Source organism: Blastococcus sp. MG754426, assembly GCF_021699055.1.
Classification (GTDB): Bacteria; Actinomycetota; Actinomycetes; order Mycobacteriales; family Geodermatophilaceae; genus Blastococcus.
In genome coordinates this window covers 1-46,496 of record NZ_SSXC01000069.1, presented here as the reverse complement: position 1 = coordinate 46,496, position 46,496 = coordinate 1, and the positions used below count along the sequence as shown (strand labels likewise).

Here is a 46,496-nt window from a genome sequence, read left to right as displayed (position 1 = left end):
GGGGAGGGCGGTGGCTGCGACTGCCATAGCCAGAACCGGACGTGCTCAACCCAGTCGTGCTCCCGACGCCCCGATCGGGTCCCCGAGGTGCTGCCCCGCGGGGTGCCGCGAGAAGCTGGGCGGGTGGAGGAGGCTGCATGAGCGAGGACCTGGGGGTCGTGTTCCCCGCGGGGACCGACGGCCGGCGGAGCACGGCAGCCCTGGGCCGGGCCGTCGTCGCGGACGCGCTGCGCCCCGCCGACGCCGCGGGCGCGCTGGCCGCCGAGCGGGAGACCAACTGGCGGGCGGGGTACCTGACGCACTTCCGCCGGCTGGTGGAGGCCGGCCTGCCCTCGCCCGACGCGGCGCGGTCCATCGCGGACGCCGGGCTGGCCTCCCTGCACGCGCGCATGCGGGTGGCCGGCCCCGAGGGGGAGACCGGCCTCGCCGCGCTGGCGACGGCGCCCGCCGGCCGCGCGCTGGGCACCGCCGAGGTCACCGGCACCGCCGAGCCCGAGCGGGAGCTGTCGCTGCCGTTCCACGGCGGGCGCCTGCGGGGGGACGCGCTGCTGCGGCGCCTCGACGACTGGGTGGCCTCCGGGGTGGTGGAGCCCTCGTGCGCGGAGGCGGTGCGGACCGTCGCCGCGCACCCGGAGTGGCTCTCGCTACCCGGCCGCACCGTCGTCGTCCTGGGCGCGGGCGCGGAGATGGGGCCGCTCACCGCGCTGCTGCGCTGGGGGGCGCGCGTCGCCGGCGTCGACCTGCCCCGTGCCCCGCTCTGGGAGCGCGTGCTCGACCTCGCGCGCGGCGGCGCCGGCACCCTGCTGCTGCCGACGGCGGTGCCCGGCGCCGAGCCGGACCCGGCGCGGGCCGGGGCGGACCTGATCGCCGAGGTGCCCGCGGTCGCCGACTGGGCGGCCGGGCTGCCCGGGGAGCTCGTGCTCGGCAACTACGTCTACGCCGACGGCGCCACGAACGTGCGGGTCTCCACGGCGGTGGACGCGTTGACCGTGCGCCTGGCGGGGGAGCGGCCGGAGCTCGCTCTGGCCTTCCTCGCCACGCCGACCGACGTCTTCGCCGTCCCCGCCGACGCGGTGGCGCAGTCGGTCGAGGCCTACGCCCGGCGCACCCGCACGGCGAAGCTGCTGGGGCGCCCCCTGCGGACGGTGTCGGGCGGCCGGTTGCTGCAGCGCGCCTACGTGCCCGGCACGGATCCGGGGATCGCCGACAGCCTGGTGGCCCAGCAGGGGCCCAACTACGCGCTCGCCAAGCGCCTGCAGCGGTGGCGGGCCACGGTCGCGCGCGCGGCGGGGAGCACGGTGTCGATGAACGTCGCGCCGCCGACGCGCACCCGGTCGGTGGTGAAGAACCGGGCGCTGGCCGCGGCCTACGCCGGGGCGCACCGGTTCGGCGTCGAGATCTTCGAGCCGGCCACCTCGAACGTCCTCATGGCCGCGCTGCTGGTGCACGACCTGCACACCGGGGGCGGCCCGGTCCACGAGCACCCGTGGCAGGACGAGGCCCACGAGGCGGCGCACGGCGGGCTGTGGCGCGCGGCCTACCAGCCGCGCAGCGCCCTCGGGCTGGCCGCGCTGCTCGGCTACGGGGCCGCCCGCGGCTGACCTGCGCGGGGGAGGTGCTGGCGCCGACGGCACCGGCGCGCCAGAGTGGTGCCCGGCCCACCGGTGGGAGCGCAGATGCCTCGGTTGTTCGGCGCACGGACCCTGGTCACCGTCCTCCGGACGGGGAACGCCCGCGCCCGGCTGCGCGCGGCGCGGGACGGGCAGGCGGGCGTCCGGCTGCACGTGGCGGCGGCCGGTCTGGCCACCGGGGTGCTCGACGCGGTGGCGGACGGTGCGGGCAGCACACCGGAGCTCGCCCGCCGGCTGGGCGTGGCCGAGGAGGAGCTCCTGGGCGCCTTCCTGGCGGTGCTGGCCGCGGGCCGGCTGGTCCGGGGCGACGCCGCCCGCTGGGAGCTGGCGGCCGCCGGCCGGGCCGTGGTCGGCGACGACCTGGTCCGCGCCACGTACGAGGCGTTCGCCGGGTTCCACACCGGGCTCTACCGCGACCTCGGGGACCTGCTGGCCGGCGGCCCCCGGCGGCGGGACGTCGCCGAGCAGGGGGCGGTCGTCGCCCGCGTCTCGGCGGCGTTCGAGCCGTTCGTCGACGACGTCCTGCGGGAGGTGGTGGCGGCGGCGCCCCCGCGGCGGGTGCTCGACGTCGGCTGCGGGGCGGGGCTGCAGCTGGCCACGGTGCTCGCCGCGGCGCCGGGGGCGGAGGGCGTCGGGGTGGACGTCGACGCCGACGCCGCCGCGCTCGCCCGGCGGACCCTCGAGCAGCGCGGCCTGGCGGGACGGGCCACGGTCGTGCAGGACGACGTCCGGCGGCTGCCCCGGGACCGCCCGTTCGACCTGGCGCTGGCGGCGAACGTCGTCTACTACCTCCCGGTGGAGGAGCGGGCCGCCCTCTTCGCCGACGTGGCCGCCCGGCTCGCACCGGGGGGCACGCTGCTGGTGGTGACCACGGTGGCGACGCCGCAGCTGTTCAGCCGCCACTTCGACCTGCTCCTGCGGGCGCAGGAGGGGGCCATGTCCCTGCCGTCGGTCGACGAGCTCACCACCGCGCTGCGCGACGCCGGCCTGCGGCCCCGGGAGCCGCGGCGCATCGCCCCGGGGGCGCCGCTCGTCGCCGTGGCGGCGGTCCGCCCGTCCTGATCGCCCCGGCCGCCGGCCCGCTCAGGCGGGGCCGACGAGGCCGGCGACGATCTCGGCGGAGAGGCCCACCAGCGGCAGCCCGCCGCCGGGGTGCGCCGAGCCGCCGACCAGGAACAGCCCGGGGACGCGGGAGGCGTTGCCCGGGCGCAGGAACGCCGCGCGCGAGCCGTTGCTGGAGGTGCCGTAGATCGACCCGCCGACGCTGCCGGTGCCGCGCGCGAGGTCGGCCGGCGTGCGCACCACGCGCCAGCGCAGCCGGTCCCGGACGTCGAGGCCGCGCCGGGCCAGGACGTCGAGCACCCGGTCGGCGTACCCCTCGGCCAGCCCGGGGGCGTCCCAGTCGACGCCGTGCACCGGGTCGTGGCGGGGCGCGTTCACCAGCACGAACCACGACTCGCTGTCGCCGTCGGGCACGAGCGCGGGGTCGTGCGGCGCGCTCACGTAGACGGTGGGGTCGGCGACGGGGGAAGGCCGGCCCGCGTGGCGGCCGGTGCCGAAGACGGCGTCGAACTCCGCGTCGTAGTCCCTCGGGAACAGCACGGTGTGGTGCTCCAGCACCGGGGTCCGGCCGCGCAGCGCGAGCAGGAGCACGAACCCCGAGAGCGACGGCGTGGCCCGGGCCAGGTCCCGCCGGACGCTCCGCGTGCGCGGGTCCGGCGGGAGCAGCCCCCCGTGCAGGGCCGCGGCGTCGACCCCGGAGACGACGACGTCGGCCGCCAGCCGCTCGCCGTCGGCCAGTTCCACGCCGGACACCCGGCCACCGGACACGAGCACCCGGCGGACGGCGCACCCGGTGCGCAGCACCGCGCCGTGCGCGACCGCCCGGTCCAGCACCGCATGCCCGAGCCGGTGCAGCCCACCGGTCACGTACCAGGAGCCGAACGCCTGCTCGGCGTACGGCACGGTCGCCAGCACGGCCGGCGCACGCCGCGGGTCGGAGCCGGAGTAGGTGGCGTAGCGGTCCAGCAGGGTGCGCAGGTGGGGGTGCCGCAGGTGGTCGCGGCCCAGCCCGCGGAGCGACCGCCAGGGCGCGATCGCGGCGACGTCGGCCGGGCGCCGGGCCAGCCGCGCCAGCGTCGTCGCCCCGGCCAGCGGGGTGCGCAGGAACGGCTCCTCGCTGATCCGCCACATCGCGGCCGCCCGCTCCATGAGCGCGGCCCACTGCGCCCCGGTGCCGACGCCCAGGGCGTCGTCGAGCGCGGCCGGCACGGCGTCCGCGTGGCCCGGCAGGGTCAGCCGGGTGCCGTCGCCGAACCGGTAGCCGACCGCGGGATCCAGCCGGACCAGCTCGACGGCGTCCTCGAGCCGGCCACCGGTCGCGGCGAACAGGTCCCGGTACACCTGCGGCAGGGTGACCAGGCTCGGCCCGGTGTCGAAGGAGTGCCCGTCGCGGGTGAACCAGCCGAGCTTCCCGCCGACGCCGTCCGCCTGCTCCACGAGGGTGACGGCGTGGCCCAGGGCCGCCAGCCGGGCCGCGGCCGCCAGCCCGCCGAGACCGGCGCCCACGACCACCACCCGTGCCACCGGCCCACCGTAGCCAGGGGCGGCCGGCGGGCCGCGGTCAGCGCGGGACGGAGAGCGCCAGGACGGCGAGGTCGTCGTGCTCGTGCCGGGAGCCGGCGAGCTGCCGCTCGACCGCGCCCGAGACCGCGTCGATCGTCTCCCGCGCCGCGCCGGTGACCACGCCCCCGACGACCCGGAGCAGGGCCTCCTCGCCGTACTGGACACCGCGGTCGTCGCGTGCCTCGGTGACCCCGTCGGTGTAGAGCACCAGCGTCGCGCCCGGCGGCAGGTCGACCACCTCCTCGGCGAAGGTGACCCCGGCGTCGATGCCCAGGGGGCGCCCGGCGGTGCCGACGGCGGCGGTGGTGCCGTCGGGGTGGCGCAGCAGGGGCAACGGGTGGCCGGCCACGCTGATCGAGGCGCGCTGCCCGCTCCCGGCGGGTTCGAGGACGAGGCAGCAGGCGGTGACGAACCGGAGCGGGGCGCTGCCCTGCTCGTGCAGGAGGGCGGCGTTCACCGCGCCCAGGATCGCCGCGGCGCTGCCGGACGCCGCGGCCGCGCGGGCCGTGTGCCGGGTGACGGCGGTGACGGCGGCCGCCTCCGCGCCGGTGCCGCAGACGTCGGCGATGAGCACCATCCAGCGGCCGTCGGGCAGCGGCGTGACGTCGTAGGTGTCGCCCCCGACGAGGGCGGCCTCGCCGCCGGCCCGGTAGGTCGCCGCCAGCTCGACCCCGGGGATCGACGGCAGGTGGGAGGGCAGCAGGCTGCGCTGCAGGGTGTCCGCGAGCTCGCGCACCACCGACTCGGCGCGCAGCCGGGCGAGGAACTGGCCGATCTGCCGGCCGGCGTGCCCGAGCACCTCCAGCAGTTCCGGCGGCACGGGACGCGACTGCGTGGAGAACAGCTCGCAGACCGCGAGCAGCGTGTCCCCGCTGAGCACGGGGAAGGCGACGCCGGTGCTGAGCCCGTCGGCGCGCACCTCGTCGCGGCGGACCACCCGGGGGTCCGCGGTGAGGTCCTCGACCACCACCGGGACCCGGTGCGACCAGGCGCGCCCCGGGAGGCCCTCCCCGCGGCGGAACACCCGGCGGGGGGCGTCGGCGGCCAGCGCCGGGACATCGGCACCGGGCGCGGCCCACGTCCCGGCGTGCACCAGCCGGCCGTGGTCGGGATCGGCCTGCCACAGCAGCGCGGCGTCCCAGTCCAGCTCGGTGCAGAGCGTCGGGAGCAGCTGGTGGAACGCGACGTCGGCGTCGGCGGCCTCGGTGAGGGCGGCCGTGACCCGCAGGGTCGCCGCCAGGTAGCGGCTGACCTGCAGCTGCCGCTCCAGCAGGATCGTGGTGCTGGCGTCGCGCAGCACCCCCACGATCGACGCCTCCTCGGCGCCGGCGCCCGGGTAGGGCTCCACGCGGGCCAGCGTCACGTCGATGGAGACCTCGTGGCCGTCGACGTGCAGGGCCGGCAGCTGCGTGGTGTTGCCGACCAGCTCACCGCGGCCGGTCGTGAGGAACCGGTTGATGTGGCCGCTGTGCCCGGAGCGGAACCGGGTGGGCATGATCTCGGTCAGGTCGCGACCGAGCAGGTCGGCCGGCGCGTAGCCCAGGAGCGCGGACACCGCCGGGTTGACGTAGGTCACCCGACCTCGGCTGTCGGCGACGACGACCGTGTCGGGCAGGGCGGCCAGCAGCGTCGCCGCCGGCACGCCAGAGGTGGCCTCGGGCACCCTTCCCCCTCGAGCACGCGATGCGCGACGGGACGCTGCTTCCCCGTCGCGACCAGCAGCCTCTCACACCCCCGGTGAGCGTGCCGCCACGGAACGTCGACATGTGGCCAGGTCGACACCGCGACATGTCGCCGTCAGAAGGCGTACCGGATGCGCAGCCACGGCGCCTCCCGGGCGACCAGCTCGCGCAGCCGTGCGACGGCCGCCCGCTTGACCCCGGCCCGGTAGCGCACGTTGTCCTGGCCGTTCTGGCTGCGCTTGGGTTCCTGCAGGTCGGGCCGCCACAGCAGCTGCTCCGCGGTGGGGTGCCAGCCGAGGTTGACCTCGTGCAGCGCCTCGTTGTGGGTGAGCATGATGACCTCGGCGGCGGCCTGGGCCTTCGCCGCGGCGCCGAGCTCGTCGTCCAGGCGCGCCAGCAGCTCGGCCCAGGCCTGCTCCCAGCCCTCGCGCAGGACGACGGGGGAGAGGTTCAGGTGCACCTCGTAGCCGGCCGCGACGAAGTCGTCGACCGCGGCGATGCGCTCGGCGACCCGGCTGGTGCGCACGTCGAGCACCCGCGCGTCCTCGTCGGGCATGACGGAGAAGCGGACCCGGGTCCGCCCGCGCGGGTCGAGGTCGAGCAGCTGCCGGTTGACGTACTTGGTGGCGAACGACGCCTTCGCCGTCGGCAGGTCGCGGAAGGTCGCCACCAGGTCGGCGACGTTGTCGCTGACCAGCGCGTCGACCGAGCAGTCGCTGTTCTCGCCGATGTCGTACACCCAGGCCGCCGGGTCGCACTGGTCGGGCACGGTCCTGGGCCCCTGCCGGGCCACGTGCCGGCGCAGGTGCCCGGTGATCTGGTCGATGTTGGTGAACACCGTGATGGGGTTGGCGAAGCCCTTGCGCCGCGGCACGTAGCAGTAGGCGCAGGCCATCGCGCAGCCGTTGGCGAGGCCGGGGGCGATGAAGTCCGCCGAGCGGCCGTTCGGCCGGGTGACCAGACCCTTCCGGACGCCCAGCACCAGCGTCTCGGTCTTCACCCGGACCCAGCGCTCGACGTTGCCGGCGTTGCCGTGCAGCTCGGGGATCCGCCAGTGCGAGGGCACCTCGACCACCTCGACCCCGGGGAAGCGACCCAGCACCTGCCGCCCGCGCGGGGAGTCCAGGGCGGCCGGCTCCGCGTAGATCCGGCGGACCTGGAGCAGGTGGTTGGCCGGCATCGGCGCCGGCGGCGGCTCGACGTCGAAGAGCGTGAGCGGCTCGGCGGCTCCCATGCCGGGTGCAGCGCCCGCCGGGTGCCCGCCATTCCGGTGCGAGACTGCGCGCGTGACCGCACCCGGCGCCCCCCGCATCGACCTGAACGCCGACCTGGGCGAGGGGTTCGGCGTCTGGCGCCTGGGTGACGACGACGCGCTGCTGGAGGTGGTGAGCAGCGCCAACGTGGCCTGCGGCTTCCACGCGGGAGACCCGCTGACCATGCGCCGCGTGTGCGCCGCGGCCGTCACCGCCGGGGTGGCGATCGGCGCCCAGGTGTCCTACCGGGACCTCGCCGGCTTCGGCCGGCGGTTCGTCGACGTGGCCCCGGACGAGCTGGCCGCCGACGTCCTCTACCAGCTCGCCGCTCTGGACGGCGTGGCCCGGGCGGCCGGCGGCCGGGTCTCCTACGTCAAGCCGCACGGCGCCCTCTACAACGCCGTGGTGCACCACGCGGCGCAGGCGCGCGCCGTCGTCGAGGCGGTCGCCGCCTACGACGCGGGGCTGCCCCTCCTCGGCCTGCCGGGCTCGCTGCTGCTGAGCACCGCCGAGGACGCGGGGCTGCCGACCGTGGCGGAGGGCTTCGCCGACCGCGGGTACGCCCCCGACGGCACGCTGGTGCCGCGGGGAGCAGCGGGGGCGCTGGTGCACGACCCGGCCGTCGTGGCCGAGCGGGCGGTGCGGATGGCCGCCGACGGTGCCGTGGTCGCCGTGGACGGCAGCGTGGTGCGGGTCGAGGTGGCCTCCGTGTGCGTGCACGGGGACACCCCCGGCGCGGTGCGGCTGGCGCGGACGGTGCGGGCCGCGCTGGAGGTCGCCGGGCTGCGGGTCGGGCCGTTCACCGGGTGACCGGTCAGCCGCGCGGGCGCAGGTCCTCCAGCGACCGGTGGCCGTCGAGCAGGTCGGCGGCGACCTCGTCGACGGAACGCCCCGCCGCGTAGGCGTCGACGCGGAGCAGGCCCAGCGCCTCCACCGGGTCGACGTCGAGGGCGACGCTCAGCTTGCCCACCGCCTCCCACACCGCCGCCCGCCGCCGCGGCCCCGGGCCCTGCAGCCACCCCGGCCCCTCGGCGGGCGTCCAGGTCGACCACACCGTCGCGTCGCTGAGCGCCGAGGTGACCAGCTCACCCACCGCGACCGCCTCGAAGACGTCGAGCGCCGCGACGTCGGCCGGCCGGGTGAAGAACAGGTCGAGCGCCCCCGGCCCGGCGGGGCCCGGGCGGAGGGGGAGGGCGACGACGGCGCGGAAACCCGTGCCGCCCAGCAGCAGGTCGGCGAAGAGCGGCCAGCGGCGCCGCAGGTCCTCCTCGACGGCGAACACCGGCTGGCCCGTGGTCTCCGCGGCCGCGCACGGTCCCTCGCCCGCGGTGAACTGCATGCGCTCGGCCCCGGCTGCCTCCGGGCTGCTGGCCCCCAGGGGGATCCGCCGGCCGGTGCCGTCGACGAGGGTCAGGCCGGCGCCGTCGACCCCGAGCAGGTCGGCGGCGGCCCGGCTCAGCCGCACCGGGAGCGCCTCCGGCCCGGCCAGCGCGGGGTCGGAGTGCCGCGCGAGCGCCGCCTCGAACCGCCTGCCGATGGTCACGCCCGATTGTCCGCCCGCACCCCGGGATCCACATCCCGCGACGTGTCCTCCGCCGTCCCCGGCCGGTAGGTGTAGGCCGCTTCCCGCACCGCCTCGTCGGACTCCAGCCCGGCCCCCAGCGCACCGCCGACGGTCGCCAGCGAGCAGGTGAGCCAGGCCAGCTCCAGGTAGTCCGAGAGGGCCGCCGGGTGCCCCAGCCCCTCGGCGAAGAGCGGCTCGACGACCAGCAGCAGCCCGCCGAGCAGGGCGAGCACGAACAGCGCGAGGTACAGCGACAGCACCCCGATGGCCACGGTGGCGACGGTGGCGGCGTTGAACAGCGCGACCTGCTTGCGCACCCGCCGGCTCCGCGGCCGCTCCCACAGCTCGGCGCCCACGACGAGGGTGCCCGCGATGGCCACGACCGAGCCCACGCCGACCAGCGCCAGCCGCCACGCCCCGTAGGCGTCGGCCAGCCGCCAGATGTCCGGGGTCACGAGCGCGAACACCCCGGCGGCGATCGCCGCGGTCAGCGCGCGGGACAGCCGGATCGCCAGCCGCCAGGGCCGATTGGCCCGCACCATGCCGCTGAGCAGGCGCAGGTTGCCCGAGAGGACGCGGGCGGTGAACCGGACGCCCTCGGCGGCGTCGGCCGGGTCGGTGGCCAGCTGGCGCAGCCGGAGGCCGAGCACCGCCCGGTCGCCGGGGTCCGCGGGGTCGTCGTCGCCGTCGCTCACCAGGGCCTGCACCAGGCCGGCCGCCGTCCCCACCGCCCGGCGCCGTCGCCCCACGGCCCCGAGCGCGGGCAGCGAGAGCACCCCGACGCCGTGCACCGGGCTCGCGTGGGCGACGACCGGGCGCCGGGACACCTCGAGCGGGACGTCGGTGAGGCAGACCGCGAGGTCCCAGTCGGCCGACAGCAGCCGCTCGCGGGTGGCGGCGACGAGCTCGGCGTCGTCGGCCGGGGGCTGCACCAGCCCGTCCTCGACCACCGGCACCTGCCAGGTGACCTCGGGGTGCCGGGCCGCCAGCTCCGCGGCGAGGTCGCCGGCCAGGCCCCGGGCCAGCTCGGCGGCCGCGCCGGGGGCGGCGACCAGGCCGACCACCACGGTGGGCGCGACGCCGGGAGCGGTCCCCGCGTCGTCGCGGGGGTCCTGGGCGGCCGGCGGCGAGATCACGGCGGGCCAGCATTCCACCCCGCCCCCGGTCCGGCGGACCGGGGCGCTCGCCCGGTGCCCGATCATGGGGCGGTGACGGGCACCGAGGGCAGCCACCGCGCGACGGCGTACGGCGACCGCGCGGTGCTGGTGGAGGCCGCCGACCCGGCCGACGTGCCCGGGCTGCACGCGGCGCTGCTCGCCGCCCCGCTCACCGGGCAGGCCGACCTGGTGCCCGCGGCGCGCACCGTCCTCGTGCTGCTCGACCGGCCGGTGACCGACCGGGACCTGGCCGCGCTCCAGAGGCTCGTCCCCGCCGTCCCCGGCGATGGCTCCGCGAGGGAGCCCGTGGTGCTGCCGGTGGTGTTCGACGGGCCGGACCTGGCCGAGGTCGCCCGCCGCACCGGGCGTACGGCCGACGGCGTCGTCGCCGCGCTGACCGGCGCCGCGCTCACCGTGGCCTTCGGCGGGTTCGCCCCCGGCTTCGGCTACCTGACCGGGCTCCCGGCGGACCTGCACGTGCCACGCCGGGCCACCCCCCGCACCCGGGTGCCGGCCGGGTCGGTCGGGCTGGCCGGGCCCTACGCCGGGGTCTACCCCCGCGCCTCGCCCGGGGGGTGGCAGCTCGTCGGGCGCACCGACGCGGTGCTCTTCGACGTCGACCGGGACCCACCCGCGTTGCTCGCGCCGGGTACGCCGGTCCGGTTCCGGGCGGTGGGCTGAGTGCTGACCGTGCTCGCACCCGGCCCGTTCGCGACGGTGCAGGACGCCGGCAGGACCGGCTGGGCCTCGATCGGCGTGCCGCGCTCGGGCGCCGCCGACCGGCCGGCGGCGGCGCTGGCCAACCGGCTGGTGGGCAACGACCCCGCGGCGGCGGTGGTCGAGGCGACGGCCGGGGGGCTGCGGGTGCGGGCCGAGCGCACCCTGCTGGTGGCGGTGACCGGTGCGCCGGTGCCCGTCGTCGTCGACGGCCGACCGGCCCCGTTCGCCGCGCCGACCACGCTGCGACCCGGCGCCGTGCTGGCGCTGGGCACCCCGCGGGTGGGGCTGCGCAGCTACCTCGCGGTGCGCGGCGGCATCGACGTCCCGCCGGTGCTCGGGTCGCGAAGCACGGACACGCTGTCCGGCCTGGGCCCGCCCGCGCTGGCCGCGGGGAGGCGGTTGCCGGTCGGCGGGCTGGCGGGGGAGGAGCCGGTCGTCGACGTCGCCCCCGTGGCCGGGCCGCCGGAGCGTCCGGTGCTGCGGCTGCTGCCCGGCCCGCGGCGCGACTGGTTCGACGGCGCGGCGTGGCCGGCGCTGATCTCCGGGGCCTGGGAGGTGGCCGCCGACAGCGACCGGGTGGGCCTGCGGCTGGCCGGGCCCCGGCTCCGGCGGGCCCGCGACGGCGAGCTGGCCAGCGAGGGGCTGGTGCCCGGTGCGCTGCAGGTGCCGCCGGACGGCGCCCCGGTGCTCTTCCTGGCCGACCACCCGGTCACCGGGGGCTACCCGGTGCTCGCCGTCGTCGTCACCGCGGACCTGCCGGTGGCCGCGCAGCTGCGGCCGGGGGACCGGGTCCGCTTCCGCGCCGCGCGCTGACCTGCGCCGCGTGGCTGCCGTGAACCGGTGGTGCTCCCGGGCGAGTCGCGCTCTGCCCGCACCCGCGGGGCAGAGCGCTACCGCCGTCAGGACGACTGCGCCCCCTCCCCGTCGTCACCGGAGCGGCGGGCCTGACCCGCTCAGGCGCCGCGGACGGGCAGGACGGCCGGACCGTGGGGCCCGGGGACGATCCGCGCGCGGGCGCCGTAGTGCTCCGCCAGCACCGCGGCGGTGAGCACCTGCTCCGGGCTGCCCTCGGCGACCACCCGGCCCTCGGCGAGCAGCGTGAGGTGGTCGGCGTACTGCCCGGCGAGGGTCAGGTCGTGCAGCGTGCTCAGCACGGTCAGCCCGTCCTGCCGGCGCAGCCGGTCGAGCAGGTCGAGCACCTGCTGGGCGTGGCCGAGGTCGAGTGCGGCGGTCGGCTCGTCGAGCAGGAGCACCCGCGGCTGCTGGGCCAGCGCCCGGGCGAGGACGGCGCGCTGCTGCTCCCCGCCGGACAGGGTGACGACGGCCCGGTCGGCCAGCCCGTCGAGCTCCAGCCGGCCCATGACGTCGGCGACAACCTCCCGGTCGACCCGGCGGGGCGCGGCCAGCAGCGGGCGGTGCGGGGTGCGCCCCAGCAGGACGTAGTCCCGCGTGCTGACCCCGTCGGGGAGCACCGGCAGCTGCGGGGCGTAGGCCAGCAGGCGGGCGCGGTCGCGGCGTGGCATGCCGGCCAGCGGCAGGCCGTCGATGCGCACCTGCCCCGCGTGGGGGTGCAGGCCCAGCACCGAGCGCAGCAGCGTGGACTTCCCCGACCCGTTGGGGCCGATGACGCCCAGCCAGCCACCGGGCTCCACGGTCAACCGGACGGCGGAGAGCACCGGTCGCCGTCCGTAGCCGGCGTCCAGGCCGACCACCTCCACCCGCGCGCCGCCGCGCGGGTCCACCGGGCCCCGGCCGCTCACCGCCGCCGCGCCCCCGCCCACAGCAGGCCCGCGAAGAACGGGGCGCCGACGAACGCGGTGACCACCCCCAGCGGCAGCTCCGCGGGGGACAGGACGGTGCGGGCGAGCAGGTCGGCGAGCACCAGGAACGCCCCACCGGCGAGCAGGGACACCGGCAGCACCCGGGCGTTCGCGGCGCCGACCAGCCGCCGGACGATGTGCGGCACGACCAGGCCGACGAAGCCGATGAGCCCGCTGACCGCGACGGCGGACGCGGTCGCGAGCGAGGCGGCGACCACCACCAGCAGCCGCAACCGGCCCGGGTGCACGCCCAGCGAACGCGCCTCGTCGTCACCGACGGCGAGCACGTCCAGCGGCCGGGCGCAGAGCAGCAGCGTGCCCACGGCCACCCCGAGGTAGGGCAGCACCAGGCCGACGTCGGACCACTGGGCGCCACCGAGGTGGCCGAGCAGCCAGCCGTAGATCTCCCGCAGGTCGTCGGTGTTCTGCTGCTGCACCAGCGTCTGCGCCGCCGCCAGGAACGCGGCCACGGCGATGCCGGCCAGCAGCAGCGACGCGCTCTGCGACCCGCCGGCGGCGTGCCCCAGGGCCAGGGCGCAGCCGACACCGACCAGCGCGCCGACGAAGGCGGCCAGGGGGACGACCCCGACCGGGCCGATCTGCTGGCCGGGTGCGTAGGCGATCACCAGGGTGGCGCCCAGCCCGGCCCCGGCCGCGGCACCGAGCAGGTAGGGGTCGGCGAGCGGGTTGCGGAACACCCCCTGGTAGGCCGCGCCCGAGACGGCCAGCCCGGCGCCGACCAGGACCGCGAGCACCACGCGGGGCAGGCGGAGCTCCACCAGCACCGCTCCGCGGGTGCCCTCGAGCGCGCCGGGCACGTCGATCCCCAGCGGCGCCACCGCGCGGTCGAGCAGCGTGGCGACGACCGCGCCCGGCGGCAGCGGCACCGCACCGACCCACACCGCCGCCAGCACCGCCGCCACCAGGACGACCGCGGTCCCGGTGCCGGCGAGGAACGCCGAGCGCCGCGAACGCACGGCACCCGGTCCGGCCGGGGTGCGGCCGGACCGGGTGCCGGGTGCTGCGGTGCTCATGCCGGGGGAGGTCCTCAGCCCTGGAGCGCCCCGGCGACGGTCTCGGCGAAGTCCGCGACGCGCGGGCCCCAGCGGGAGGCGACGTCGTCGTCGGCCTCCACGACCCGGCCCTGCACGACCGCCGGTACCTCGCCGAAGCCCGGCCGCTGCGCGACGGTCTCCGCGGTCTGGGCGCAGCACTTGGTGTCGGCCAGCACGATGATGTCCGGCGCCTGGTCGACGACGTACTCGGCGGAGAGCTGCGGGTAGCCGCCGCTGGCGTCGGCCGCGCCGTCGGCGATGTTCTCCAGGCCGAACAGGCCGTAGATGCTGCCGATGAACGTGCTGCTGTCCGCGGAGTACAGCTCCGGGCCGAGCTCGTGGAACACCCGCTGCCCCGCGGCATCGGCGGGCACGGAGTCGACGGCGGCCTGGATGCGGTCGCGCACGTCGGCCACGACCTCGGCGGCCTCCTCCGGGTGGCCGGTCGCCTCGCCGAGCAGCTCCAGCTGCGCGTAGGTGTCGTCGAGGTCGGTGGCCGCCTCGAGCAGCAGCACCGGCACGTCGAGGGTCTCGAGCGCGTCGACGATGCCGTTGGTGTCGTTGCTGAGCACGACGAGGTCCGGGTCGTACCCGGCGATGGCCTCGGCGTTGGGCGTGAACGCCGACAGGTCCGTCGTCGGCGCCTCCGCCGGGTGGTTGGAGTTGTCGTCGGCGGCCTCGACCTGGTTCCCGGCGCCGATGGCGAACAGCATCTCCGTCGCCGTGGCCGACATGGAGACGATGTCCTCGGGACGTTCCTCGAGCGTCACCTGGCCGTTGTCCCCGGTGACCGTGACCGGGAAGTCGCCGGCGGCCGACGAGGGTGCGGGCTCGTCGGCGGTCGTGCCGGACGACCCGCCGCAGGCGGTCAGGGCGAGCAGGGGAGCGGCCAGCAGACCGACGAGGGCGCGGGAGCGCCGCCGCGGGGCGGACGAGGTCGACCGCGGAGCGCGGGGGGAAGTGCCGGGCAAGGAGGGCCTCCACGGGAGGCGGCGAGCGTCGTCGCCCGAGCTGGTCGGACGCCCGGTGCGCGACCCCTGCCGCGAGGGTCGGGTGCACGGCGCAGGGCAGGCGATCTGGCTCGGCCCCCGTGGGAGGCCTTCACAGTTGCGGGACAGCGCCGGGTTCGCACCGGACTTCGCTGCTGCTGCGCCGCCGGCGCGGGGCCGGCGGGCTGAAAGGTACCAGCGCCGGCGGTGCCGGCCGTCCGCGCGCTGGCCGGCGGCTCAGCAGGGCGTGCCGGGCACGGTGCGGGGGGAGGGCCAGGCCGTGGCCAGGACCACCCCGCGGAGCCGTGACTCGTCGACGGGTCCGAAGACGCGGGAGTCGACCGAGCCCTCGCGCTCGTCGCCGAGCAGGAACACCGACCCGTCGGGGACGCGGACCGGCCCGAACCAGACGCCGTCCAGGCGTGCCGGGTCGCTCCACGGCTCGCAGACGGCCGTGCCGTCCACCACCAGGACGCCGTCCTCGACGGCGACGGACTCCCCGCCCAACGCCACCACCCGCTTGACCAGCGGTGCGGTGCCCGGTTGCAGGGGATCGGCCACGACGACGTCCCAGCGCTCCACCGACACCGGCCACCGGAGGACCAGCGCCAGGTCGCCCGCGTCGATCGACGGCGCCATGCTGCCGGACGAGACGCGCACCAGCTGCACCGGGAACAGGCCCAGCACGGAGAGCACCAGGCAGACGAGGAAGCCGGCGCCCAGGCGCACGAGCAGGGACGACCGCTCCCGGCGCGCGGCACGCGGCGCGGCGTGCCGCCCGGCCGGGCGGTCAGCCACGGCCGGATCCGGCGACGTCCATCTCGGCTGCTCCCGTCCACCGCCGCGGTCGGCGCGGTGGCACCACGGTGCCCCGGGGGGCCCGCCGGCGGGCAGCCGCACCCGGGGGCATCGCCCGACCCCCCGTCCGGGGGGTTCCCGCGCCGGAGCTCACCGCTCGGGTGCGACCGGGAGGTGCACCGCGACGCGAGCCCCGCCGCCCGGCCGGTCGCCGATCTCGACCCGGCCGCCCAGCGCGGCGACGCGCTCGGCCAGCAGCTTCAGCCCCAGGTGCCCCTCGGGGCTGCCGCGGTAGGCCGGGCCGAAGCCGGCGCCGTCGTCGGCCACCTCCAGGCGGACCGCCGTCTGCGGCCCGTCGCCCTCCGCTTCCAGCGTCACCCAGACCCGGGTCGCCCGGGCGTGGTGGACCACGTTGGCCAGCGTCTCCTTGGCGGTGCGGTAGAGGACCGCGGCCTGCTGGGGGCCCAGCGGCGGCAGCGGCCCGGTCTGCACGTCGACGCCCAGGCCCTGCTCCTGGAGCGGGAGGGCGAGGTCGTCCAGCGCCCGAGGGAGCCCGTCGGCCGAGAGGTCCGGGGGGTAGACGTCGAGCATGACGCGGCGCAGCGAGGCGACGGCGGTCCGCACCACGCCCGCCAGCCGGTCGACCATGGCCCGCCGCTCCTCCGGGACGCTGTTGCGCAGCGCGCTCAGGGCGTAGCTGACGCCGGCCAGGTCCTGCACCGGGCCGTCGTGCAGGTCGGCGGCGATCGCCCGGCGCTCCCGCTCGGAGGACTCGAGGGCGGCGTCGGCCAGGGCGGCGCGCTCGGCGTCGTTGCGCCGGACCCGCTTGGCCAGCGAGGCGGCGATGGGGAACTGGACCGCCTGCAGCAGCACCAGGCCGCCGAGCGCCATCGGCAGGATCTCCCCCCGCAGCCGGGAGGCCTGCCGGGCGATGACGCCGTAGTCGTAGTAGATCTCGAGCACGAGGTTCTCGCCCCCGGCCGGCAGCGGGGCGTAGACCTCGAGGGCCGGGTCACCGTTCGGCGCCCGGTAGGTGGTGTCCGGGGAGTCGTCGATCTCGGCGAACACACGGCCGGCGAGCGCTGCCCGCAGCTCGGCGCCGAGCGGCTCCTGCTCGCCGATGAGCCGGCGATCGCTGGAGTAGACGACCCGACCCTGGTCGTCCCAGACGATGATGGACTCGATCGAGGGGTCCCGGAGCCGGTTGGCGACGGCGCGCTCGAACTCGATCCGGTCGGCCACCGTCCCGTTCAGGTAGCCGGGCACCAGAGGTCCCAGCGCCACGGTGGCGATCCGCACCGTGGTCCGCTCCACCTCGTCGAGCGCGTTCGACCGGGCGATGCGCTCGCTGATGAACACGGTGGCGGTCGAGACGGCGACGAGGGCCAGGGCGGCCGCGACGGAGAAGTAGGTCAGTTCCCGTCCGATCCGCGATGCGGGCCGGCGGCGGTACCACGCTCGGTGGTACGGGCCCTCAGCGGTCATCCTCCGCGTTCAGCGCTCGCGGGAGGCCGACAGCAGCCCCAGCTCCTGGGCCTTGATCACGGCCTCCAGCTGCGACCGGACCCCGAGCTTGGTGTGCAGCGACTTGACGTAGCCCCGGCACGTCTCGACGGTGATGCCCAGCAGCCGGGCGATGCCCTTGACCTGCATGCCGCGGCCCAGGCAGTCCAGCACCTCCTTCTCCCGGCGGGTGAGCACGGGCGGAGCGGCGGTGCGGACGGTGGGGGCCGACTGGGCGCCGCCGGTGAAGGCGGACGGCGCGACGATCATCTGCCCGAGCCGGACGCGCGAGAGGACGTCGATCATCTCCTCCAGCGAGCCGTTCTTCGGGATGTAGGCCGAGGCGCCGGCCTGGGCGGCCCGCACCACCCAGGCGGGGTCGCAGTGCCCGGTGACCACCGCGACGATGGTGCCGGGCGAGACCTCCCGGATCTGCCGGGTGGCGGTCAGCCCGTCCTGGCGCGGCATCTCGATGTCCATGATCACGATGTCGGGGCGGAGGTCCCGCGCCATGGCCACGGCCTGGGCGGCGGAGCCCGCCGTGCCCACCGGCTCCATGCCGGCCGACCGGAGGGCGCCGGCGAGGAGTTCCGCGAAGGTCCGGTGGTCGTCGACCACGAGGAAGCGTGCCGCGTCGACGCGGGCGGGACGGTCGGGCAAGGTCATGAGCGGCACGGTCGACTCCCCAGTTGCCGTGGCCTCCCGGGAGGGAGGCTCTCCGTTGCCGGGCGAGTATGCGGATGACCAGCGCCTTGTGGTACGGCAACGACCCGTACCGGGACCTTGGTCCTCATCCTGTGGGCTTGATCACCGTCGCGCCCTCGCGCTGAGTCGCCACGGGGGTGCGGTGCGTTCCCGCTCCGGAGGCGGTAACCCGGACCGCCGGCGTCAGAAGGGGCGTCCCCCGCAGGCCGCCGTCTCCGGCCAGGCGCTGCCCCCGTCGGCGACGGTGCGGATGTGGTCGGTCAGGGCGTCGGAGTCCTCGCCCTTGGCGAGGAAACCCGCCGCGCCCAGCGCCCTGGCCTCCGCCACGAGACCCGACCCGACGGTGCCGGTCAGCAGCACGACCCTGACGTCGGGGCACTCCTCGCGCAGTCGCGCGGCGGCCTCCAGCCCGGTCATCCGGGGCATCACGTGGTCCAGCAGCGCGACGTGCGGACGGGTCGACCGCGCGGCCGGCAGGACCTCGTCCCCGTCGGAGCAGGCGGCCACGACCGCGATGTCGGGGGTGGACCCGAAGAGGTCCACCAGCGCGAGCCGGACCCCCGTGTGGTCATCGGCTATCAGCAGGCGGATCACGTGCACCCCTGTTCTGAGGTGGCAACCGCGGGCGCCGGTGGTTCCAGCGCGGCGGCGGCAGCGGGTGTGGCCGGGTGGCAGTCTGCTTGCCCGGTCGCCGGGGTGCCAACCGGGGCGGGGCGGGCCCGCGCGCTGCGCGGGTCGCGGATCGGTCGGTCCCGGCCCGGGTGGTGGTCCGCTACGGGACCGCGACGAGGACGGCGGGGCGGTTGCCGGGCCGGAGGCCCGGAGGACCGGACGCGCGAGCGCCGGACGGTGCCGACGGGCGCCGGCTCACGGTCGCGCGGTCGGGCGGTGAGTGGGTGCGGGGCGGCATGCGGTGCTCCTGGGCGGGCGGGTCCGGTGCCCCTCCGGCGGGGGCGGGACCATGCGGAGAGTCTCGACGCGCCGGGGGGCTGCGGACAGCCGAGGGGTGGGGAGTCCGTGCCCCCAAAGTGAGGGGCCGATCACACTGCCGTCGGTCGTCCGCTCAGCGGGCGGCGAGGACCTCCGCGTAGACCTGCACCGTCTGCCGGGCGATCGCCTCCCAGCCGAAGTCGGCGACGACCCGCTCCCGGCCCGCGGCGCCCATGGCGGCGGCGCGGTCGGGGTCGGCCAGCAGCTCACCCGTGCGGGCGGCCAGACCGGCGGCGAACCCGGCCGGGTCGGCCTCGTCGTAGGGCACCAGCAGACCCGTGCGGCCGTCGTCCACGACCTCCGGGATGCCGCCCACCGCGCTGGCGACGACGGCGGTGCCGCAGGCCGCGGCCTCCAGGTTGACGATGCCGAGCGGCTCGTACACCGAGGGGCAGACGAACACCGTGGCGCCCGTGATCAGCGGGACCAGCTGCTCGCGCGGCAGCATCTCCTCGATCCACACGACGCCGTCGCGGCGGGTCTGCAGGTCGGCGACCGCATCGGCGACCTGCTGCCGCTCGGCCGGGGTGTCGGCGGCGCCGGCGCACAGCACCAGCCCGGCGTCGGCGGGGAGCTGGTCGGCCGCGGCCAGCAGGTGCACCAGCCCCTTCTGCCGGGTGATCCGCCCGACGAAGAGCGCGTACGGCCGGTCGGGGTCCACGCCCAGCCCGCGGACGACGTCGGGTGAGTGCACCGGCCGGTAGGCCTGCGCGTCGACGCCGTTGCGGACCACGTGCACCCGCGCCGGGTCCAGCTCCGGGTAGACGGCCAGCACGTCCTCCCGCATGCCCGAGCTCACCGCGACGACGGCGTCGGCGGCCAGGTAGGCGGTGCGCTCGGCCCACGAGGACAGCCGGTAACCGCCGCCGAGCTGGTCGGCCTTCCACGGCCGCCGCGGCTCCAGGGAGTGCGCGGTGACCACGTGGGGGACGCCGTGCACCAGCGAGGCGAGCAGACCGGCGGTGTTGGCGTACCAGGTGTGGCTGTGCACCAGGTCGACGCCGGCCAGCGCGGCGGCGATGCCGACGTCGACGCCGACCGCCTGCAGCGCGCCGTTGGCGCCGGCGAGCTCCGCGGGGACGGCGTGCGCGGTCGCGTCCGGACGGGGTCCGCCGAAGCAGTGGACGTCGACGTCGACGGCCTCCCCGCCCGGCAACGTGCGCAAGGCCGCGACCAGGTGCTCGACGTGCACTCCCGCGCCGCCGTAGACGTCCGGCGGCCATTCTCGCGTGACGATCCCGATGCGCACGGCGACACCCTAAGAGGACCCCGCTGCCCCCCGCTGCTCGCGAGCTCGCAGCGGCCCCCTGCAGCGGAGCCGTTCCGACCGGTCACCGGCTCGGGGCGGGCCCCGGACGGGGCCGTTCCACCCGGTCACGGGCTCGCGGTGGCCCGGGCGGCGCATCACCCGTTCGGACCGGGGCGCGGGGCGCGTGCGGCGGGGGGACGGCGCAGCCGCTACGTTGCGGACATGCGCGGCGGTCCACGGGTTCTCGGCATCGTCCTGGCGGGCGGTGAGGGGAAGCGGCTGGCTCCGCTGACCCAGGACCGCGCGAAGCCGGCGGTCCCCTTCGGGGGCAACTACCGGCTCATCGACTTCGTGCTCTCCAACCTGGTCAACGGCGACATCCGGCACATCGCCGTCCTCACCCAGTACAAGAGCCACAGCCTCGACCGGCACATCACCCAGACCTGGCGCATGTCGAGCCTGCTCGGCAACTACGTCACCCCCGTGCCGGCGCAGCAGCGGCTGGGCCCGCGCTGGTACACCGGCAGCGCCGACGCGATCTTCCAGAGCCTCAACCTGATCTACGACGACCGCCCGGACGTCGTCGTCGTCTTCGGGGCCGACCACGTCTACCGGATGGACCCGGCCCAGATGGTCGACCAGCACCTGCAGACCGGGGCGGGCGTCACGATCGCCGGCCTCCGGGTGCCGCGGCGGGAGGCGACGGAGTTCGGCGTCATCGACTCCGACGCCGAGGGGAAGGTGCGGGGCTTCCTCGAGAAGCCGGCCGACCCGCCAGGGCTGCCCGACTCGCCCGAGGAGAGCTTCGCCTCCATGGGCAACTACGTCTTCACCACCGACGCCCTGCTGGAGGCCCTGCGCGCCGACGCCGAGGACCCCGACTCGGTCCACGACATGGGCGGCTCGATCATGCCGATGCTCTCCGAGGCCGGGGAGGCGTGGGTCTACGACTTCTCCACCAACGTGGTGCCGGGGGCCACGGAGCGCGACCAGGGGTACTGGCGCGACGTCGGGACGATCGACTCGTACTACGACGCGCACATGGACCTGGTGTCGGTCTCGCCGGTGTTCAACCTCTACAACGACCGGTGGCCGATCTACACGCTGGCGCCGCAGCGCCCGCCGGCGAAGTTCGTCCTCGGCGGACGCGCCGAGGAGTCGATGGTGAGCGCCGGCGCCATCATCGGCGGCGGCTCGGTGCACAACTCGGTGGTCTCCCCGGGGGTGCGCGTGGAGCGCGGCGCGCGGGTCGAGGACAGCGTGGTCATGGACGGCGCGTACATCGGCGAGGGGGCGCACGTCCGCCGCGCCATCCTCGACAAGAACGTCGTCGTCCCGGCCGGTGCCCGGATCGGGGTGGACCACGACCTGGACCGCGAGCGGTACCACGTCAGCGCCGGGGGCATCACGGTCCTGGGCAAGGGCACCCGCGCCTACCTGTGAGCGCGGGGCCGGCGCCGCTCGTGGTAACCCTCCTGCTCGACGAGGAGGACCAGGCCCGGTTCGACCGGCTGCGGGCCGAGCACTTCCCGCCGGAGCGCAACTGGCTCCAGGCCCACGTGACGCTGTTCCACGCGCTGCCGGGGGAGCACCAGGAGCAGGTGGCGCGCGACCTCCTCTCGGCCGCCGGCCGCGAGGCGTTCGACGTGGCGGTGACCGGGCTGCGGCTGCTCGGCCGCGGGGTGGCCTTCGAGCTCCGGGCCGCCGAGCTGACGGCGGTGCGCGCCGGGCTGGCCGCCGGGTGGGACCCGTGGCTGACCCGCCAGGACCGGCAGCGCTTCGCGCCGCACGTCACCGTGCAGAACAAGGTGGACCCCGCCGTCGCCCGCGGCCTGCACGAGCGGCTGCTCCCCGGCTTCGTCCCCTGGACGGTGCGTGCCCGGGGGCTCGGCCTGTGGCGCTACCTCGGCGGTCCCTGGTCGCCGGTGCTGGCCGCGCCGTTCCGCGGCGCCGGTTAGCCTCGCCGGGTCGCGACCAGCAGGCCGGTGCCGATCGGCAGGACGGCGGGCAGCAGGGTCTCGTCGTCGCGGATGGTCCGGGCGATCTCGCGCCACGCCACCGACTGCGGGTCCCGCGCGGTGCGGTCGGCGACACGGCCGCTCTCGAGCAGCCCGTGGAAGGTCGCCGTGCCACCGATCCGGACCAGGGCGAGCAGCCCGGCGAGGTGGTCGGAGTACTCACGGGGCGGACCGGCGCAGCAGACCATGTCGTAGGCGCCGGGCGAGAGCCGGGGCAGGACCTCGCCGGGGGTGCCGAAGATCAGCCGCGCCCGGCTGGCCGGCACCTTGGCCTCGGCGAGCGCGGTGCGGGCGGCCCGGAGCTGCTCCGGGTCGCCGTCCAGCGCGGTGAGCACCCCGTCGGGCCGCATCCCGCGCAGCAGCCACAACGCGGCCAGCCCGCCGCCGCTGCCGATCGAGACCACCGAGCGGGCGCTGCTCGTGGCGGCCAGCACGGCGAGGGTGGCGCCCACCGGAGGCTCCACGGGGGTGGCGCCCGGGAGGAAGTGGGCGCGGTGCCGCGCCGCCACCATCTCTGGCGACTCGGCGGCGAAGCGGTCGGCGTAGGCGGCGCCCGGGTCGGTGCCGCCCGTGGGCGGCGGCTGATCGGCGCTCATCACCGGCCGAGGGTAGTGGCCCCGGCGTGCGCGCCCACGTGCGCGGGCGCACCTGTGCGTCTCCTGGGAGTCGCGGTGCGCGGGAACACGGGTGTGCCCACCGCCCGTTGACCAGGACGTGCGCCTGATGCGAGCCGTGTCCCGACCCGCCGACTCCGGAGAGGTCGCGGGCGCCCCCGTCTGCGATCCTGGTGCCGTGCCCGAGGCCACCGCCCCCGCGTCCACCGCTGCCGCGGCGGAGCAGGACGCCTGGGTCGCCCCCACGTGGGAGCAGGTCGTCCGGGACCACTCGGCCCGGGTGTACCGGCTGGCCTACCGCCTGTCGGGCAACCCCCAGGACGCCGAGGACCTGACGCAGGAGACCTTCGTCCGGGTGTTCCGCTCGCTCGCCGACTACTCGCCGGGCACCTTCGAGGGCTGGCTGCACCGCATCACCACCAACCTCTTCCTCGACATGGTCCGCCGCCGGCAGCGGATCCGGTTCGACGCGCTGCCCGACGACACCGAGCGGCTGCCGGGCCGGGCGCCCAGCCCCGAGCAGGTCTACGCCGACACGCACCTCGACCCGCAGGTGCAGGCGGCGCTCGACGCGCTCTCGCCGGAGTTCCGGGTGGCGGTCGTCCTGTGCGACATCGAGGGCCTCACCTACGAGGAGATCGCCGCGACGCTGGGCATCAAGCTCGGCACCGTCCGCAGCCGCATCCACCGGGGCCGCGTCCAGCTGCGCGAGGCGCTGGCCCACCTGGCCCCGCGCCGGGCGGGTGTCCCGCGGGAGGTCGGGGCATGAGCATGTCGGAGAGCCACCTGGCCCAGGAGGCGATCGCCGCGCTGGTCGACGGCGAGCTCGCCGCCGGCCCGGCCGGCCGCGCGGCCCGCCACCTCGCCGGCTGCGCGACCTGCCGGATGGCGGTGGCCGCGCAGCGGGAGGCCAAGGAGGCCCTGCACGGCTCCTCCGACGTGGCGATGCCGGGTGACCTGATGTCCCGGCTGTGCGCCATCCCGTTCACCGCCGAGGTGCCCGGCTCCAGCGGCCCCGGTGCCATGAGCGCCTCGGCCGGGGAGCTGACCGTCACGGGCAGCTCCGGTGCCTTCTCCCTCGACCTCACCGACGGGCCCCGGCGACGCGGTCCGGCGGGTGGGCGCTGGTTCCGCCGCGGGGTCGCCGGCACGATCGTCGGTCTCGGGGCCGGCGTGACGGCGCTCGCGCTCACCCTGCCCGCCGACACCGCGCGGGTGCCCGCGGCCGACCCGGTCCGGCCCCAGCAGCAGACCGAGGTCGCGCCGCCGGTGCCCCGCCGGCGGAGCCGGGCCCCGCCGACGCCGCCGCGTACGCCCGTCCCGACGGGCAGTCGGGCGCCTTCGACGAGACGACGGCGCCCCGGCTCGAGGCGCGTCCCGTGCACGCCCCCCGGCCCACGCCCGCCCAGGCCGGTGCGTTCGGCCGGCCCGAGCAGGTGGCGGGCAGCTTCGCCGGCGACCGCCCGCCGCCGGCACCGCGCCCGGTCCCGCCCCCACCGCCCGAGGCGCTGCTGCGCGCCTTCGGCCCGCCGGCCCCCGGCCGGCGCGGGCTGGAGGAGCCGCCCGGGGGGCGTCCCGGGCGGCGTCGCACCGCCACCGGGCCGTGGTGGAAGGCCGACGCCCGCGTCGACCCGTGGCGTGATCCGGCATCCCCGGCCGGCCTGGGCGCCCCCGCGGTCTACGACGACGAGGAGAGCCAGCCCGGTCCGCTCGTCGTCGACCCCCGGGGCCGCCGCAAGGTGCGCCTGCGCGACCTGTCGGTGCGCCTCACCACGCTCGTCGTCCTCGGGCTGCTCGTCGTCGGCATCCTCGGCGGCGGCGTCGGCTGGTACCTGACCCGCACCGCGGACGAGGCGCCGCTGTTCACCCCGGGCACGACCCTCGCCCAGGTCGAGCCGCGCGGCACCGGTGAGCGGAGCGCGGTCTCCGACATCGCCGAGGCCGTCATCCCGGCCGTCGTCTCCATCGAGGTGCGCGTCGGCCAGGCCGGCGCCACCGGCTCCGGCGTGGTCATCGACGGCGAGAACGGCTACATCGTCACGAACAACCACGTCATCTCCGGCGCCGACGGGGTCGAGGGGGCGGAGATCCGCGCGGTCTTCTCCGACGGCAGCGGGTCGGCCGCGCGCATCGTCGGCCGCGACCCGGCCAGCGACCTCGCCGTCATCAAGGTCGAGAAGCCCGGTCTGGTGACGGCGGCGCTCGGCCGCTCCGGCGACGTCGTGGTCGGCGACCCCGTGGTGGCGATCGGCTCGCCGCTGGGGCTGGCCGGCACGGTCACCAGCGGGATCGTCAGCGCGCTGGACCGTCCGGTGCGGCTGTCCGGCGAGGGCACCGACACCAACGCGGTGATCAGCGCCGTGCAGACCGACGCCCCCATCAACCCCGGCAACTCCGGCGGGGCGCTGGTCGACGCGACCGGCGCCCTCGTCGGCATCAACACCGCGATCGCCTCGACGGGCGCCGGTGGCTCGATCGGCCTGGGCTTCGCGATCCCGGTGGACACCATGAAGCGGATCGCCGAGCAGTTGATCGCGACCGGCTCGGCGGTGCACGCGACCCTGGGGGTCAACGCCCGCTCGGTCACCGACGGCACCCGCGACGGCGCGCTGGTGGTCAACGTCGAGCCGGGCAGCCCCGGGGCACAGGCGGGCATCCGCGAGGAGGACGTGATCATCGCCGTCGACGAGACGCCGGTCGGCAGCTCGGAGGAGCTGTCCGTGGCGGTCGACGCACGCCAGCCCGGTGACGTCGTCACGGTGGAGCTGGTCCGCGGGGGCAGCTCGCGCACGATCGAGGTGACGCTCGGGGCCGCATGACCCCGGAAGGCGGCTACGCTGACCCCGGCAGCGCTGGCGGTCGGAAGGACGAGGAGCGGTGTTCGACTCGATCGGCTGGGGCGAGATCGCCGTCCTGGCTCTCGCCGCACTCTTCATCTTCGGTCCCGAGCGGTTGCCCGACCTCGCGAAGGAGGCGGCCGCGGGGCTCAAGCGGATGCGCGAGGCGATCACCGGCGTCCGCGCGCAGGTGAACGACTCCCTCGGCGACGACTTCGACGGGCTGCGCGACCTCGACCTGCGCAAGTACCACCCGCGCACCTTCATCCGCGAGCAGCTGCTGGGCGACGACGAGCCACCGGTCTCCCCGTCCCGGGCCGGGGGCGCGACGGCGGCCACGGTCGTCGCCGCCCAGGTGCGCGACCGCAGCGTGCCGCCGCCCTTCGACGTCGACGCGACGTAGCCCTCGCGCACCGCGCCGACCGCGGCGCACGCCCTGCGCCGGGGTCAGGTGCCCTGATCGTGGGGCGTCCTCCCTCGGCGCAGACGGTGCGGGGGGACGCCGTGCGGTGAGGGAGGACGCCGCCGCGCCCGGGTCCGGACGCGCTGAGGGGGCGCGACCCCCGCTCCCGCACGGCCCCGGACGCACCGCGGGGGCCGATCCCGGGTGGGACCGGCCCCCGCGGGGCGTGCTGCGGCCGCTACCGGCGGACGGGGGTGAGCCCCAGGGACATCCCCTGCAGCCCGCGCTGGCGGACGGCGAGCCCGTCGGCGATCTTCTCCAGCGCCTTCGCGGCCGGGGTCTCCGGGTCGGCCAGGACGATCGGCGCACCGGCGTCGCCGGCCTCGCGCAGCCGGGTGTCCAGCGGGATCTGGCCGAGCAGCGGCACGCGCGCACCGAGGGTGCGGGTGAGCGCGTCGGAGACCGTCTGCCCGCCGCCGGAGCCGAAGACCTCGACGCGCGAGCCGTCGGGGAGCTCCATCCAGCTCATGTTCTCGATGACGCCGACGACCTGCTGGTGGGTCTGCGTGGCGATCGCGCCGGCCCGCTCGGCGACCTCGGCCGCGGCCAGCTGCGGCGTGGTCACGACGAGGATCTCGGCGTTGGGCAGCAGCTGGGCGATGGAGATCGCGACGTCGCCGGTGCCCGGGGGGAGGTCGAGCAGCAGGACGTCGAGGTCGCCCCACCAGACGTCGGCGAGGAACTGCTGCAGCGCGCGGTGCAGCATCGGCCCGCGCCACACGACCGGGGTGTTGCCGGGGGTGAACATGCCGATCGAGATGACCTTCACGCCCAGGGACTGCGGCGGCATGATCATGTTGTCGACCTGGGTGGGCTTGTCGTCGACGCCCAGCATGCGCGGCACCGAGTGGCCGTAGATGTCGGCGTCCACAACGCCCACCGAGAGCCCGCGCTTGGCCAGGGCGGCGGCGAGGTTCACGGTGACGCTGGACTTGCCGACGCCGCCCTTGCCGGAGGCGACGGCGTAGACCCGCGTGAGCGAGCCGGGCTGGGCGAAGGGGATCACCGGGTCGGCGGCGTCGGTGCCGCGCACCGTCTTCCGCAGCTCGGCCCGCTGCTCGTCGTTCATCACGTCGAGGGCGACCTGCACCGAGGTGACCCCCGGCACCGCGCCGACGGCGGAGGTGACCCGGTTGGTGATCGTCTCGCGCATCGGGCAGCCGGCGACGGTCAGGTAGACCTCGACGGCGACCGAGCCGTCGGGCCCGATCCGCACGTCCTTGACCATGCCCAGCTCGGTGAGCGGCCGGTTGATCTCGGGGTCCTGGACGGTGGCCAGAGCGGCGTTGACGGCGTCGAGCGCCGGCGTGCCGGTCAGCTGGTCGGACATCGTGTTCGTTCGTCTCCTCACGAGCGGGGGACCGGCGTCCGGTGGTCGCGGCCGGAGCGGCGACCCGCGCGATCGGTCGCCTGCCACTCTACGGCGGCACGCGGACCCGACGGCCCGGCGGAGGGTGATCTGGGGCGCAACTAGGGTCGTCGCCGTGCAGCCCGACCGTGCGGAGACCCTGCGGGACGCGGTGGGCCTCGGGCTCGCCGTCGGCCTCTACGGGGTGGCGTTCGGCGCCGCGGCCGACGCCGCCGGGCTCGACGTCTGGCAGGCGGTGGTCCTCTCCGCGGTGATGTTCACCGGCGCCTCGCAGTTCGCCCTCGTCGGCGTCGTCGGTGCCGGCGGGAGCCCGCTGGCCGCCGTCGGCAGCGCGCTGCTGCTGGGTACCCGCAACACCGTCTACGGCGTGCGGCTGGTGCCGCTGCTGCGGCCCCGGGGCCCGCTGCGCCGCGCCGGGACGGCGCACTGGGTCATCGACGAGACGACGGCGCTCTCGCTCGCCGCCCCCGACCGGGCGCTGGCCGGGCTGGCCTTCCTCGTGGGCGGGGCGACGCTCTACCTGACCTGGAACGCGACGACCGTCGTCGGCGCGCTGGGCGCCGCCGCGCTGGGCGGCACGGCCCGGGCGGCGCTGGACGCGATCGTCCCCGCGGCGTTCCTCGCGCTGCTGTGGCCGCGGCTGGGCGGGGCCTTCCCCGAGCCCGCGGTGCAGCGCCGGGTGGCGCTCGGCGGCGCGGTGGTCGCGCTGGCGCTGACGCCGTTCGTCCCGCCGGGGGTGCAGGTGGTCGCCGCGGTGGTGGCGGTGGCCCTGGCCGGCCGGCCGCGCCGGGCGGTGGCCTCGTGAGCGGCACCTGGACGGCGGTGCTCGTCGCCTCCGTGGGCTGCTACCTGCTCAAGCTGGCCGGGATGTCGGTGCCGGCGTCGTGGGTGGAGCAGCCGTGGGTGGCGCGCGTCGTGGACTTCGTGCCCGCGGCGCTGCTCGCGGCGCTGGTCGTCGTGCAGGGGCTGACCAGCGGCGCGGAGATCGTCGTCGACGGCCGGCTGGCCGGGCTCGCCGTCGCGGCGCTGGCCCTGGCGCTGCGGGCCCCGTTCATCGTCGTGCTGCTGGTCGCCGGGGCGGCGGGCGCGTCGGTGCACCTGCTCACGGGATGAGGCGCGGTTCGTCAGCCCGGGGCCGCGCCGCCGCGTGCCTCGGCCTCCTCGCGCTCGCGTTTCCTGCGCTTCCTCTCGCGCTTCTCGGCGTCCTCGCCGTCGTCGCTCGCGAGGCGGTTGAGCTCGCCTCGGATGAAGTCGCGGGTGGCCAGCTCGCCGACGGCGACGCGCACCGCCGCCAGCTCCCGGGCGAGGTACTCGGTGTCGGCGCGGGTCGACGCCGCCCGGGCGCGGTCCTCCTCGGCCTGCACGCGGTCGCGGTCGGCCTGCCGGTTCTGCGCCAGGAGGATCAGCGGCGCGGCGTAGGCGGCCTGGGTGGAGAAGGCCAGGTTGAGCAGGATGAACGGGTAGGGGTCCCACCGCAGCCGGACGGCGAAGACGTTGAGGGCGATCCAGATCGCCACGACGATCGTCTGGACGGCGAGGAACCGCCCGGTGCCCAGGAAGCGGGCGATGCCCTCGGCGAACTGGCCGACGGCGTCGGGGTTCAGCCGCAGGAAGCTGCCGAACCGGCGAGCGCCGCTGCGGGGGACGTCGAGCCGGGGGCCCTCAGCCACGGCGGGCACGCTCCCGCCAGTCCTCGGGCAGCAGGTGGTCCAGGACGTCGTCCACGCTCACCGCGCCCACCAGCCGGCCCTGGGCGTCGACGACCGGGGCGGCGACGAGGTTGTAGGTGGCGAAGTAGCGGGTGACCTCGGCCAGCGGGGCCTCGGGCTTGAGCGGCTCCAGGTCGTCGAGCACGCCGCTCACCAGGGTCGAGGGGGGTTCGCGGAGCAGCCGCTGGATGTGGGCCAGCCCCAGGTAGCGGCCGGTCGGCGTGGCCGACGGCGGCCGGCACACGTAGACCTGGCTGGCGAGGGCCGGCGTGATCTCCTCCTCGCGCACCCGCGCCAGCGCCTCCGCGATGGTGGCGTCGGGCGCGAGGATCACCGGCTCGCTGGTCATCATGCCGCCGGCGGTGTCCTCGGAGTACTTGAGCAGCTGGCGCACCGACTCCGCCTCGTCGGGCTCCATCAGCTCCAGCAGCCGGTTCCGGTCGACGGCGTGCAGCTCGGAGAGCAGGTCGGCGGCGTCGTCGGGGTCCATCTCCTCGAGGACGTCGGCGGCCCGGCTCTCCTCGAGGGTGCCGAGGATGGTGATCTGCTCGGCCTCGGGCAGCTCGCCCAGCACGTCGGCCAGCCGGACGTCGTCCATCGCCTCGGCCACCTCGTGCCGGCGCTTGATCGGCAGCTCCTGCAGGGCGTGCGCCATGTCCGCGGCGTTCAGCTCGCGGTAGGTGGCGATCAGCGTCTCGGCGCCCTGCCCGGCCTGGGGCAGCGCCAGCCCGGTCACCTCGTCCCACTCCAGCTGGTGCAGCTGCCCGCGCCGGCCCAGCCGGCCTGGCTCCTGGACGGCGACCCGCGAGAGCAGCCAGTCCCCGGTGCGCGTCTGCTCCATCCCGGCGTCGACGACCGTCGCCGGCCGGCCGGACTCGTTGATGGTCACCCGCCGGTCGAGCAGCTCGCCGAGCACGAGGGTCTCGCCGGCCCGCTGCTCGAAGCGCTTGAGGTTGAGGGTGCCCGACGCGAGCAGCACCGCACCCGGGTCCAGCGCGGTCACCCGGCCCATCGGCACGAAGATCCGCCGCCGGGCGACCACCTCCACCACCAGGCCCAGCACGCGGGGGCACGCCGTCCCGACCCGCAGGCCGACGACGACGTCGCGCACCTTGCCGACCCGGTCGCCGTTGGGGTCGAAGACGGTCAGCCCGGCGAGCCGGGAGACGTACGCCCTGGTCGCCGTGGTCACGGTCGGAAAGGCTACCGTCGGGGCCGTGGCTGCCCCGGTCGAGCTGGAGTACGAGGTCGTCGACGTGTTCGCCCCGCGGGCGTTCGCGGGGAACCCGCTGGCCGTGGTGTTCGGCGCCGACGAGCTGACCACCGAGCAGTGCCAGGCGCTGGCCAACGAGTTCGCGCTGTCGGAGACCTCCTTCCTCTGCGCCCCCACCGAACCCGGCGCCGACCACCCCGGTGCACCCGGCGGTCCGAAGGCCGACTACCGGGTGCGGATCTTCACGCCCTACGCCGAGCTGCCCTTCGCCGGCCATCCCAGCGTCGGCGCCGCGCACACGCTGGTGCGCACCGGGCGGCTGCCGGCGGGGACGCTCCGCCAGGAGTGCGGCGCCGGCATCCTCGACGTGGTGGTGGACGGCGACGGCGCCACCCTCTCCGGCGGCTCGCCCACCCTCCAGGACGGCCCGGCGCCCGACCGGCTCGCCGAGGCGGTGGGGCTCGACGCCGCCGACCTCACCGGCGTGCCGTCCGACGTGGCCGGCTGCGGGCTGCCGTTCGGCTACCTCTCCGTGTGCCCCGACGCCGTCGACCGCGCCGAGCCCGACCCGAGGGCGCTGGCCGGGCTGGACGTGGGCGAGGGCGTGTCGGTGCTGTCGTGGGACGCCGCGACCGCCACCGCCCGCGCCCGGGTGTTCGCCCGCGACCTGGTCTGGGGCGAGGACCCGGCCACCGGCTCCGCGGCCCTCGGCGCCGGGGTGTGGCTGGTCGAGAGCGGGCTGCTGGCCGGTGAGGGCACGTCGGGCTACACCGTGCGGCAGGGCGAGCGGATGGGGCGGCCCTCGGTGCTCGAGTGCACCGTCACCGCCGCCGGGGGCCGCGCGGTCGCCGCCACCGTGCGCGGCGCCGTCGTGCCGGTCGCCGCCGGCCGCATCCGGGTGCCCAGCTGAGCGCCGCACCCGCGGCCACCGCCTGGGCGCTGCACCGGCCCGGGGGACGGGACTCCGGGCTGATCGTCCTCGCGGTCCTCGGCGTCTCCCTCTCCGCCCCGCTGACCGCGATGGTCACCGCGCCGATGCTGGCGCTGGCGTTCTGGCGCAATGCCGCGGCCGCTGCCGCGCTGCTCCCGGTGCTGCTCACCAGCGAGCGCGCCACGCTCGTCGGGCTCCGGTGGCGCGACCTGGGCAGCTCCGTCGTCGCGGGGCTGTTCCTCGCCGCCCACTTCGCCGCCTGGCTGCCCAGCCTGTCGATGACGACGGTGGCGGCCTCGGTCGCGCTGGTCACGACCACGCCGATCTGGACGGCCCTCGCCGCGCGCGTCTCCGGCGTCCGTCTGCCGCCCGCGGTGTGGTGGGGCCTGCTGCTGGCCTTCGCCGGTGTCGTGCTCGTCGTCGGGGTGGACGTGACCGTGAGCGCCGAGGCGCTGGCCGGTGACGGGCTGGCCCTGCTGGGCGCCGTCTGCGCCGGGGGATACGTGCTGGCCGGGGCCCGTGCGCGGCAGCGGCTGGCCACCTCGGCGTACGTCATCGTCTGCTACTCGGTCTGCGCGGTGGTGATCGCCGTCGCGGCCGTGGCCCTCGACGCGCCGCTCACCGGCTTCGCGGCGCGCGACTGGTGGCTGATCGCGGGCGTCACCGTCTCCGCGCAGCTGTTCGGGCACACCCTGCTCAACCTTGTGCTCTCCTCGGTGGGCCCGACGGTGGTGAGCCTCGCCGTGCTGCTCGAGGTGCCCGGCGCGCTGCTGTTCGCGCTCGTCCTGCTGCAGCAGGTGCCGCCGCTGCTGGCCCTGCCCGGGGTGCTGCTCGTGGTGGCCGGGGTGGCGATGGTGGTGCGGGCCGGCCGCCCGGCGACGCTGGTCGAGCCGGCGACCTGAGGAAGGACCCCGTCGCCCCCACCACTCACAGGCTCGCGGCGGGCCCCTGCGACGCGGCCGGCTGGCGCTCGTCGATGGGGGTCGGGGGCCGCGGAGCGGCGTCGCTACCCTCCGGTAGCCGAGATTTCCGATCCCTAGCGGAGGCACCGTGGCCGAGCTCCGATCCCGTCGTTCCAACCTCGCCGTCCCGGGCAGCAACCCCCGGTTCCTGGAGAAGGCCAAGGGGCTGCCGGCCGACCAGGTCTTCCTCGACCTCGAGGACGCGTGCGCCCCGCTGGCCAAGCCCGGCGCCCGCAAGAACATCGTCGCGGCCCTGAACGAGGGTGGCTGGGGCGAGAAGATCCGCACCGTCCGGGTCAACGACTGGACGACGGAGTGGACCTTCCAGGACGTGCTGGAGGTCGTCGGCGGGGCCGGCGCGAACCTCGACTGCATCATGCTGCCGAAGGTCCAGGACGCCGCCCAGGTCAAGGCGCTGGACATGCTGCTGACCCAGATCGAGAAGGCCAACGGCTACGAGGTCGGCCGGATCGGCATCGAGGCGCAGATCGAGACCGCGCAGGGCCTGATCAACGTCAACGACATCGCGTTCGCCAGCGACCGCATCGAGACGATCATCTTCGGCCCGGCCGACTTCATGGCCAGCATCAACATGAAGTCCCTGGTGGTCGGCGCCCTGCACCCCGACTACCCGGGCGACCCGTTCCACTACATCCTCATGCAGATCCTCATGGCCGCCCGCGCCCGCGGCGTGCAGGCCATCGACGGCCCGTTCCTGCAGGTGCGCGACGTGCCCGCCTTCGAGGAGGTCGCCAAGCGCTCGGCGATGCTCGGCTTCGACGGCAAGTGGGTGCTGCACCCGGGTCAGATCGACGCCGCCAACGAGATCTACGCGCCGTCGCAGGAGGACTACGACCACGCCGAGCTGATCCTCGACGCCTACGACTGGGCGACGTCGGAGGCCGGGGGCAAGAAGGGCTCGGCGATGCTGGGCGACGAGATGATCGACGAGGCCAGCCGCAAGATGGCGCTGGTCATCGCGGGCAAGGGCCGGGCCGCCGGTCTGCAGCGGACGTCGTCCTTCACCCCGCCGGAGAGCTGAGCTCTCCCTCCGGACGGGGCCCGGGTCGGCCCCGTCCGGAGGCTCGGCCCGAGCGCGTGAGGGCTGAGGGTCGGGCTCAGGGGCCGAACCCGGTGCTGGTCAGGGTCGCGAAGGCGGCGATCCAGAGCAGGACGACCAGCACGAAGAAGCCGGTCACCACGGCGCCGACGATGATCCCGGCCAGCGCGAGCCCGGCGCCGTCCTCGCCGGTCCGGCGGATCTGCCTGCGGGCCACGATGCCCAGCACCAGCCCGGCCGGCGCGAAGACGAACGCCATCACCAGGGCGAGGATCGCCAGGGTGTTGGTCGGCCGGCCCCACTGCGGAGGGCCGTACCCCGGGGGCAGGCCGTAGGGCTGCCCGTAGCCGGGCGGGGGGCCGTAACCGGGGGTGGTGCCGCCGTACGGCGACTCGTCGCGGGAGGTCACCCGCGGCACGCTAGCCCGCGTCCTCCGCGGGCGGTCGGACCACCGCACCGCCGCCCGGCATCCCGCACTCGCGTCCGGCCGCACCCGGGAGTGACCGAGCGCACGCCGAGGGCGCCCTCCCGGTGGCCCATACTCACCGGTAGCCCGGACACCGAGGTCCCCCGAGGAGCGAACCTGTGACGCGACTGGCCCAGACCGCCGACCTGACCGACATCCAGCAGGAGATCCTGTCGACGGTCAGGAACTTCGTCGACAAGGAGATCATCCCGCACGCGCAGGAGCTCGAGCACGCCGACGCCTACCCGCAGGAGATCGTCGACGGCCTCAAGGAGCTCGGCATCTTCGGGCTGATGATCCCCGAGGAGTACGGCGGTCTCGGCGAGTCGCTGCTCACCTACGCGCTGGTGGTCGAGGAGATCGCCCGCGGCTGGATGAGCGTCTCCGGCGTCATCAACACGCACTTCATCGTCGCGTACATGATCAAGCAGCACGGCACGCAGGAGCAGAAGGACCACTACCTGCCCCGCATGGCCACCGGCGAGGTGCGCGGCGCGTTCTCGATGTCCGAGCCGGGGCTGGGCTCCGACGTCGCCGGCATCCGCACCAAGGCGGTCAAGCAGGCCGACGGCGGCTACGTCATCGACGGCCAGAAGATGTGGCTGACCAACGGCGGCAGCTCCACCCTGGTCGCGGCGCTGGTGCGCACCGACGAGGGCGCGGAGAAGGCGCACCAGAACCTCACCACGTTCCTCGTGGAGAAGCCGGCCGGCTTCGGCGAGGTCAAGCCGGGGCTGACCATCCCCGGCAAGATCGACAAGATGGGTTACAAGGGCGTCGACACCACCGAGCTGGTGTTCGACGGCTACCGCGCGGAGGCGTCCGACATCCTCGGCGGTGAGCCGGGCCGCGGCTTCGCCCAGATGATGGACGGCGTCGAGGTCGGCCGGGTCAACGTCGCGGCGCGCGCCTGCGGCATCTCCATCCGCGCCTTCGAGCTCGCCGTCGCCTACGCCCAGCAGCGGGAGACCTTCGGCAAGCCCATCGCCCAGCACCAGGCGATCGCCTTCCAGCTGGCCGAGATGGCGACCAAGGTCGAGGCCGCCCACCTGATGATGGTCAACGCCGCCCGCCTCAAGGACGCCGGCAAGCGCAACGACGTCGAGGCCGGCATGGCCAAGCTGATCGCCAGCGAGTACTGCGCCGAGGTGACCACGCAGTCCTTCCGGATCCACGGCGGCTACGGCTACTCCAAGGAGTACGAGATCGAGCGCCTCATGCGCGAGGCGCCGTTCCTGCTCATCGGCGAGGGCACCAGCGAGATCCAGAAGACGATCATCAGCCGGGGTCTGCTCAAGACCTACAAGCTCAAGGGCTGAGCACCCGGACCCGGCCCCGCTCCTCGACGAGGAGCGGGGCCGAGCCGTGTGCGGGGGCAGTAGCGTCCTGCCCCTCGAGGGTGGGCAGAGCGCCACTGCCCGTCGGCCCTGTCCGGCCCCTCGCGGGCGGGGGTGTAGGCAGGGGGGCATGCGTGCAGCGGGAGTGACCGAGTTCGGCGGGCCGGAGGCCCTGCGCATCGTCGACGTGGAGCCCGAGCCCCTGGGGCCGGGTGAGGTGCGGCTGCGGGTCCAGGCGGCCGCGGTCAGCCCCACCGACACCCACGCCCGCAGCGGCGCCTACGCCGAGCGCGACCCGGTGAAGACCCCGCCGTGGGTGCCCGGCATGGACGTCGCCGGCGTCGTCACCGAGCTCGGCGAGGGCGTGGACCACCTGTCCGTCGGCGACCTGGCGATGGGCATCGTCGTGCCCTTCGGCCCGTTCGGCGCCTACCGGGAGGACAAGGTGCTGCCCGGCGACTCCGTCGTCCGCGCGCCGGCCGGGGCGACGGCGGTGGAGGCGTCGACCCTGCCGATGAACGGGCTCACCGCCCGCTTCTCGCTCGACCTCATGGGGCTGCGGTCCGGCGAGGTGCTCGCGGTGACCGGCGCGGCCGGGGCCTACGGCGGGTACGTCGTCCAGCTGGCCAAGGCCGACGGCCTCACCGTGGTCGCCGACGCCTCGGCGGCCGACGAGGAGCTGGTGCGCGGCCTCGGTGCCGACGTGGTGGTCCGCCGCGGGGACGACGTCGCCACCCGCATCCGGGAGCACGTCCCGGACGGCGTGCACGGGCTGGCCGACGGCTCGGTCCAGGGCGAGGCGGTGCTCCCTGCGGTGCGCGACGGGGGCGCGGTCGCGACGGTGCGCGGCTACCGCGGCAACGGGGAGCGCGGGCTGCGCTTCTTCCCGACGATGGTGCGCAAGGTCGCCACCGACCGCGCCGCCCTCGACCGGCTCCGGCAGCAGGTGGAGGAAGGTGCGCTGACCCTCCGCGTGGCACGGACCTTCCCGGCCGAGCAGGCGGCCGAGGCCCACCGCGTGCTGGAGGCCGGTGGCGTGCGCGGCCGGCTCGTGCTGACCTTCTGAGCAGCCGGGCCGGTTGAGCGCCGCGCGGGAGGGGCAGGAGCGGCGGGACGACCAGCGACGGACGGAGACCCGGCATGACCTTCTCGATCGTGGCGCGGTGCCCGCACACCGGCGAGTTCGGCGTCGGCGCCCTGACCGCGCTCATGGGGGTCGGCAAGCTCGTGGGGCATGCGTCGCCGGGCGTCGGCGCCGCCGCGTCGCAGGCGTCGATGAACCCCTACCTCGCGCTGGACGGGCTCCGCCTGATGGCCGAGGGGCTGGAGGCGCCGGCCGCCCTGGGGGAGGTGCTGCGGCGCGACCCCGGGCGCGACGTGCGCCAGGTCGGGATCGTCGACCGCAACGGCTGCACCGCGGCGTGGACCGGCGAGCGCACGCCGGGCTGGTCGGGCCACCTGGAGGACGACGCGGTGGTCGTGTCGGGCAACCGCCTGGTCGGCCGGCACACGCTCGAGGCGGCGTCGGAGGCGTTCCACGCCCACCGCGACCGGGAGCTCGCGGAGCGGCTGGTGCTCGCCGTGGAGGCCGGCGAGTCCACCGGCGGCGACACCGAGGGAGCCCGCTCGGGGCACGTGCTGGTGCTCGGCACGGAGGCCTACCCGCTCTGGGACATCCGGGTGGACTCGGAGAAGGACCCGGCCGTGCGCCTGCGCGAGCTGTTCGAGGAGTACCGCACCGACTTCCTGCCCGAGGTGCAGCGGCTGCCGACCCGGCGGGACCCGGTGGGGGCGGCCACCCGGGAGCTGCTGGGGGAGGACGCCGGGAACTGACCGGCGCCCGCGCCCCGGGGTTTTCCACAGCCGCGCCGGCCCGGTACCGGCGCGTCCGCCTACCGTCCGGACGTGCGGGTCCAGCTGAGCATCGCCCAGGACGACGGCACCTCGCTGGACGTCCTCGCCGACGTGGACGACGACCTGCCGGTCGGCCGGTTCGGCGCGGAGCTGGCCCGGGTGGCCGGCGTGCCCGCCCGCGGCGTGTGGCTCTCCGGGATGCGGCTCGACGCCGGGCAGCCGGTGGGGGACAGCGACCTCGTCGACGGCGCCGTCGTCCACCTGACCCCCGGCGCCGCCGCGTCACCGCCCCGCGGCTGGCAGCTGCGGGTGCTCAGCGGCCCGGGCAGCGGTCTGGTCGCCGAGCTGCCGGTCGGGGAGCACGAGCTCGGCCGCAGCGGCCCGTTCGGCCTCGCCGACCCGGCCGTGTCCCGCCGGCACGCGCTGCTGCGGCTGGGGGCGGACGGCGCCACGTTGCGCGACCTCGGCTCGGCCAACGGCACCACGCTCGAGGGCGCGCCCGTGCCGGAGGACGACGACGTGCCGGTGGCACCCGGGCAGGTCGTGCAGCTCGGCGACACCCAGCTGGTGGTCGGGCCCGCCCCGGTCGCCGACGCCGCGGTCGAGCCGGCCGGCCCGGGGACGCGCGCTCTCGTCCGCGCCCCCCGGCTCCTGCCGTCGGCGCACGAGGTGCGGGTGCAGCTGCCGCAGGCGCCGACGGGCCGCGATCCCCGCCGCCTGCCCTGGCTCATGGTGCTGGCACCGCTGCTGGTCGGCGTCGTGCTCGCCGCCGTCATGCGCTCGCCGCTGTACCTGGTGTTCGCCGTGGCGAGCCCGGTGATGCTGATCGGCAACACCGTCGCCGACCGGCGGCAGAGCGCCCGCGAGCAGCGCCAGGAGCGGGCCGGTCACGAGCGGGAGCTCGCCCGCGCCCGGGAGCGGATCGACGCCGCGGTGGCCGAGGAGACCGCCCGCCGGCGCGACGCCCACCCCGATCCGGCGACCGCCCTGCTCACCGCCGTCCTGCCCGGCCGGCGGCTGTGGGAGCGGCGCCGCACCGACCCCGACGCCCTCGACCTGCGCCTGGGCGCGGCCGACCTCCCCGCCCGCGTGGTCGTCGACCGCGCCGGCGGTGGCGAGCCGCCCGAGCAGCGCACCGTGCACGCCGTCCCCGTGGTGGTGCCGCTGGGCGAGGCCGGCGTGGTCGGGCTGGCCGGGCCCGCCGGGCCGCTCGCCGGGCTGCTGCGCTGGGTGGTGCTCCAGCTCGCGGTCACCCACCCGCCGCGCGACCTCGGGCTCACCCTGCTCGCGCCGGGGGGCGGGGCGGGCTGGACCTGGGTGCGCTGGCTGCCGCACGCCCGCCCGGCCGACGGCGAGGGGCCCGTCGCGCTCGTCGGCACCGACACCGAGACGGTGGCCGCCCGCGTCGCGGAGCTGACCGCGCTGGTCCGGGCCCGCCGCGCCGCGAGCACCGGCCGGGCCCTCCCGGAGTCCTTCCCGGCGCACGTGCTCGTCGTCGACGGCTACCGGGCGCTGCGGGCCACCCCCGGGCTGGCCCAGCTGCTGCAGGACGGCCCGGCGGTCGGGGTGTACGCCGTCTGCGCCGACGAGGAGGAGCGCTTCCTGCCCGAGTCGGCGACGGCCACGGCGCTGCTGGACCCGGCGGACGAGGCCCGGCTGGTCCTCCGTCGCAGCGGGCACGATCCCGTGCCGGCGGTGCTGGCCGAGCCGGTGCCGGTGGAGCTCGCCGAGCGGGCGGCCCGGGCGCTGGCCCCGCTGCGCGACGTGGCCCCGGAGGACGACGCCGTGCTGCCGGGCAGCGTGCGGCTGCTCGACCTGCTGGGCCTGGAGCCCCCCACCGCCGACGGCGTGCGGGCGCGCTGGCAGCTGGAGGGGCGCAGCACCCGGCTGGTCGCCGGCGCCGGGCTGCACGGCCCGTTCACGCTGGACCTGCGCACCGACGGGCCGCACGGGCTGGTCGCCGGCACCACCGGCGCGGGCAAGTCCGAACTGCTGCAGACGGTGATCGCCTCGCTGGCGGTGGCCAACCGCCCGGACGCGCTCAACCTGGTGCTCGTCGACTACAAGGGCGGCAGCGCGTTCGAGGACTGCGTGCACCTGCCGCACACCGTCGGCATGGTCACCGACCTCGACCCCCACCTCGTGCGGCGGGCGCTCACCTCGCTGCGGGCCGAGCTCACCCACCGGGAGCACCGGCTGGCCGACGCCGGGGTCAAGGACGTCGAGGACTACGTCGCGCTGCAGGCCCGCGAGCCGGGCCGGCCGCCCCTGCCGCGGCTGCTCATCGTGATCGACGAGTTCGCCTCGCTGGCGCGGGAGCTGCCCGAGTTCGTGACCGGCCTGGTCGACGTCGCGCAGCGGGGGCGGTCGCTGGGCATCCACCTGCTGCTGGCCACCCAGCGGCCCAGCGGCGTGGTGTCACCGGAGATCCGCGCCAACACCAACCTGCGCATCTCGCTGCGGGTGACCGACGGCGCGGACAGCAGCGACGTGCTCGACGCGCCCGACGCCGCCCGGATCGCGAAGTCCGCGCCGGGCCGCGGGTTCGCCCGGCTCGGGCACGGCGCGCTGGTGCCCTTCCAGGCCGCGCGGATCGGCGGGCGCCGGCCGGGCCGGCGCAGCACCGCCTCGCCGGCGCCGTCCGTCGTGCCGGTGGGCTGGCACCAGCTCGGGTACGCGCCGCCGCGGAAGCCGGCGACGGCGGCCCGCGCCTCCGACGACGAGGTCACCGACCTCTCCGTGCTGGTCGGGGCAGTGCGGGCCGCGGCCGAGGCCGACGGCGTGCCCGCGCAGCGCAGCCCGTGGCTCCCGGCGCTGCCCGCGCGGGTGCCGGTCACCGACCTCGGGGCACCGGAGGGCGGGGCCTCGCCCACCTGGCTGCCCTACGGCCTGCAGGATGTCCCCGCGACCCAGGAACGGCGGGTGGCCGCCTTCGACCCGGCGGCCGACGGGCACCTGCTGGTGGTCGGCTCGCCGAAGAGCGGGCGCTCGCAGCTGCTGCGCACCCTGGCCGGGGCCGCCGGCTCCCGCTGCTCGACCGCCGACCTGCACCTCTACGCGCTCGACTGCGGCAACGGTGCGCTGCTGCCCGTGGCCGACCTGCCGCACTGCGGCGCGGTGGTCACCCGCACGCAGACCGAGCGCGCCGCCCGGCTGCTCGACCGGCTCGCCCGGGAGCTGGAACGCCGCCAGCAGGTGCTGGCCGAGGGCGGCTTCGCCGACGTCGCCGAGCAGCGCCGCTCGGTGCCGGCGGGGGAGCGGCTGCCGCACGTCCTGCTGATGCTGGACCGGTGGGAGGGCTTCACGCCGGTGCTCGGGGAGCTCGACGGCGGCCGGCTCACCGACGTCGTGACGGCGCTGGCGCGCGAGGGCGCCTCGGCGGGGATCTCACTGGTGATCACCGGCGACCGGTCGCTGGGCACCGGGCGGTTGTCGTCCCTCACCGACGGCCGGCTGGTGATGCGGCTGGCCGACCGGGGCGACTACCCGCTGGTCGGCGTGCCCGGCCGGCAGGTGCCCGACTGGCTGCCGCCGGGCCGGGCGGTCACCGTCGAGGGTGCGGTGGAGACGCAGGTCGCGCTGCTCGGCGAGGACGCGTCCGGGCAGGGGCAGGCGGCGGCGCTCGCCGCGATCGCGGAGGAGGCGCACGTCCGGGACGCGCTGGTGCCACCGGAGGCCCGCCCGTTCCGCGTCGACGTGCTGCCCGCGCGCCTGGGCTTCGAGGCCGCCTGGGACCTGCGCCCGGCCGACGCCGGACCCGGCTTCGCGCTGGTCGGCGTCGGCGGGGACGAGCTGGCCGCGGCCGGGCCCGACCTGGTGGAGCGGGGGCCGGCGTTCGTCGTCGCCGGTCCGGTGCGCTCGGGCCGGAGCACGCTGCTGGCGGTGATGGCGGAGTCGCTGCTGCGGCGGGGCAGCGCGGTCGTCGTCTGCGCGCCGCGGCCGTCCCCGTTGCGGGCGCTGGCCGGCCGCCCCGGGGTGCTCGACGTGGTCGTCGACGCCGCGGCGCCGGCCGATCGGTGGCGGGAGCTGCTGGCCGCCGAGCCGGCCCGGCCGCTGGTGCTGCTGCTCGACGACGGCGAGGTCCTGCGGGACTGCCCCGCGGGGGAGGTGTTCCGCGCGGTCGTGCGCGGGGAGGTGCCGGGCCGCGGGCTGGTGCTGGGCGGGAACGCCGACGCGCTCTGCACCGGGCTGTCGGGCTGGCAGGTGGAGGTGCGGAAGGTTCGGCAGGGGGTGCTGCTCTCACCGCAGGGCAGCACCGACGGCGACCTGATCGGGGTGCGGGTCCCGCGCGGCGCTCTCGGCGGGCCGGTGCGGCCCGGGCGCGGGCTGCTGCACCTCGGCGACGGCGCCCTGCGCACGATCGCCGTGCCCACCGTGCCCTGACCGTCTCGGGGCCGGGACGCCGCCGGCCGCCTCGCGCGGGGCGGGGCGGCCGGCGGCGGTGCGCTGGTGGCGGTCAGCGGCCGAGGGCTCCGGCGAGCTGGGCGTCGGCGTCGCGGAAGGTGGCGGCGGCCTGGGTCAGGTACTGCGCCATGCCGTCGAGGCCGGCGACGGTGTTGCGGGCGCCGGCGGTGAACTCGTCGTAGGCGGCGGCGAAGCTGCGGCTGGAGGCGTCGGTGACGTAGCCGTCGGCGACGAGCTGGTCGACCAGGCCCTTCAGCTGCGCGAGCATGCCGTCGATCTCGGCCCGCCCGCCGGTGAGCCGGCCACCGGCGTCTTCCATCTGCTGGTAGGTGACGTTGACGTTGGCCATCGCGGGTTCCAATCGGGAGATCCGGGTGCACCGGGCACCGGCGGAAGCGGATACGCGGCGGAACGTAACAGCGCTGACCGGCGGGTCCGCCCGCTCGGCGGGGGCCTGTGGACAACCGTGCGGCGGTGGACGGCGGACTCGCGCCGCGGGCGGAAGCCCTGTTTGCTGACGGGCGGTAGGACCTGCGGAAGGAGTTCGGGATGGTGCACAGGCTCGTGGTCAGCTACGGACAGCCGGGGGACCCGGCCGCGTTCGACGCCTACTACCGGGAGACGCACACGCCGCTGGCGCTGCGCCAGCCCGGCCTGGTGCGGCTGACCTACGGCAAGGCGGCGTCGCTGGACCCGGCGCAGCCGGCGCCGTACCTGGTCGCGGAGCTCGACTTCGACTCCGAGGAGGCGATGACGCAGGCCCTGGGGTCGCCGGAGGGGCGCGCCGCCGGGCAGGACCTCGCCAACTTCGCCACCGGCGGCGCCACGTTCGCCCACTTCGACGTCCAGCAGGTGAGCTGACCCGGTGAACGGCGCACAGGCACTGATCCGGACCCTCGTCGACGCGGGCGTCGACGTCTGCTTCGCCAACCCCGGCACGTCGGAGATGCACTTCGTCGCCGCCCTGGACGACGTCCCGGAGATGCGGGGCGTGCTGACGCTGTTCGAGGGCGTCGCGACCGGAGCGGCCGACGGGTGGGCGCGCATGACCGGTCGACCCGCCGCGACGCTGCTGCACCTGGGCCCGGGCATGGGCAACGGGCTGGCCAACCTGCACAACGCCCGCCGCGGCCGGGCACCGATGCTCAACGTCGTCGGCGACCACGCCCGCTCGCACAAGCGGCTGGACGCCCCGCTGGAGTCCGACATCGACGCCGTCGCCGGCACCTTCTCCACGTGGGTGCGCCGCTCGCTGTCCCCGGCCGACGTCGCGGCCGACGCCGCCGACGCGGTGGCCGCGGTCGCCACCGGCGGCATCGCGACGCTGGTCCTGCCCGCCGACGTGTCGTGGGAGGAGGGGGCCGAGGTCGCCGCCCCGCGCCCGTCCCGGCCGCGGCCGCGGGTCGCGCCGTCGGTGGTCGACGACGTCGCCGCGGTCGTGCGCGCCGACGAGCCGGTGGTCCTCCTGCTCGGCGGCGACGTCATGGGGGAGGAGGGGCAGCTGGCCGCCGCCCAGGTCGCCGCGGGCACCGGGGTGCGGCTGATGGTGGAGACCTTCCCGGCGCGGTCCACGCGCGGCGCGGGGCTGCCCGACCTGCACCGGCTGCCCTACCCGCCGGAGATGGCGATGGCCGCCCTCGCGGGCACCCGCCACCTGGTGCTGGCCGGCGCGACCGCACCGGTGCACTTCTTCGGCTACCCCGGGGTGCCCGGCCACCCGGTGCCCGAGGACTGCACGGTGCACGTGCTCAGCGGGCCGGGCGAGGACGGCACCGCGGCGCTGCGGGCGCTGGCCGACCTGGTCGCCCCCGACGCCAAGCCGGAGGTCGCCGAGTTCGAGCGGCCCGAGCTGCCCACCGGCCGGCTGACCCCGCGCACGATGGCCGCGGTCGTCGGCGCGCTGCTGCCGGAGAACGCGATCGTCGTCGACGAGGCGCTCACCTCGGGGGCGGGGCTCACGGAGATGACCTCCGCCGGCCCGCGGCACGACTGGCTCGCGCTGACCGGCGGGGCGATCGGCGACGGCCTGCCGATGGCGCTGGGCGCGGCCGTGGCCTGCCCGGACCGGCCGGTGATCGGCATCCAGGCCGACGGCAGCGCGATGTACACGATCTCGGCGCTGTGGAGCTACGCCCGCGAGCAGGCCGACATCACGACCATCATCTGCGACAACGGCTCGTACAAGATCCTCGAGCACGAGCTCTCCCGGGTGGGCGCGGCCAACGACGGCGAGCGCGCCCGCAAGCTGCTCGACCTCGGCGGCCCGCGGCTGGACTTCGTCGGTATCGCGCAGGGGATGGGTGTCCCGGCGAGCCGCGCGGGGACGGCGGAGGAACTGGCGGAGCAGCTGAGCCACGCGCTGGCCGAGCCCGGCCCGCACCTGGTCGTCGCCGCGCTGGGCGGCTGACCGGCCGGGCGAGGAGGTCGTGATCGCCCGACGAGCCGCGACCGGACCGCTGTCCGGCGGGTGGCCGCGGGTATAGCGTCGCGCTCGCGGCGGGGGCCCGACCCTCGCGGACGGGCTCTCGACCTCCTCGCACCCGGCAGCGGGCACCCCGCGGGAGTCGACGATGGCCTCAGGTGACGGCCTGCCGAGCAGGCTCGGGATCTTCCTCGTCGACGCCGCTACCGGTGCCGTGCTCACGCGTCGGGCCGTCTACGCCGAGGTCGAGGTGCCGGTGCGCCCCGCGCGTGGATCGCTGCCCGTGCGCCTGAGGTCGGTGCTCGACGAGGCCGTGCACGGGAGCGGCGCCCTCCCGGCCGACGAGGCCGATCGTGTGGTGGCGGCGATCGAGGACGCCCTGGCCGAGACCCTGCCCCAGGACGAGCTCGAGCGACTCGAGACCCAGCCCGACGAGGTGCGGGAACTCGTCGAGGAGATCGTGCACGGCATCCTCGAGCACGTGCCGGGGGGCAGCACCGACCAGCTCTCGGACGGTGAACTCTCCGAAGCGACCGCGACGGTGCTGCGCCGAGCGGCCGAGGCGCGGGGGCTGCCGGTCCGCCCGCCGGTGTCCGGTGCGTGGCGCAACCCGCTGGGGGTGCTGGTCTCCGACCACGCCGGCTACGTCAGCTTCGACCTCACCCGGCTGGCCCCCGCAGCCCGGGGGCTGCTCGCGGGCGCGGTGGCGGAGCTGCGCTCCGGGGGCGCCGGACCCCTCGGGGTCGCCGTGCGCGTGCACCCCTTCGGCGGGGAGCGTCTCGACGTGCTCCCCCAGGGCAGGCTCGCCGACGACGCCGTGGTGGGCCTGGTCCACGCGCTGGGCGCCGACCTCCCCGTGGAGGCGGTCAGCGGCCTCCCGGCCATGCAGCGGCCCGGCCTCACCGACTGGCTGCTGTCACCGGGGTCGTTCGCGGCCAACCCGCAGCAACTGGTCGGTGGAGACGGCTGCGAGCACCTCTTCCCGGCGGCGCTCGCGCTGCAGGAGTTCGTGCTGCGGCAGGTCGTGCGCATCGTCGACCCGAGCGACGACCTGCGGGTCCCGGACGGGTTCCGGGCGGCGTACGTCGACGAGTACAAGGTCACCTGGCACGCGCTGGGGCACTCGCTCGGGGAGATCCGCTACAGCCTGCCCCTGGCCCCCGGGGAGAGCGTCCGGCTCGCGGTCATCGACTGGTCCTGGCAGGCCGGCACCACGCGTACCGAGGACACCGCGCTGGAGGAGACCCTCCGGCACGAGACCTCCCGGGACCGCACCGTCGCCGAGACCGTCCAGGCGGCGCTGCGGGAGACCCAGCGCGGCTCCTCGTTCATGGGCGGGACGGCCGGGTCGGTCGGGGGCAGTGCCGGCGCGGACGTGGGCGTGGTCGGCATCGGCGCGGCGGCGGGCAACACCTTCAGCCTCGGCGGGTCCACGGCCACGACGTCGGGCAGCCGTGACCTGGTGGCCGAGAACGTGCAGCGGCTCTCCGACGACTTCGCGCAGACCAGCGCCGCGCGGCGGGAGCTGCAGTCGACCGTCGTCGTCCAGGCGCAGGAGACGCAGAGCCAGACCATCCAGACCCGCACCTTCACCAACTACAACCGCGCGCACACCCTCACCGTCCTGTACCACGAGGTGCTGCGGCACTACCGGGTGACCACCGAGTGGGTCCGCCGCAGGCACGCCGTCCTGGCCAAGCTCCCCGCCCTGGTGGACTTCGACGCCGACCGGGCCAGGCAGCACCGCTGGCAGCTGGAGCCGGCACTGCTCGACCCCACCGTCGCCCCGGGCTTCGCGGCGATCGAGAAGCTCCGCGCCGCGAAGGCGGACCTGACCCGACGGGGCATCCCGAACGGGGTGGCACCGACGCCCGGGTTCTGGGAGGGCGACCTGGAGTTCGAGATGTTCGAGCTCGGCATCAAGTCCCGCGACGGGGAGGGGACGGAGGAGCCCGTCGTCGGCTACGTCGTCGTCCCCGGGACCGGGCTGGCGGAGAAGAAGTACGAGCTGCACTACGTCTACAAGGGCGCCTCGCCGGTGGGTGGGCTGCACGACCTGAACAAGGGCGGCCGGTTCGAGAGCAGCGCGACCATCTGGACCTTCGTGAAGCCGCACGACCCGGTGACGGGGCGGCACGTGCCGGTGCGCTGGGGCGACATCCTGGGCTTCCAGTTCGAGAAGTGGGGGGACGACGACGTCTGGCGGGTCGACTGGCTGACCATCAACGGCCTGGGCGCGAACGGGCTGTTCGTCTCACTGACCGAGGGCTCCCGCGACGTCGACCTGTGGTTCGAGGACGAGGAACCCGGGGGCTCGGAGGCCTTCACCTGGATCAAGCGGCCCGCCCCCCGGCAGCCGGACAACCCCGGGATCCCCGGGGCCGACGCCGCGCTGACCCCGGAGGAGCACGCGTCGATCGACCGGCTCGTGACCCACCTGCAGTCGGCTCGCGAGCACTACAACCGCGTGCTGCGGCTCACCACCGACCCCGGCGCTCTCGCCCGGGCATTCGAGTCCCAGCAGTGGACCGCCGGCGTCTCGATGGACGAGGCGGTCCTGCCGCGGCCGCTGGAGGTGTTCGGCAGCTACGTCGCCTACCCCCTGGCCCGCCAGCCGTCCGACGAGGAGGTCGAGCGCCGGGCCGGTGCCCTGCGGGCACGATCCGAGGTGCTGATCACGATGCCGACCCGCGGCGTCTTCGCCGAGGGGAAGCTGGGCCACTGCAGCGTCGCGGAGGAGATCGACAACACCCGCTTCTGGAAGTGGGAGGAGCACCCGCTGCCGATCACCCCGTCGGAGATCGCGCCGGCCGTACCCGTCGCCCCCACCCCGCAGCAGCAGGACGCCACTCCCACGGCGTTCCCGGCGCCGGTGGTCACGGTCGTCGCGCCCGGCCAGGCCCCCGACCCGACCGGGCTCGCCGCCGCCCTGGACCTGCTGGGTCGCCCGGAGATCTTCCGCGACATGTCGTCCCGGGCGGAGGTGGCCGACCTGCTGGCGCGGCTCTCGGACAACACCATCTCCATCGCCGAGGCGGCCAACCGGGCACGGCAGATCACCGGCGGTGGCGGCCGGTGATCTGCCGTGCCCGGTTG

The 46,496-nt window shown here is 76.4% G+C and carries 41 protein-coding genes, 1 pseudogene and 1 riboswitch; of the genes and pseudogenes, 23 read left to right on the top strand and 19 right to left on the bottom strand.

Features of this window, described 5'->3' with window-relative positions; genetic code table 11:
* Positions 1–137 precede the first annotated feature (137 nt).
* Together E9549_RS18215 and E9549_RS18210 are read left to right on the top strand one after the other, a co-directional pair.
* Complete coding sequence (locus E9549_RS18215) at positions 138–1,601, top strand: hypothetical protein (RefSeq protein ID WP_236828012.1); 1,464 nt, start codon at positions 138–140, stop codon at positions 1,599–1,601.
* 75 nt (positions 1,602–1,676) lie between these two features.
* Complete coding sequence (locus tag E9549_RS18210; protein ID WP_236828011.1) at positions 1,677–2,693, top strand: cyclopropane-fatty-acyl-phospholipid synthase family protein; 1,017 nt, start codon at positions 1,677–1,679, stop codon at positions 2,691–2,693.
* Positions 2,694–2,714: 21 nt separating this feature from the next.
* Here the strand turns inward: E9549_RS18210 and E9549_RS18205 are convergent, their stop codons facing one another.
* The 3 genes from E9549_RS18205 to E9549_RS18195 all read right to left on the bottom strand — a co-directional run bounded on the left by E9549_RS18205 (position 2,715) and on the right by E9549_RS18195 (position 7,172).
* Positions 2,715–4,217, bottom strand: a complete 1,503-nt coding sequence (locus tag E9549_RS18205) for an NAD(P)/FAD-dependent oxidoreductase (protein ID WP_236828010.1) — start codon at positions 4,215–4,217, stop codon at positions 2,715–2,717.
* A 37-nt stretch (positions 4,218–4,254) separates the two neighbouring features.
* Entirely contained in the window at positions 4,255–5,919 is a 1,665-nt protein-coding gene (locus E9549_RS18200) for a SpoIIE family protein phosphatase (protein ID WP_236828009.1), read from the bottom strand.
* A 134-nt stretch (positions 5,920–6,053) separates the two neighbouring features.
* Positions 6,054–7,172 (bottom strand): spore photoproduct lyase family protein, encoded by a 1,119-nt coding sequence (locus E9549_RS18195; protein ID WP_236828008.1) that lies wholly within the window; start codon positions 7,170–7,172, stop codon positions 6,054–6,056.
* 52 nt (positions 7,173–7,224) lie between these two features.
* On the opposite strand from E9549_RS18195, the gene E9549_RS18190 reads away from it, so the two are divergent.
* Positions 7,225–8,001 (top strand): LamB/YcsF family protein, encoded by a 777-nt coding sequence (locus E9549_RS18190; protein ID WP_236828007.1) that lies wholly within the window; start codon positions 7,225–7,227, stop codon positions 7,999–8,001.
* 4 nt (positions 8,002–8,005) lie between these two features.
* On the opposite strand, the gene E9549_RS18185 is transcribed toward E9549_RS18190, so the two are convergent.
* Complete coding sequence (locus E9549_RS18185; RefSeq protein ID WP_236828006.1) at positions 8,006–8,734, bottom strand: GAF domain-containing protein; 729 nt, start codon at positions 8,732–8,734, stop codon at positions 8,006–8,008.
* Positions 8,731–9,891: a hypothetical protein gene (locus E9549_RS18180; RefSeq protein WP_236828005.1), complete on the bottom strand. Its 1,161-nt coding sequence runs from the start codon at positions 9,889–9,891 to the stop codon at positions 8,731–8,733. The genes E9549_RS18185 and E9549_RS18180 overlap by 4 nt, the downstream gene beginning before the upstream one ends.
* A 72-nt stretch (positions 9,892–9,963) precedes the next feature.
* On the opposite strand from E9549_RS18180, the gene E9549_RS18175 reads away from it, so the two are divergent.
* Together E9549_RS18175 and E9549_RS18170 are read left to right on the top strand one after the other, a co-directional pair.
* Positions 9,964–10,593 carry an allophanate hydrolase subunit 1 gene (locus tag E9549_RS18175; RefSeq protein ID WP_236828004.1) on the top strand — a complete coding sequence of 210 codons (630 nt, stop codon included), beginning with the start codon at positions 9,964–9,966 and terminating at the stop codon, positions 10,591–10,593.
* The gene (locus tag E9549_RS18170) at positions 10,594–11,445 is read left to right on the top strand and encodes a biotin-dependent carboxyltransferase family protein (RefSeq protein WP_236828003.1); all 852 of its coding nucleotides are present in this window, start codon (positions 10,594–10,596) and stop codon (positions 11,443–11,445) included. It begins immediately after the preceding gene.
* A gap of 140 nt (positions 11,446–11,585) precedes the next feature.
* Here the strand turns inward: E9549_RS18170 and E9549_RS18165 are convergent, their stop codons facing one another.
* The 8 genes from E9549_RS18165 to glgA form a co-directional block, all read right to left on the bottom strand.
* Entirely contained in the window at positions 11,586–12,392 is an 807-nt protein-coding gene (locus E9549_RS18165; protein WP_236828002.1) for an ABC transporter ATP-binding protein, read from the bottom strand.
* Positions 12,389–13,486, bottom strand: coding sequence for an iron ABC transporter permease (locus E9549_RS18160; protein WP_236828001.1), 1,098 nt, complete (start codon positions 13,484–13,486; stop codon positions 12,389–12,391). Before E9549_RS18160 ends, E9549_RS18165 begins: the two co-directional genes overlap by 4 nt.
* A gap of 14 nt (positions 13,487–13,500) precedes the next feature.
* Positions 13,501–14,478, bottom strand: coding sequence for an ABC transporter substrate-binding protein (locus tag E9549_RS18155; RefSeq protein ID WP_236828000.1), 978 nt, complete (start codon positions 14,476–14,478; stop codon positions 13,501–13,503).
* Positions 14,479–14,582: 104 nt separating this feature from the next.
* Positions 14,583–14,644: riboswitch (cobalamin riboswitch) on the bottom strand.
* A gap of 89 nt (positions 14,645–14,733) precedes the next feature.
* Entirely contained in the window at positions 14,734–15,294 is a 561-nt protein-coding gene (gene lepB, locus E9549_RS18150) for a signal peptidase I (RefSeq protein ID WP_236827999.1), read from the bottom strand.
* A 150-nt stretch (positions 15,295–15,444) separates the two neighbouring features.
* A complete protein-coding gene (locus tag E9549_RS18145) occupies positions 15,445–16,779 on the bottom strand; it encodes a sensor histidine kinase (RefSeq protein WP_236827998.1) in 1,335 nt (444 codons plus the stop codon).
* Positions 16,780–16,788: 9 nt separating this feature from the next.
* Complete coding sequence (locus tag E9549_RS18140) at positions 16,789–17,463, bottom strand: response regulator transcription factor (RefSeq protein WP_236827997.1); 675 nt, start codon at positions 17,461–17,463, stop codon at positions 16,789–16,791.
* A gap of 222 nt (positions 17,464–17,685) precedes the next feature.
* Positions 17,686–18,096 carry a response regulator transcription factor gene (locus E9549_RS18135; protein ID WP_236827996.1) on the bottom strand — a complete coding sequence of 137 codons (411 nt, stop codon included), beginning with the start codon at positions 18,094–18,096 and terminating at the stop codon, positions 17,686–17,688.
* Between the two features lie 469 nt (positions 18,097–18,565).
* Complete coding sequence (gene glgA / locus E9549_RS18130; protein ID WP_236827995.1) at positions 18,566–19,741, bottom strand: glycogen synthase; 1,176 nt, start codon at positions 19,739–19,741, stop codon at positions 18,566–18,568.
* Between the two features lie 222 nt (positions 19,742–19,963).
* Between glgA and glgC the strand changes: the two genes are divergently transcribed.
* Both glgC and E9549_RS18120 read left to right on the top strand, forming a co-directional pair.
* Positions 19,964–21,184 (top strand): glucose-1-phosphate adenylyltransferase, encoded by a 1,221-nt coding sequence (gene glgC / locus E9549_RS18125; RefSeq protein WP_236827994.1) that lies wholly within the window; start codon positions 19,964–19,966, stop codon positions 21,182–21,184.
* A gap of 20 nt (positions 21,185–21,204) precedes the next feature.
* Positions 21,205–21,699 carry a 2'-5' RNA ligase family protein gene (locus E9549_RS18120; RefSeq protein ID WP_236827993.1) on the top strand — a complete coding sequence of 165 codons (495 nt, stop codon included), beginning with the start codon at positions 21,205–21,207 and terminating at the stop codon, positions 21,697–21,699.
* On the opposite strand, the gene E9549_RS18115 is transcribed toward E9549_RS18120, so the two are convergent.
* The gene (locus E9549_RS18115) at positions 21,696–22,355 is read right to left on the bottom strand and encodes an O-methyltransferase (RefSeq protein WP_236827992.1); all 660 of its coding nucleotides are present in this window, start codon (positions 22,353–22,355) and stop codon (positions 21,696–21,698) included. The genes E9549_RS18120 and E9549_RS18115 overlap by 4 nt on opposite strands.
* 196 nt (positions 22,356–22,551) lie before the next feature.
* Between E9549_RS18115 and sigE the strand changes: the two genes are divergently transcribed.
* The 4 genes and pseudogenes from sigE to E9549_RS18095 all read left to right on the top strand — a co-directional run bounded on the left by sigE (position 22,552) and on the right by E9549_RS18095 (position 25,613).
* Positions 22,552–23,142, top strand: coding sequence for an RNA polymerase sigma factor SigE (sigE, locus tag E9549_RS18110; RefSeq protein ID WP_236827991.1), 591 nt, complete (start codon positions 22,552–22,554; stop codon positions 23,140–23,142).
* Positions 23,139–23,246 (top strand): annotated as a pseudogene (locus E9549_RS24285) (zf-HC2 domain-containing protein); the annotation flags it as partial. The gene sigE and the pseudogene E9549_RS24285, both read left to right, overlap by 4 nt.
* A gap of 506 nt (positions 23,247–23,752) precedes the next feature.
* Positions 23,753–25,192 (top strand): S1C family serine protease, encoded by a 1,440-nt coding sequence (locus E9549_RS18100; RefSeq protein WP_236827990.1) that lies wholly within the window; start codon positions 23,753–23,755, stop codon positions 25,190–25,192.
* 58 nt (positions 25,193–25,250) lie between these two features.
* On the top strand, positions 25,251–25,613 hold the full coding sequence (locus E9549_RS18095; protein ID WP_236827989.1) for a twin-arginine translocase TatA/TatE family subunit: 363 nt from the start codon (positions 25,251–25,253) through the stop codon (positions 25,611–25,613).
* Positions 25,614–25,851: 238 nt separating this feature from the next.
* Here E9549_RS18095 and E9549_RS18090 read toward each other — a convergent pair whose 3' ends face one another.
* Positions 25,852–27,003 (bottom strand): Mrp/NBP35 family ATP-binding protein, encoded by a 1,152-nt coding sequence (locus E9549_RS18090; RefSeq protein ID WP_236827988.1) that lies wholly within the window; start codon positions 27,001–27,003, stop codon positions 25,852–25,854.
* A 154-nt stretch (positions 27,004–27,157) separates the two neighbouring features.
* On the opposite strand from E9549_RS18090, the gene E9549_RS18085 reads away from it, so the two are divergent.
* Positions 27,158–27,847 (top strand): AzlC family ABC transporter permease, encoded by a 690-nt coding sequence (locus tag E9549_RS18085; RefSeq protein WP_236827987.1) that lies wholly within the window; start codon positions 27,158–27,160, stop codon positions 27,845–27,847.
* Positions 27,844–28,155 (top strand): AzlD domain-containing protein, encoded by a 312-nt coding sequence (locus E9549_RS18080; RefSeq protein WP_236827986.1) that lies wholly within the window; start codon positions 27,844–27,846, stop codon positions 28,153–28,155. Before E9549_RS18085 ends, E9549_RS18080 begins: the two co-directional genes overlap by 4 nt.
* Positions 28,156–28,166: 11 nt before the next feature.
* Here the strand turns inward: E9549_RS18080 and E9549_RS18075 are convergent, their stop codons facing one another.
* Together E9549_RS18075 and E9549_RS18070 are read right to left on the bottom strand one after the other, a co-directional pair.
* The gene (locus E9549_RS18075) at positions 28,167–28,712 is read right to left on the bottom strand and encodes a DUF1003 domain-containing protein (protein ID WP_236827985.1); all 546 of its coding nucleotides are present in this window, start codon (positions 28,710–28,712) and stop codon (positions 28,167–28,169) included.
* The gene (locus tag E9549_RS18070) at positions 28,705–29,943 is read right to left on the bottom strand and encodes a magnesium transporter MgtE N-terminal domain-containing protein (RefSeq protein WP_236827984.1); all 1,239 of its coding nucleotides are present in this window, start codon (positions 29,941–29,943) and stop codon (positions 28,705–28,707) included. The genes E9549_RS18075 and E9549_RS18070 overlap by 8 nt, the downstream gene beginning before the upstream one ends.
* Positions 29,944–29,968: 25 nt before the next feature.
* Between E9549_RS18070 and E9549_RS18065 the strand changes: the two genes are divergently transcribed.
* The 3 genes from E9549_RS18065 (at position 29,969) to E9549_RS18055 (ending at position 32,899) form a co-directional block, all read left to right on the top strand.
* Complete coding sequence (locus tag E9549_RS18065; protein WP_236827983.1) at positions 29,969–30,874, top strand: PhzF family phenazine biosynthesis protein; 906 nt, start codon at positions 29,969–29,971, stop codon at positions 30,872–30,874.
* Positions 30,778–31,797: a DMT family transporter gene (locus E9549_RS18060; protein WP_374201426.1), complete on the top strand. Its 1,020-nt coding sequence runs from the start codon at positions 30,778–30,780 to the stop codon at positions 31,795–31,797. Before E9549_RS18065 ends, E9549_RS18060 begins: the two co-directional genes overlap by 97 nt.
* Before the next feature lie 148 nt (positions 31,798–31,945).
* A complete protein-coding gene (locus tag E9549_RS18055) occupies positions 31,946–32,899 on the top strand; it encodes a CoA ester lyase (protein ID WP_236827981.1) in 954 nt (317 codons plus the stop codon).
* 76 nt (positions 32,900–32,975) lie between these two features.
* Here E9549_RS18055 and E9549_RS24280 read toward each other — a convergent pair whose 3' ends face one another.
* Positions 32,976–33,326 (bottom strand): DUF4190 domain-containing protein, encoded by a 351-nt coding sequence (locus E9549_RS24280; protein ID WP_236827980.1) that lies wholly within the window; start codon positions 33,324–33,326, stop codon positions 32,976–32,978.
* A 176-nt stretch (positions 33,327–33,502) separates the two neighbouring features.
* On the opposite strand from E9549_RS24280, the gene E9549_RS18045 reads away from it, so the two are divergent.
* From E9549_RS18045 to E9549_RS18030, 4 genes are all read left to right on the top strand, one after another.
* A complete protein-coding gene (locus E9549_RS18045; protein ID WP_236827979.1) occupies positions 33,503–34,702 on the top strand; it encodes an acyl-CoA dehydrogenase family protein in 1,200 nt (399 codons plus the stop codon).
* 148 nt (positions 34,703–34,850) lie between these two features.
* On the top strand, positions 34,851–35,786 hold the full coding sequence (locus tag E9549_RS18040) for an NADP-dependent oxidoreductase (protein WP_236827978.1): 936 nt from the start codon (positions 34,851–34,853) through the stop codon (positions 35,784–35,786).
* A gap of 74 nt (positions 35,787–35,860) precedes the next feature.
* Entirely contained in the window at positions 35,861–36,553 is a 693-nt protein-coding gene (locus E9549_RS18035; protein ID WP_236827977.1) for a DUF1028 domain-containing protein, read from the top strand.
* 72 nt (positions 36,554–36,625) lie between these two features.
* A complete protein-coding gene (locus tag E9549_RS18030) occupies positions 36,626–40,957 on the top strand; it encodes an FtsK/SpoIIIE domain-containing protein (protein WP_236827976.1) in 4,332 nt (1,443 codons plus the stop codon).
* Positions 40,958–41,030: 73 nt separating this feature from the next.
* Here the strand turns inward: E9549_RS18030 and E9549_RS18025 are convergent, their stop codons facing one another.
* Complete coding sequence (locus E9549_RS18025) at positions 41,031–41,327, bottom strand: WXG100 family type VII secretion target (RefSeq protein ID WP_236827975.1); 297 nt, start codon at positions 41,325–41,327, stop codon at positions 41,031–41,033.
* Positions 41,328–41,527: 200 nt separating this feature from the next.
* On the opposite strand from E9549_RS18025, the gene E9549_RS18020 reads away from it, so the two are divergent.
* From E9549_RS18020 to E9549_RS18010, 3 genes are all read left to right on the top strand, one after another.
* Positions 41,528–41,839: an EthD family reductase gene (locus E9549_RS18020; RefSeq protein ID WP_236827974.1), complete on the top strand. Its 312-nt coding sequence runs from the start codon at positions 41,528–41,530 to the stop codon at positions 41,837–41,839.
* 4 nt (positions 41,840–41,843) lie between these two features.
* A complete protein-coding gene (locus tag E9549_RS18015) occupies positions 41,844–43,385 on the top strand; it encodes an acetolactate synthase large subunit (protein WP_236827973.1) in 1,542 nt (513 codons plus the stop codon).
* A gap of 163 nt (positions 43,386–43,548) precedes the next feature.
* Positions 43,549–46,479 carry a hypothetical protein gene (locus E9549_RS18010; protein WP_236827972.1) on the top strand — a complete coding sequence of 977 codons (2,931 nt, stop codon included), beginning with the start codon at positions 43,549–43,551 and terminating at the stop codon, positions 46,477–46,479.
* Positions 46,480–46,496: the final 17 nt, after the last annotated feature.

Excerpts from the sequence above, each read along its gene's own strand:
- E9549_RS18115 (WP_236827992.1), bottom strand. The coding sequence starts at position 22,355 with ATGAGCGCCGATCAGCCGCCGCCCACGGGCGGCACCGACCCGGGCGCC.
- glgC (WP_236827994.1), top strand. The coding sequence starts at position 19,964 with ATGCGCGGCGGTCCACGGGTTCTCGGCATCGTCCTGGCGGGCGGTGAG.
- E9549_RS18145 (WP_236827998.1), bottom strand. The coding sequence starts at position 16,779 with ATGACCGCTGAGGGCCCGTACCACCGAGCGTGGTACCGCCGCCGGCCC.
- E9549_RS18040 (WP_236827978.1), top strand. The coding sequence starts at position 34,851 with ATGCGTGCAGCGGGAGTGACCGAGTTCGGCGGGCCGGAGGCCCTGCGC.
- E9549_RS18160 (WP_236828001.1), bottom strand. The coding sequence starts at position 13,486 with ATGAGCACCGCAGCACCCGGCACCCGGTCCGGCCGCACCCCGGCCGGA.
- E9549_RS18210 (WP_236828011.1), top strand. The coding sequence starts at position 1,677 with ATGCCTCGGTTGTTCGGCGCACGGACCCTGGTCACCGTCCTCCGGACG.
- E9549_RS18090 (WP_236827988.1), bottom strand. The coding sequence starts at position 27,003 with ATGTCCGACCAGCTGACCGGCACGCCGGCGCTCGACGCCGTCAACGCC.
- E9549_RS18215 (WP_236828012.1), top strand. The coding sequence starts at position 138 with ATGAGCGAGGACCTGGGGGTCGTGTTCCCCGCGGGGACCGACGGCCGG.
- E9549_RS18035 (WP_236827977.1), top strand. The coding sequence starts at position 35,861 with ATGACCTTCTCGATCGTGGCGCGGTGCCCGCACACCGGCGAGTTCGGC.
- E9549_RS18025 (WP_236827975.1), bottom strand. The coding sequence starts at position 41,327 with ATGGCCAACGTCAACGTCACCTACCAGCAGATGGAAGACGCCGGTGGC.
- E9549_RS18020 (WP_236827974.1), top strand. The coding sequence starts at position 41,528 with ATGGTGCACAGGCTCGTGGTCAGCTACGGACAGCCGGGGGACCCGGCC.
- E9549_RS18195 (WP_236828008.1), bottom strand. The coding sequence starts at position 7,172 with ATGGGAGCCGCCGAGCCGCTCACGCTCTTCGACGTCGAGCCGCCGCCG.
- E9549_RS18010 (WP_236827972.1), top strand. The coding sequence starts at position 43,549 with ATGGCCTCAGGTGACGGCCTGCCGAGCAGGCTCGGGATCTTCCTCGTC.
- E9549_RS18140 (WP_236827997.1), bottom strand. The coding sequence starts at position 17,463 with ATGACCTTGCCCGACCGTCCCGCCCGCGTCGACGCGGCACGCTTCCTC.